This is a genomic window from Oceanobacillus sp. FSL W7-1293 (assembly GCF_037969815.1).
GTDB classification, from domain to species: domain Bacteria; phylum Bacillota; class Bacilli; order Bacillales; family Amphibacillaceae; genus Oceanobacillus; species Oceanobacillus oncorhynchi.
Genome location: NZ_CP150212.1, coordinates 3564345 through 3622015, shown reverse-complemented (window position 1 = coordinate 3622015; position 57671 = coordinate 3564345). Strand labels below are relative to the sequence as shown.

General features: G+C 40.4%; 58 protein-coding genes and 1 riboswitch (2 of these 59 cut by a window edge). Of the genes, 47 read left to right on the top strand and 11 right to left on the bottom strand.

The features are described 5' to 3' along the window. From rfbA to MKY65_RS17670, 8 genes are all read left to right on the top strand, one after another. A protein-coding gene (gene rfbA, locus MKY65_RS17705; RefSeq protein WP_193063530.1) for a glucose-1-phosphate thymidylyltransferase RfbA crosses the window boundary here: on the top strand, window positions 1-469 show its 3' portion. The gene continues 464 nt to the left of window position 1, outside the view; 469 of the gene's 933 nt are visible here — the last part of the coding sequence; its start codon lies off the left edge, out of view; its stop codon occupies window positions 467-469. Next, on the top strand, window positions 462-1490 hold the full coding sequence (gene rfbB / locus MKY65_RS17700) for a dTDP-glucose 4,6-dehydratase (RefSeq protein WP_339179125.1): 1029 nt from the start codon (window positions 462-464) through the stop codon (window positions 1488-1490). The genes rfbA and rfbB overlap by 8 nt, the downstream gene beginning before the upstream one ends. Further along, entirely contained in the window at window positions 1466-2452 is a 987-nt protein-coding gene (locus MKY65_RS17695; protein ID WP_339179123.1) for a glycosyltransferase family 2 protein, read from the top strand. Before rfbB ends, MKY65_RS17695 begins: the two co-directional genes overlap by 25 nt. Further along, on the top strand, window positions 2449-3126 hold the full coding sequence (locus MKY65_RS17690; RefSeq protein ID WP_339179121.1) for a GNAT family protein: 678 nt from the start codon (window positions 2449-2451) through the stop codon (window positions 3124-3126). Before MKY65_RS17695 ends, MKY65_RS17690 begins: the two co-directional genes overlap by 4 nt. An 87-nt stretch (window positions 3127-3213) precedes the next feature. After that, on the top strand, window positions 3214-3570 hold the full coding sequence (locus MKY65_RS17685) for an EamA family transporter (protein WP_042530485.1): 357 nt from the start codon (window positions 3214-3216) through the stop codon (window positions 3568-3570). 4 nt (window positions 3571-3574) lie between these two features. Then, complete coding sequence (gene rffA, locus MKY65_RS17680) at window positions 3575-4705, top strand: dTDP-4-amino-4,6-dideoxygalactose transaminase (RefSeq protein ID WP_339179119.1); 1131 nt, start codon at window positions 3575-3577, stop codon at window positions 4703-4705. Then, entirely contained in the window at window positions 4668-6359 is a 1692-nt protein-coding gene (locus tag MKY65_RS17675) for a DUF6044 family protein (RefSeq protein ID WP_339179118.1), read from the top strand. Before rffA ends, MKY65_RS17675 begins: the two co-directional genes overlap by 38 nt. A gap of 248 nt (window positions 6360-6607) precedes the next feature. Beyond that, window positions 6608-7939 (top strand): 3D domain-containing protein, encoded by a 1332-nt coding sequence (locus tag MKY65_RS17670; RefSeq protein WP_339179117.1) that lies wholly within the window; start codon window positions 6608-6610, stop codon window positions 7937-7939. Window positions 7940-8122: 183 nt separating this feature from the next. Here the strand turns inward: MKY65_RS17670 and MKY65_RS17665 are convergent, their stop codons facing one another. Then, window positions 8123-9223 (bottom strand): CopD family protein, encoded by a 1101-nt coding sequence (locus MKY65_RS17665; RefSeq protein WP_339179115.1) that lies wholly within the window; start codon window positions 9221-9223, stop codon window positions 8123-8125. A 3-nt stretch (window positions 9224-9226) separates the two neighbouring features. After that, the gene (locus MKY65_RS17660; RefSeq protein ID WP_339179114.1) at window positions 9227-9808 is read right to left on the bottom strand and encodes a copper resistance protein CopC; all 582 of its coding nucleotides are present in this window, start codon (window positions 9806-9808) and stop codon (window positions 9227-9229) included. A 334-nt stretch (window positions 9809-10142) separates the two neighbouring features. Between MKY65_RS17660 and MKY65_RS17655 the strand changes: the two genes are divergently transcribed. The 4 genes from MKY65_RS17655 to MKY65_RS17640 all read left to right on the top strand — a co-directional run bounded on the left by MKY65_RS17655 (window position 10143) and on the right by MKY65_RS17640 (window position 13357). Continuing rightward, complete coding sequence (locus tag MKY65_RS17655; RefSeq protein WP_339179113.1) at window positions 10143-11198, top strand: M42 family metallopeptidase; 1056 nt, start codon at window positions 10143-10145, stop codon at window positions 11196-11198. A 229-nt stretch (window positions 11199-11427) separates the two neighbouring features. Then, window positions 11428-11805 carry a GntR family transcriptional regulator gene (locus MKY65_RS17650; protein WP_339179111.1) on the top strand — a complete coding sequence of 126 codons (378 nt, stop codon included), beginning with the start codon at window positions 11428-11430 and terminating at the stop codon, window positions 11803-11805. After that, a complete protein-coding gene (locus tag MKY65_RS17645) occupies window positions 11795-12652 on the top strand; it encodes an ABC transporter ATP-binding protein (protein WP_339179109.1) in 858 nt (285 codons plus the stop codon). The genes MKY65_RS17650 and MKY65_RS17645 overlap by 11 nt, the downstream gene beginning before the upstream one ends. A gap of 3 nt (window positions 12653-12655) precedes the next feature. Beyond that, window positions 12656-13357 carry a hypothetical protein gene (locus MKY65_RS17640; protein ID WP_339179108.1) on the top strand — a complete coding sequence of 234 codons (702 nt, stop codon included), beginning with the start codon at window positions 12656-12658 and terminating at the stop codon, window positions 13355-13357. Window positions 13358-14161: 804 nt separating this feature from the next. Here the strand turns inward: MKY65_RS17640 and MKY65_RS17635 are convergent. Next, the gene (locus tag MKY65_RS17635) at window positions 14162-14320 is read right to left on the bottom strand and encodes a YfhE family protein (RefSeq protein WP_139089027.1); all 159 of its coding nucleotides are present in this window, start codon (window positions 14318-14320) and stop codon (window positions 14162-14164) included. 220 nt (window positions 14321-14540) lie between these two features. On the opposite strand from MKY65_RS17635, the gene MKY65_RS17630 reads away from it, so the two are divergent. Further along, window positions 14541-15218 (top strand): hypothetical protein, encoded by a 678-nt coding sequence (locus MKY65_RS17630; protein ID WP_339179106.1) that lies wholly within the window; start codon window positions 14541-14543, stop codon window positions 15216-15218. A gap of 6 nt (window positions 15219-15224) precedes the next feature. Further along, a complete protein-coding gene (locus MKY65_RS17625) occupies window positions 15225-15821 on the top strand; it encodes a TetR/AcrR family transcriptional regulator (protein ID WP_339179103.1) in 597 nt (198 codons plus the stop codon). Window positions 15822-15920: 99 nt separating this feature from the next. Here the strand turns inward: MKY65_RS17625 and MKY65_RS17620 are convergent, their stop codons facing one another. Next, window positions 15921-16565, bottom strand: a complete 645-nt coding sequence (locus MKY65_RS17620; RefSeq protein WP_339179100.1) for a hemolysin III family protein — start codon at window positions 16563-16565, stop codon at window positions 15921-15923. Between the two features lie 186 nt (window positions 16566-16751). On the opposite strand from MKY65_RS17620, the gene MKY65_RS17615 reads away from it, so the two are divergent. The 4 genes from MKY65_RS17615 to MKY65_RS17600 all read left to right on the top strand — a co-directional run bounded on the left by MKY65_RS17615 (window position 16752) and on the right by MKY65_RS17600 (window position 20244). After that, the gene (locus MKY65_RS17615) at window positions 16752-17330 is read left to right on the top strand and encodes a DUF1836 domain-containing protein (protein ID WP_339179097.1); all 579 of its coding nucleotides are present in this window, start codon (window positions 16752-16754) and stop codon (window positions 17328-17330) included. Beyond that, entirely contained in the window at window positions 17327-18262 is a 936-nt protein-coding gene (locus MKY65_RS17610) for an MsnO8 family LLM class oxidoreductase (RefSeq protein WP_339179096.1), read from the top strand. Before MKY65_RS17615 ends, MKY65_RS17610 begins: the two co-directional genes overlap by 4 nt. 114 nt (window positions 18263-18376) lie before the next feature. Next, complete coding sequence (locus MKY65_RS17605; protein WP_339185292.1) at window positions 18377-18991, top strand: DedA family protein; 615 nt, start codon at window positions 18377-18379, stop codon at window positions 18989-18991. Between the two features lie 119 nt (window positions 18992-19110). Beyond that, window positions 19111-20244, top strand: coding sequence for an Rpn family recombination-promoting nuclease/putative transposase (locus tag MKY65_RS17600; protein ID WP_339179094.1), 1134 nt, complete (start codon window positions 19111-19113; stop codon window positions 20242-20244). An 85-nt stretch (window positions 20245-20329) separates the two neighbouring features. On the opposite strand, the gene MKY65_RS17595 is transcribed toward MKY65_RS17600, so the two are convergent. Together MKY65_RS17595 and MKY65_RS17590 are read right to left on the bottom strand one after the other, a co-directional pair. Further along, window positions 20330-20938: a hypothetical protein gene (locus MKY65_RS17595; protein WP_339179092.1), complete on the bottom strand. Its 609-nt coding sequence runs from the start codon at window positions 20936-20938 to the stop codon at window positions 20330-20332. Beyond that, window positions 20939-21340: an aromatic acid exporter family protein gene (locus MKY65_RS17590; RefSeq protein ID WP_339179091.1), complete on the bottom strand. Its 402-nt coding sequence runs from the start codon at window positions 21338-21340 to the stop codon at window positions 20939-20941. 412 nt (window positions 21341-21752) lie between these two features. Between MKY65_RS17590 and MKY65_RS17585 the strand changes: the two genes are divergently transcribed. From MKY65_RS17585 to MKY65_RS17570, 4 genes are all read left to right on the top strand, one after another. Beyond that, complete coding sequence (locus tag MKY65_RS17585) at window positions 21753-23309, top strand: NlpC/P60 family protein (RefSeq protein WP_339179089.1); 1557 nt, start codon at window positions 21753-21755, stop codon at window positions 23307-23309. A gap of 322 nt (window positions 23310-23631) precedes the next feature. Beyond that, window positions 23632-25137 (top strand): BCCT family transporter, encoded by a 1506-nt coding sequence (locus MKY65_RS17580; RefSeq protein ID WP_339179087.1) that lies wholly within the window; start codon window positions 23632-23634, stop codon window positions 25135-25137. Window positions 25138-25477: 340 nt separating this feature from the next. Then, window positions 25478-26785 (top strand): hemolysin family protein, encoded by a 1308-nt coding sequence (locus tag MKY65_RS17575; protein ID WP_339179085.1) that lies wholly within the window; start codon window positions 25478-25480, stop codon window positions 26783-26785. A gap of 183 nt (window positions 26786-26968) precedes the next feature. After that, window positions 26969-27775, top strand: a complete 807-nt coding sequence (locus MKY65_RS17570) for a VLRF1 family aeRF1-type release factor (protein WP_339179083.1) — start codon at window positions 26969-26971, stop codon at window positions 27773-27775. Between the two features lie 170 nt (window positions 27776-27945). Here MKY65_RS17570 and MKY65_RS17565 read toward each other — a convergent pair whose 3' ends face one another. The 4 genes from MKY65_RS17565 to MKY65_RS17550 form a co-directional block, all read right to left on the bottom strand. Continuing rightward, a complete protein-coding gene (locus MKY65_RS17565) occupies window positions 27946-28410 on the bottom strand; it encodes an SH3 domain-containing protein (protein WP_339179081.1) in 465 nt (154 codons plus the stop codon). 176 nt (window positions 28411-28586) lie between these two features. Beyond that, window positions 28587-29000 carry a Fur family transcriptional regulator gene (locus MKY65_RS17560; protein ID WP_339179079.1) on the bottom strand — a complete coding sequence of 138 codons (414 nt, stop codon included), beginning with the start codon at window positions 28998-29000 and terminating at the stop codon, window positions 28587-28589. A 15-nt stretch (window positions 29001-29015) separates the two neighbouring features. Beyond that, on the bottom strand, window positions 29016-29840 hold the full coding sequence (locus MKY65_RS17555) for a metal ABC transporter permease (protein ID WP_339179077.1): 825 nt from the start codon (window positions 29838-29840) through the stop codon (window positions 29016-29018). Between the two features lie 20 nt (window positions 29841-29860). Further along, window positions 29861-30610 carry a metal ABC transporter ATP-binding protein gene (locus MKY65_RS17550; protein WP_339179075.1) on the bottom strand — a complete coding sequence of 250 codons (750 nt, stop codon included), beginning with the start codon at window positions 30608-30610 and terminating at the stop codon, window positions 29861-29863. Between the two features lie 469 nt (window positions 30611-31079). Between MKY65_RS17550 and MKY65_RS17545 the strand changes: the two genes are divergently transcribed. From MKY65_RS17545 to MKY65_RS17535, 3 genes are read left to right on the top strand one after another with little or no spacing between them, the layout of a single operon-like run. After that, complete coding sequence (locus MKY65_RS17545; protein WP_339179073.1) at window positions 31080-33473, top strand: 3-hydroxyacyl-CoA dehydrogenase NAD-binding domain-containing protein; 2394 nt, start codon at window positions 31080-31082, stop codon at window positions 33471-33473. Between the two features lie 25 nt (window positions 33474-33498). After that, entirely contained in the window at window positions 33499-34674 is a 1176-nt protein-coding gene (locus MKY65_RS17540; RefSeq protein ID WP_339179071.1) for an acetyl-CoA C-acetyltransferase, read from the top strand. Window positions 34675-34698: 24 nt separating this feature from the next. After that, window positions 34699-36483, top strand: coding sequence for an acyl-CoA dehydrogenase family protein (locus MKY65_RS17535; protein ID WP_339179070.1), 1785 nt, complete (start codon window positions 34699-34701; stop codon window positions 36481-36483). 43 nt (window positions 36484-36526) lie between these two features. On the opposite strand, the gene MKY65_RS17530 is transcribed toward MKY65_RS17535, so the two are convergent. Further along, entirely contained in the window at window positions 36527-37327 is an 801-nt protein-coding gene (locus MKY65_RS17530; RefSeq protein ID WP_339179069.1) for an ion transporter, read from the bottom strand. Window positions 37328-37514: 187 nt separating this feature from the next. Here MKY65_RS17530 and MKY65_RS17525 point away from each other — a divergent pair, with 187 nt between their 5' ends. From MKY65_RS17525 to cysI, 22 genes are all read left to right on the top strand, one after another. Next, entirely contained in the window at window positions 37515-37988 is a 474-nt protein-coding gene (locus MKY65_RS17525) for a DinB family protein (RefSeq protein WP_339179068.1), read from the top strand. A gap of 19 nt (window positions 37989-38007) precedes the next feature. Further along, the gene (locus MKY65_RS17520) at window positions 38008-38364 is read left to right on the top strand and encodes an arsenate reductase family protein (protein ID WP_042530545.1); all 357 of its coding nucleotides are present in this window, start codon (window positions 38008-38010) and stop codon (window positions 38362-38364) included. 66 nt (window positions 38365-38430) lie between these two features. Then, on the top strand, window positions 38431-38811 hold the full coding sequence (gene gcvH, locus MKY65_RS17515) for a glycine cleavage system protein GcvH (RefSeq protein WP_339179065.1): 381 nt from the start codon (window positions 38431-38433) through the stop codon (window positions 38809-38811). Window positions 38812-39026: 215 nt separating this feature from the next. Further along, window positions 39027-39392 carry a toprim domain-containing protein gene (locus MKY65_RS17510; RefSeq protein WP_042530551.1) on the top strand — a complete coding sequence of 122 codons (366 nt, stop codon included), beginning with the start codon at window positions 39027-39029 and terminating at the stop codon, window positions 39390-39392. A 144-nt stretch (window positions 39393-39536) separates the two neighbouring features. Next, window positions 39537-39857 carry a thioredoxin family protein gene (locus MKY65_RS17505; protein WP_339179061.1) on the top strand — a complete coding sequence of 107 codons (321 nt, stop codon included), beginning with the start codon at window positions 39537-39539 and terminating at the stop codon, window positions 39855-39857. A 136-nt stretch (window positions 39858-39993) separates the two neighbouring features. Further along, window positions 39994-40093: riboswitch (SAM riboswitch) on the top strand. 128 nt (window positions 40094-40221) lie between these two features. Further along, a complete protein-coding gene (locus MKY65_RS17500; RefSeq protein ID WP_339179059.1) occupies window positions 40222-41244 on the top strand; it encodes an ATP-binding cassette domain-containing protein in 1023 nt (340 codons plus the stop codon). Then, window positions 41237-41905 carry a methionine ABC transporter permease gene (locus tag MKY65_RS17495; protein ID WP_339179056.1) on the top strand — a complete coding sequence of 223 codons (669 nt, stop codon included), beginning with the start codon at window positions 41237-41239 and terminating at the stop codon, window positions 41903-41905. Before MKY65_RS17500 ends, MKY65_RS17495 begins: the two co-directional genes overlap by 8 nt. 61 nt (window positions 41906-41966) lie before the next feature. Beyond that, window positions 41967-42824, top strand: a complete 858-nt coding sequence (locus MKY65_RS17490; RefSeq protein ID WP_339179053.1) for a MetQ/NlpA family ABC transporter substrate-binding protein — start codon at window positions 41967-41969, stop codon at window positions 42822-42824. Window positions 42825-43021: 197 nt separating this feature from the next. Continuing rightward, entirely contained in the window at window positions 43022-43174 is a 153-nt protein-coding gene (locus MKY65_RS17485) for a hypothetical protein (protein WP_175297017.1), read from the top strand. Window positions 43175-43386: 212 nt separating this feature from the next. Then, window positions 43387-44175 (top strand): Fe-S cluster assembly ATPase SufC, encoded by a 789-nt coding sequence (sufC, locus tag MKY65_RS17480; RefSeq protein ID WP_042530560.1) that lies wholly within the window; start codon window positions 43387-43389, stop codon window positions 44173-44175. 17 nt (window positions 44176-44192) lie between these two features. Continuing rightward, complete coding sequence (gene sufD / locus MKY65_RS17475) at window positions 44193-45503, top strand: Fe-S cluster assembly protein SufD (RefSeq protein ID WP_339179046.1); 1311 nt, start codon at window positions 44193-44195, stop codon at window positions 45501-45503. Then, window positions 45503-46726: a cysteine desulfurase gene (locus tag MKY65_RS17470; RefSeq protein ID WP_339179044.1), complete on the top strand. Its 1224-nt coding sequence runs from the start codon at window positions 45503-45505 to the stop codon at window positions 46724-46726. The genes sufD and MKY65_RS17470 overlap by 1 nt, the downstream gene beginning before the upstream one ends. Beyond that, entirely contained in the window at window positions 46713-47141 is a 429-nt protein-coding gene (sufU, locus tag MKY65_RS17465) for a Fe-S cluster assembly sulfur transfer protein SufU (RefSeq protein WP_339179042.1), read from the top strand. Before MKY65_RS17470 ends, sufU begins: the two co-directional genes overlap by 14 nt. A 38-nt stretch (window positions 47142-47179) precedes the next feature. Beyond that, window positions 47180-48577, top strand: coding sequence for a Fe-S cluster assembly protein SufB (gene sufB, locus MKY65_RS17460; protein ID WP_339179039.1), 1398 nt, complete (start codon window positions 47180-47182; stop codon window positions 48575-48577). Between the two features lie 272 nt (window positions 48578-48849). After that, the gene (locus tag MKY65_RS17455; protein WP_339179037.1) at window positions 48850-49836 is read left to right on the top strand and encodes a TraB/GumN family protein; all 987 of its coding nucleotides are present in this window, start codon (window positions 48850-48852) and stop codon (window positions 49834-49836) included. A 913-nt stretch (window positions 49837-50749) separates the two neighbouring features. Then, the gene (locus tag MKY65_RS17450) at window positions 50750-50875 is read left to right on the top strand and encodes a YezD family protein (protein ID WP_226894844.1); all 126 of its coding nucleotides are present in this window, start codon (window positions 50750-50752) and stop codon (window positions 50873-50875) included. A 117-nt stretch (window positions 50876-50992) separates the two neighbouring features. After that, the gene (locus tag MKY65_RS17445; RefSeq protein ID WP_339179035.1) at window positions 50993-51706 is read left to right on the top strand and encodes a phosphoadenylyl-sulfate reductase; all 714 of its coding nucleotides are present in this window, start codon (window positions 50993-50995) and stop codon (window positions 51704-51706) included. A 45-nt stretch (window positions 51707-51751) separates the two neighbouring features. Continuing rightward, entirely contained in the window at window positions 51752-52897 is a 1146-nt protein-coding gene (gene sat, locus MKY65_RS17440) for a sulfate adenylyltransferase (protein ID WP_339179034.1), read from the top strand. Window positions 52898-52925: 28 nt separating this feature from the next. Continuing rightward, window positions 52926-54002, top strand: coding sequence for an inorganic phosphate transporter (locus MKY65_RS17435; protein WP_339179033.1), 1077 nt, complete (start codon window positions 52926-52928; stop codon window positions 54000-54002). Between the two features lie 57 nt (window positions 54003-54059). After that, entirely contained in the window at window positions 54060-54668 is a 609-nt protein-coding gene (gene cysC / locus MKY65_RS17430) for an adenylyl-sulfate kinase (RefSeq protein WP_339179031.1), read from the top strand. 89 nt (window positions 54669-54757) lie between these two features. Continuing rightward, a complete protein-coding gene (locus tag MKY65_RS17425; protein ID WP_339179029.1) occupies window positions 54758-56596 on the top strand; it encodes an assimilatory sulfite reductase (NADPH) flavoprotein subunit in 1839 nt (612 codons plus the stop codon). Between the two features lie 20 nt (window positions 56597-56616). Next, a protein-coding gene (cysI, locus tag MKY65_RS17420) for an assimilatory sulfite reductase (NADPH) hemoprotein subunit (protein ID WP_339179026.1) crosses the window boundary here: on the top strand, window positions 56617-57671 show its 5' portion. It continues 679 nt past the right edge of the window; 1055 of the gene's 1734 nt are visible here — the first part of the coding sequence; it begins with the start codon at window positions 56617-56619; the stop codon falls past the right edge of the window.

Sequence of the window (57671 nt, the reverse complement as noted above, 5' to 3'; positions counted from 1 at the left end):
TTCGATTGAGGAAAAACCAGATGATCCAAAATCAGACTTTGCCGTAACAGGTCTGTATATATATGATTCCAGAGCAGTGAAGATTGCTAAAAAGCTCAAACCTTCAGAACGAGGGGAATTAGAAATTACCGACTTAAATAAAGAATATTTAAAATGGAATCAGCTTCATGTAGAGCTGTTAGGCAGAGGCTTTGCGTGGATGGATACAGGCACCCAGGAGTCGTTGTTTGATGCAGCGGAATTTATCAAAACGACCCAGCAGCGCCAAGGATTTAAAATTGCCTGCCTGGAAGAGATTGCTTTCTATCTGGGATATATATCAAGAGATGTATTATATGAAAAAGGAAAGTCGATGGAAAAAACCGATTATGGGCAATATTTAATAGAAATTGCCAATCGCAAGCATAGCCAGCAATACTGGGATACCATCGACCATCATCCGATGTTAGGACTGGTTGAAAATGAGTAGGGCTATCTTAATTACTGGCGGAGCTGGCTTTATCGGCTCCAACTTCATCCACTATTACCAGCAGAAATATCCTGATCAGCAATTGATTAATGTAGATAAGCTAACCTATGCCGGCTCTTTAGCTAATTTAACTGAAGCCGAGAATAATGAAAATCATCAGTTTATTCATGGCGATATTGCAGATATGAAAACCGTAGCAGCGATTTTCAAAGAGTATGATATTGAAGGGGTTATTCATTTTGCTGCAGAATCCCATGTAGACCGTTCGATTCATGATGCGAGCCCGTTCATCGATACAAATGTCGTTGGTACGTTGAATCTTTTGCAGGCGGCGAGAGCAGATTGGGAGGAAAAAGGAGAGCTTGGTGAGCGCAGATTTCATCACATATCCACGGATGAAATTTATGGCTCATTAGGTGAATCTGGAAAATTTACAGAGGACACGCCCTATGACCCAAGAAATCCATACAGCGCATCGAAAGCTGGAGCGAACTTTTTAGTAAAAAGCTTTGGCCACACGTATGGGATGAATGTGATTATTTCCTCCTGCTCGAATAATTATGGACCAAGACAGCATGATGAGAAGCTTCTGCCTACGATTATCCGGCAGGCTTTGGCAAATGAGCCGATACCGATTTACGGGGATGGGAAGAACATCCGTGACTGGCTATTTGTTGAGGACCACTGCCGAGCAATCGATATGATTTATCATCAGGGTAAAACGATGGAAACCTATAATGTCGGCGGAAATAATGAACAGGAAAATATCACCATCACCAATGCCGTTTGTTATTTATTAGACGAGCAAAGACCAGATTTACTGCAAAAGTATCAATTAGCGCATTTTTCTGATTTGATTACCTTTGTGACAGATCGAAAAGGACATGATAAGAGGTACGCCATTGATGCAAGTAAAATTCAAAGGGAACTAGGCTGGCAGCCGCAAGTTGATTTAGAGGATGGACTGAGAAAAACCGTAGAATGGTATGTAGCAAAATGGAAAACAAACGTACCGATTTGATTTCAGTTGTTGTCCCGGTCTATGGCTGTGAACGCTGCCTTGTCGAGCTCGCACAACGCATTATTCAAACTATCCAGTCCATTCCAGCAGATTATGAAATCATTATGGTAAATGATGCGAGCCCGGACCATGCCTGGGAAACAATGCTTAAGCTTCATCAGAAAGATAAAAAAATAAAAGGAATTAATTTGTCCCGTAATTTTGGACAGCATCATGCTATCACGGCAGGACTTGATTTTACATCAGGAGATTGGGTAGTAGTGATGGATTGTGATCTGCAGGATCGCCCGGAAGAAATTGCTTCGCTGTACGAACGGGCCCAGGATGGCTATGATGTTGTCTTTGCGCAGCGTGCACAAAGACAGGATAAGAGTGTAAAAAAACTTACGTCGAAAGCTTTTTATAAAGTCTATGATTATTTTACCGGGAAGAAGACAGATGCAACAATCGCCAATTTCAGCATTTCCCGAAAAAAAGTAGTGGAAAGCTTTCGTAAGCTGCGCGAGCAAAATCGTTATTTCCCTTTCTTTATTCAATGGATGGGATATCAGCAAACAAAAATAGAAGTACAGCATGATGCCAGAAAAGAAGGAAAGTCCTCCTATCAATTGAAAAAATTATTTGCTTTAGCAACAGATGCGATTGTTTCCCAATCGAATAAACCGCTCCGGCTTTCGATTGGTGTAGGTTTTCTGATGGCATTCGCTTCGTTTATCTATGCGCTATATTTATTTTTCCGCTATTTCTTTTTGGATGAGCCTGTTCAAGGCTGGACCAGTGTGATGGTGTCCATCTTTTTTATTGGCGGTTTACTATTCTTTCAGCTTGGAATTATTGGTCTCTACCTTGGGAAAATTTTCAACGAAGCGAAGAACCGCCCAATTTATTTAATTAAGGACATAAAAGGGGAAATCAAAAAAAATGAAACGTTAGAAGTGAAACAGGGAGGAAGAGGAAAATGAGTGAATATTTAAAGCCGACGCCTTGGGACAGCCGGAATTTCCCGCTTGATACCTTTCAATTAACCGAATATAATGAAGCTGCGCTGCAGGCTGCAGCAGATGTCGAGGGGCATTTTACCGTTAAAGTAGACCCACTGGCTGATAAGGCATTGCTTCACAAATATGGTTTTTATTATGCAGATACATTAATGGAGCCCTATTGTTACCGCAATAAATTTTTAGAAGAAGAAGCTGGAGATGTTACCTTCCATGAAAATTATGAAGCAGATGATATTTTAACGATTGCCGAAGAAGCATTTCAAGGCGGCAGGTATCACCGTGATTTTCATGTCCCGAATGAAATGGCCGATCTCCGCTACCGAAATTGGGTAAAGGACTTGATTGATCAGAAGCTGATTCTTGCTTATAAGCAGGATGGCCGTGTGAAAGGATTCTTTGCTTATCAGGAAGAAAATGTCTTGCTGTTAGCAATGCATAAGGACATTCGCGGCCAGGGGTTTGCTAAACCTTTTACAGCTGCATGTGTCAAGGAGCAATTTGAACGTACTGGCAGGGAGCAGCTGGTTACATCAATTTCACCCAGCAATCCGGCGTCATTAAATGTTTTCATCGGCTTAGGATTCCGGTTACGGGCGGGGAAGGATATTTATCATAAGGTGAACGGTTCCTTCTAAATAAAGGTTGTTCACACTATTAAACACATATCCATTTATTTCGTATCGCGGTTGAAGTACACAAAGGAACGTCAGGGGGAGAGAGGTTTGGGTTATTTTTATATTGCTGGAACCGTTTTGTTTACCGTTTATGGACAATTAATTATTAAGTGGACAATGGATCGGCAAGGGGAATTGCCGGATGGGCTCTTTGATAAATTTCTATTTTTATTTCAGCTTGTCTGGAACCCTTGGATACTCTCCGGTTTTATTGCTGCATTCTTAGCGGCATTAAGCTGGATGGCTGCGATGACTAAATTTGATATCAGCTATGCCTATCCATTTATGAGTCTTTCTTTTATTCTTGTTTTTATATTCTCGGTTTTTTTATTTGGAGAACCAATCAGTACACAGAAAATCATCGGCTTTGCTTTTGTAGTAGCAGGTATTCTGATAATGAGGTGATACCATGATACCATTCAATGTACCATGTTATATAGGAAAAGAAGATACAGCAATCAAAGATGCCATCGCAGGAAAGAAATTATCAGGAAACGGCCCTTACGGGAAAAAGTGTATGCAATGGATGGAAGAAAATATGGGCGTGAAAAAAGTCATGCTTACCCCATCCTGCACAGCGGCACTGGAAATAACTGCGCTGCTCACAGAGGCTGGAGAAGGAGATGAAGTCATTATGCCTTCATACACCTTTGTTTCGACAGCAAACGCATTTGCCCTCCGAGGCGCGAACATTGTCTTTGCAGATGTCGAACCAAGGACAATGAATGTCGACCCGGAACAAATTGCAGCGGCAATTACCGAAAAGACAAAAGTCATCGTGGTCGTTCATTACGCCGGCGTATCCTGTGATATGGACCGGATTATGGAGCTTGCAGAGAAACATAACCTATGGGTGGTCGAAGATGCTGCACAAGGATTAATGAGTTTTTATAAAGGAAGAGCATTGGGAACGATTGGCCACATGGGAACGATCAGCTTTCATGAAACAAAAAATTATGTTTGCGGGGAGGGAGGGGCATTATATATTAATGATCCTTCTCTCGTTGAGCGTGCGGAGATGATTCAAGAGAAAGGGACGGACCGTTCGCAGTTTATCCGTGGAGAAGTGGATAAATATTCTTGGAGAGACATTGGTTCCTCGTATCTGCTCAGCGAGCTGAATGCAGCTTATCTGTCTGTACAGCTGGAGCATGCGAAGGAAATAAATGATAATCGTCTCGGAACCTGGCAAATGTATAAAGAAGGATTGGCTGATCTTGCAGATGCAGGAAAGATAGAGCTTCCTTATATTCCAGAAGATAGAGCCTTCAATGGACACATATTTTTTATTAAAACAAGAAATATAGAAGTGCGGAGTCAATTGATCCGTCATTTAAAGCAGCTTGGCATTATGACAGCAACGCACTATGTCCCGCTGCATTCATCTGTCGCAGGAAAAGCATGCGGCGTCTTCTCTGGAGAAGACAGATATACAACGATAGAAAGTGAACGTTTGATACGATTACCACTTTACTATGGAATAAGTAAAGGGGATGTAGCATATGTCATTCAAAGCATTCAGCAATTTTATGCACAATAAATGGATATGGGTGGGCTGCCTTGTTTTGCTTGCCTACTTATCTCCTTATGTGATTTATGGAGAAGATGTACATATTAGAGTCCATGACAACATGGACTCTAATATTGTCTGGTATAAAGTACTTGCAGAGAGCGGGTCTATTTTCACGTTAACAGACGTGCCGCTGCCGTATGCGATTGACGGATTGCCGAGAAGTGCATTGCCGTCTGCTTTTGATGCGGCGCTTTGGCTCTATGTACTATTTGAACCAATCACAGCCTATACCATCAGTCAGACTATTATGCGCTTTGCAGCGTTTTTTGGCATGTATTTATTATTAACGCGTTTTATTGTGAAAAAAGAGACAACACCTTGGATAACGGTAGGCGTTTCGCTTGCTTTTGCAATGCTTCCCTACTGGCCGTCGGGGGTTCTTTCTATAGCAGGAATGCCGCTGGCTCTGTATGTCTTTTTAATGATCCGCAAATATCGGACAGAGGCACCCAAGCATACATGGATACTGCTGTGCCTGATTCCGTTTTTCGCTAATTTTGTCCTCAGCTTTGTTTTCTTTTTAGCCGTTATTGGCTTGCTGTGGCTGATTGACTGGATTCGCAATAAAAAATGGAATGGTGCTTTTTTTGCTGCCATTGCCATCATGGCAGGTATCTTTGTGATGAAGGATTATTTATTGATTACCTCCATGTTTTTCGATGACAGCTTTACTTCTCACCGGGAGGAGCTGGAGTTAAGCGGCAATACCTTTGAACGAAGCTATGAATTAGCATGGGAGAATTTTTTATATGGGCACACCCATGACGAGGCCGTACAGGCTTATATTATTATTCCGGTTATTTTAATAGCTATCTTGCTTGCCTTATTTAAAAACAGGCAGCCGAAATGGCTCTTCACCCTGTTTTTGATTAATTTAGCCCTCTCCTTCTGGTACGCTTTCTGGTATTGGGAAGGCTGGCAGCCATTAAAAGAGAGCATTTCCGTTTTGAATACATTTAATTTTGCACGGATTCATTTTATGGATCCGCCAATCTGGTATATTGCCTTTGCACTAGCTTTACTTATTTTGTGGCAGCTGAAAAAAGTCGGGAAGGTTCTTGTTGCCGTCCTGATTATCTGGCAGAGTATACTGCTTTTCGGGCAGGCAGAAGAGTTTAAGTACCGGGAAGTAAACACACCGACTTTTAAAGAGTTTTATTCAGAGGACCTGTTTACATCGATTCAAGATTATATTGGAGAAGATCCGAGTGATTACCGCGTGGTCAGCATCGGATTACATCCGACCATCGCTCAATTTAATGGCTTCTACACGTTGGATACGTATAACAATAGCTTCCCGCTGGATTATAAGCATCGTTTTCGCGAAGTAATTGCCGGAGAGCTGGATAAGAGTCCGACATTAGAACACTATTTTGATACATGGGGTGGAAGGCTGTACATGTATGTAGCCGAGCATGGAAAGGATTATATGTATACTAAAAACAAAAATGAACCGATTCAGGACTTGGCTATTGATACTGACGCACTGAAGGATCTGGGAGGGGATTACATCCTGTCTGCTGTCCCGATTGAAAATGCGGAAGATATCGGATTATCGCTGGAGGAAACATTTGAAGACCAGGATTCACCTTGGGAAATCCATTTATATTCTTTATTGTAATTAGAATGTAATATTACACCCATAAGCATTCGTATGACAGGCTTTAAGGTGAAAACCAGCTTCCTGCGATACAAAACTGTAATATTTCTATAACCTTTCTGCAATCTGTAGATGTTACACTTCATTAGGAATTTATATAGTGTTAAATTTATCCTATGATTCACAAAGCTGCATAATAGCAAAAGGATCAATGTCCTTTTACAGAGAGAGAGCTATGTAGTAGTGATGCAGGAACAGGGGGAGTAGAATTGAAGAAATCATTTTTGCTAGCGATAGTAATGATAGTTGGTTTCATGAGTTCAAGTATTATACCAGTTCAAGCAGAAACTGCTGATGATCTTGAAGAAATTCGCGATCAGCGTTCAGATGTTAAAACAGAGCTATCTGATTCTGAACAACAGATTGCTTCCGTATTAGAAGAACTGGAGCAGTTAAAGAGTGAGATCGCAAGTACTGAAAATGAATTAGAAGCAAAGCAGCAGGAGATTGATGAAACAGATCAACAGATTGATGCTTTATTAGACGATATTGTTGTTTTAGAAGATGAAATGCAAGAGCTTGAAAAAAAGATAGAGGAACGTTTTGAACTATTACAAGAGCGGATGGTATCTGTTCAGCAATCCGGCGGAGACATCAACTATCTGGAAGTTCTCTTCGGCGCACAGAGCTTTGAAGATTTTATTTCACGCGCAAATGCAGTGAATAAAATAGCAGACTCCGATGCAAAGTTAATTGAACAGCAGGAAACAGATATTGCTTCTTTAGAAGACAAGCAAAAAGAAGAAACTGAAAAAATGAATGCTTTGAATGACTTAAAAGAAGATCAAAGCGCTGCAAAAGATAATGTAGAAGTTGCACTTGCTGACAGCAATGCACAAAAGGATGAACTGGAAACGAAGCAGGCAGACTTAGAAGCGCTTGTAGATGAACTGGAAATCACAGATTCCCAATTAGCCTCTTTAGAAGCGGATACGCAAGCAGAAATTGCTGCGGCGGAAGAAAAAGCAAAAGAAGAGGAAGCGGCTAAGCTTGCAGCTGCAGAAGAAAAAGCAGCTAAAGAAGCGGAAGCAGCAGAGGAAGAAGAAACTAAAGTCCATCAAGAAAAAGAGACAAGTGTAGCATCAAAAACAATCACAAATGAGCCGGAAGAAGAAAAAGAAGAGGCTCCTGCAGAAAAAGAAGAAACTGAGAAAAAAGAAGAACCTAAGGAAGAACCGAAAGAAGAGACTTCCAAGCCAAAAGAAGAGTCTGCAGAAAAAGAAGAGAGTTCAAGTAACGAAGAAAGCTCAGGTAAAACATTTACCGTTTCATCAACAGCTTATACAGCTGATTGCAGCGGATGTACCGGCATTACAACCACTGGATTTAATTTAAAGAACAATCCAGGTGCAAAAGTAATCGCTGTTGACCCGAGTGTTATTCCGCTTGGAAGTGTGGTAGAGGTTGAAGGCTATGGTGTAGCTGTAGCACGTGATACTGGCGGAGCAATCAATGGAAATAAAATTGATGTATTCGTATCGGATCAATCTCAAGCACTCAGCTGGGGAAGAAAAGATGTAAAAGTTACGATACTGAGATAATGTAAATATAACGCATGTGTTCTGAATACTATTTGGAACACATGCGTTTTTGTTTGGAGTATATTTGCAGTCAGAGTGCTTCCGATAAGAGACTGCACCATAGGTTAATTTTCGTCATCAAAAAAAGTCTCAAAATGCGCTTGTATCCATTTTGAGACTTTTTTCAGTTTAATTAAGAGACAATCAGTTAATTACAATGCTTTGAATAAAAGCAAAGTATCCCATGACGACAAAGAGCAGCGAGGTGAGCCAAGAAAGCGCCGGGTGTTTTTTAGCTTTAAAAATATAGATACTGCCGGCGAGACAGGAAAGTGCTAGAGCAATAAAGAAGAAAACAGAGCCGTCTAAAGCTAAGCTAATTGCTGCGCCATCCATGGTTCCATCATAAAACATATTTAAAATAGGAGCGTAACCGCTATGTTCGATAAGGCTTTCCATGTAAAGCGGCGGTGATTGCTCATTCATGATGCCTGTCAGCAGCAGGATAAATAAAATAATAAAGAACTCTACACGTATCCAAGGTCTTGCCTGAAGGCTTGCATCGGCCTGTAAACGCCGTTTCATCCAAATCCCGTTAAAGATAGCGTATATGATTAATGGAATGATAAATAATTGTTTTAAGAATAAACTTTGGCCATAAGAAACGAGCAGGGCTTCGTCATACTGTCTGAGATCCACGGTGAATTGGGCTAATAAAATCCCGCTTAAGACAACAATGACAAAACAGATAAGTGCAAAGGGATGGTAGCTGGTGACAAAACGCTGCCAATCCATAGACTTTGGTACAAACCAGGAGGCCATCAACAGCGTTCCAATCCACGCGCTGACTGCCAGCATGTGTACGCCATGTGTGAAGACGCCAAGAAATCCCTCGAAAGAACCTGCATGGCTCGCCCAGCCGACTCCAAATGCCGCAAAGCCTGTGAACACCATTCCGACCCAAGCTGCCTGTTTACTGTCTGTATTTTTGATATAAGCAATGTAAACACTGAAAAGAATACAAATAATAAATAAGAATAGCCATGCATTTCCAATTCGAAAGGATAATAGAACATCTTCAAACGCGGAGCCTAAGGTAGAACGGCCTGCGATATGAGTTATTAACTGGATAAGAGGGACAAATGCAAATAAAGCAATCCCCCAGACTGCAGCAAGCTGCAGATTGGAAGATATGTTAACCCTGATATGAGAAGTGGCAGGAAGCAATCGAATCAGAAAGCTTCCCGCTAAAAATGCAAGGCAAAAATATAAGAACGTTTCCGTAAAAATGGTTACATAAAACATACATTATTTCTTCCTTTTTAGTAGTACAATTGCGATGACAGCGACAATAGCAATAACCAGCACAGCAATTAGCAAGGTATTGGAATTCGTATCATCTGCAGCTTCTTCCTGCACATCATTTTCTGCGGCTGCTTCATTTTCATCAGCCTGCTCTTCGGATGCATCATCTGTATTTTCTGCATCTTCCGCAGCAGTTGTGTCTTCCTCTTCCTCAACGGCAGACTCCTCTATGTCCACTTCGAATGAAATAGAGTCTTCCATTGGATGACCATCTACGCCGATAATATCCCAGCTGAGTGTATATGTTCCATTTTCTAAAGGCTCCGTCACATCAGCAGAAAATTCATCTTCATTGACAGTCAGATTATCAAGCGCAATTTCTGTGCCGTCCTCTGCATGGAGTTCCATCACAGCACTATCTTCAATCACTGTTTCAAAATACAGCGTAATATCGTCTAACGTCTCTGTTACCGTTGAGCCTTCCTCTGGATCAGACGTATCAAGATGTGTATGTGCAAAGACAGGACTTGCACTAAATGCGAAAAGTAAGACAACAAAAGCGAACGCCCCTGTAAGTTTTTTCATCGTTTTTCCTCCTTCTATTTATTGAATTCAGTATAATTTCTCCAGATTTAAGCTTATAGCAGAATAAAGTGTAAGACAAGTATAGTCAAATCAAAAAAGTAACATTTCCTTGAACTATGAACAATTCATGACAATGCAATTTCCAGGCAAACATAAAAGGAAGGCTTTTCTATTTTGGTATAAATGTAATTTTGTGCGTACCTGAAGACTTGTGCGTAAGGCCGCTAAGAAAGTGAAATGCGCTGTTGAGATGCGCTTTATCGAACGCTGCGTTTTCTGATAAACTGTAATAGACAAGTTCATCTTCATTTCAAAACCTGGAGGAGGTAATATAATGAGTAGTTTTCCCAATGTAGAGGAAACGAAAACACTAATTAAAGATTTAGTGAAAATAGCAAGTCCAAGCGGCTATACTAAAGATGCCATTCAATTTATTGAAAACCGATTAGCGAAAAGTAACGTACAAACCAAACGCAACAATAAAGGCGGTCTGATTGCAACGCTGCCAGGGAAGGATACTTCAAAACATCGCTTCTTGACAGCGCATGTAGACACACTAGGAGCCATTGTTAAAGAAATCAAAGCAGACGGCCGCCTGAAAATACAAGTCATCGGCGGCTTCCCGCTAAATTTTGTGGAAGGGGAATATTGTACCATCCATACCGTGAGCGGAGAAAAATATACGGGAACGATTTTAATGCATCAAACCGCTGTCCATGTGTATCGAAAAGCAGGCGAACTGAAAAGAGATACGGAAAATATGGAAGTGCGTATTGACGAAGTGGTGAAGAATGAAGAAGACACCCGTAAATTGGGAATAGAAGTAGGCGATTTTATTTCCTTTGACCCGCGAGTAGAATTAACAGAATCCGGCTTTATTAAATCGCGTCATTTGGATGATAAAGCAAGTGCAGCAATCTTAATCAACGTGATTGAAAAGCTGACAGCAGATCAGACAGAGCTGCCTTACACAACGCATTTTCTCTTTTCCAATAATGAAGAAATCGGCTATGGCGGGAATTCGAATATCCCGCCGGAAACGGTAGAATACCTAGCAGTTGATATGGGAGCTATCGGAGACGGACAAAGAACCGATGAATATACAGTATCGATTTGTGTAAAGGATGCTTCCGGGCCGTACCATTATGGTCTGCGCAATCATCTTACAGAAATTGCGAAAGCGAACGGCATCGAATATCAATTAGATATTTATCCGTACTATCAATCCGATGCATCAGCAGCTATCCGAGCTGGATATGATGTCGTTCATGGCTTAATTGGACCGGGAATTGATGCATCGCATGCGTTCGAACGCACACATGAATTATCTCTTAAACATACGGAGAATTTGGTTTATCATTATGTGTTGTCGGAAATGGCAGAGGAATAATGGAATGAAGAATAAGACCGGGCACCTTACCTGGTCTTATTTTTTTGCGTGAAAAATAGACCTCTCTAATAAAAGCTGTACGATTCAAAATAAAAGTACGTAAACCCCTTTGTACATAAGGTTTCACCACGAATATAAGTAGATTATTTTTAAATAACAAGTTGACTTTATACTGAATATGTTATAGGGTTAGTTACATAAGTAATTAACCAATTAAGGGATGAGGCTAATGAAAAAAGAATTAGATGAGAACAAACCGATTTTCCTGCAGATAAAAGAACAAATTGAAGATTCCATTATTGATGGCTCATTGAATGGCGGAGAGCGGGCGCCTTCCACTAACGAATTTGCGAAATTTTATCAGATTAATCCGGCTACAGCAGGCAAGGGAATCAATGAGCTTGTCCTGGAAGGTATTTTAATCAAGAAACGGGGCGTTGGCATGTTTGTGACAGAGGAAGCGAAAGGCATTGTGATTGAAAAAAGAAAGCAGACATTTTATGAGAATTACCTGCTTCCAATGAAAAGGGAAGCGGAGAAGCTGGAAATGGATAGACAGGAACTAATTAATATGCTTAATCGAGAGGATGAGGCACATGGAAATTAAAGTGAATCAATTAAGTAAAATCTATGGGGATAATCATGCTTTGAATCAAGTTTCCTTTACTTTGGAAGGAAATAAAATCTATGGTCTGCTTGGAAGAAATGGAGCAGGTAAGACGACTTTCATGGATATTTTAAGTGGTCAAATGTTAGCATCTTCGGGAGATATCACCATTGATGGAGAGAATCCATTTGAAAATCAGCGGCTCACAGAATCCATCTGTTTGATCAAAGAAGCGAATAATTTCAGTCCAGAGTTAAAGATAAAGCAAGTATTGAAGATTTTTGCTTATTTTTACCCAAACTGGGACCAGGAAATGGCGGAAGAATTATTAGAGACGTTTAATTTGAAGCAATCTGCAAAAGTAAAAACGTTATCGAAAGGAATGGAGTCTGCGTTAGGAATTACAACCGGTCTGGCAAGCAGAGCACCTATCACTGTATTTGATGAGCCCTATATCGGTATGGATGCTCCTTCCCGTAAAATGTTTTATGACATCCTATTGGATGATTATCAGGAAAATCCCCGGACAATCATTTTTTCTACGCATTTGATTGATGAAGTCAGTTTAATGTTTGAAGAGGTTATTATTCTTAAAAATGGTGCTGTCGTGCTCCAGGAAAGCTCGGAAGAATTGCGGGCAAAGACAGTCGCTGTTTCTGGACCAAAGGACAAAGTGGATGCCTTTTTAACAGATAAGGATATTATCCAGCGTACAGATTTAGCCGGCAGCTCTATGGCATATGCTTTCGGCAGCAGGAAAGAAGCAGAGGAAGCCGGTCTGGAAGTGGAAGGTGTGCCGGTGCAAGAGCTGATGATTCATTTAACAGAAAAGAAGAAAGGGGCATAATCCATGAACAATCAAATAAAAGGCATGTTTTATTATTATACGGTTGATGTGGTTCGAACCGCTAAAATATTTTTTTCGATATTAACAGGTATCATCATTGCATCAGCTATTATTTGTTATTTATTACTGGGAATCGATGAATTTAAAATGTATTTCGCCATCCCGTTTGCCACATACTTTAACGTTGGTATTGTCGGATTTCAATTAGTGAAAGGCAATGTTCCGTTTGGATTAAAAATGGGAGCTACCCGTAAAAACATGTATGTCATGCAGCTGTATTTTATGTTTGCATACTCCTTGGCGATAGCTTTTATAGGAAGCACGCTGCAGCAGGTAACAGAATGGTTATTCCAGGCAGTTGGTGTGACAAACTATATTTATGTTCATCCGGCTATGTTTTTGACAGATAACTGGATTATGAGGATTGTCGTGGATGCCCTTGTCATGTTCCTGATTATGGCTGTATTGTATTTCATTGCATTATTATTTTACCGGACGGGATTAGCTGGCGGAGGAACTGTGTTAGGAGTCCTGATGGTTGTTACCCTATATGGTGCTTTTGAAGGCTGGCTGGTGGATGCCGTTGTCAATCTGTTCTCTGATGTGACTATAATGACCTTTGTAAGCATGTTTTTCATCGGTATTGTGTTTTACTTGATAGGTTTTCCGTTTATGCGGAAAATCACTATTGCTAATAGACGTTAAGAAGCAGGAAGCTGTCTTTTGTTCAACACAAAAGACAGCTTTTTGGCAGTTATAATAATGAATTGATAGGAAGAATGAAGAAAAGATCAACCTCATCGTGAATATTGTTTTTTTCAAAGAAGTAAGAAAGCATATAAAAAATGCTGAATATAGCCGCTACGGAAAAATACTACGTTTTCTATGGGCCCCGAGCTCATCTCCTTTAAAGAAGACTTGCTGATTGGCAAGCTGGCAGGCGCAGACAGAAGCATAGTCGCACTTATGCCCCGCGGGTAGAAAAAAAGAAGTTCACTTTTTTCTGCGGGGTCTTCCCACTGGGACTGGGACTGCGATTACTCGTCCCATCGAAGAGCTTTTGCGATTACTCGCCCCACCGAAGACCATTGCGCTTTCCCATAGGAGTCTCTGTATTTTTCCTCCGCTAGAATTTGCGTTATTTCCTTGTAAAAAAGCAAATAAAACATATTTCTTCTTAGATGGGAGCGAAGGGAAGTCGACTCCTGCGGGGAAAGCAACAGGTGAAGGCCCCGCAGGAAGCGGTTTTCTTCCGAGGAGACTGAAGCGTTGCCCGCGGAAAGCGACTTCCCGCAGCGGACATCGCTTCGGCGAGGACACCGGTGATTTAAAGACCAAGCGGTATTCTGGTTTTTCTTTATCATTCTCGCGAAAATATAGTGGTGCATGAAGGCTGTGCAAGAATTCAGAGTTTAAGATAAAAAACAAGGAGCTGCGGCATAATCAGTAACTGATTGTGTCATAGCTCCTTTTAAAAACTTTATATTATATTGTCAAAAAAGTAACTAGTTATTGTTTTAATTTAGGGTTCTCGGATTTTGCCTCATTAACACGAGGTTTCCGATAGCCGCCAGCAATATCTGCCTGCTTAAATTCTTTAGAGTAATGGACCTCTTGAGCGTCAGCAATGTCTCTCTTTTTTGCTGGCTGATATTGTGTATTTCTCATGAATAATCATCCTTTCTATTAATGTTTGTTCTATCAAGTGTTTTCCCGGTTTAAGTGAATTAAAACATTTTCATTTATGGCTGAAATTAATTTATGCTTTTATTCTCTTTTAAAATACGGTTTGTTTTCTCTTGACTAGTGGAATTTAATCATTTGTGTTAAAATTTGATTAATTAATCAAAATACATTTATAAACTATATCCAGAGGAGAATATAAAATATGCAAAATGAAACCGTACTTGGTTTATCAAAAATAGATAAAGCGATTATTATTATAGGCGGTCCGCTTCTTGGAGCGATTATTGGCTGGTTTATTCAAATTATTTCGAGCTGGCTGATCAAAATTCCATTTATACCATTTGGTCCGTTCTTTGAATGGATTATATCCTGGAATAGCTCCTGGGTGTCGATTATCGGGGGAATTGTCGGCTTGATTGCTGGAATCCTCTTTGCGCTGTATGCCTTTAGTGAATCATTAAAAATGACGATTGCAGATCAAAAAGTTACAATGAAAAGGTATGATCAAGAAGTTACCTTGCAAAAAAATGATATTTCAGCAATTTATATGGATAGAAAGGATATTGTCGTTTTAGGTCAAAAAGGGGAGGAGCTGTATCGGTCGCAAACAGATGTAAAGCAGCCGAAAATAGAATCCGCTTTTTTGGAACACTATTTTTCCTGGAAGTCTCAGGATCCTTATCAAGCAGATTACCAGCGCTGGATTCCGGAGCATCCTGATTTTCCTGCTTCTGTGAACAGCCTGCTTGCTGCGAGAGAAAAGGCGCTGAAGGAAGATGATGTAAAAGAAGCAGCGGTGCTGCGGCAGGATTTAGCGGCCGAGGGAGCTGTGATTCGTGATGAGGACAAGCGGCAGTATGTCCGAATGATAAGAGGGTGATATGAAGTGACAAAGGAAAAAACATTTATCTCCGAAGCACGGAGAGAACAAATTTTAAAAGCGACGATTGATGTGTTGAATGATATTGGCTATGTGAAATTAAGTCTTGCTAAAATAGCAAAACAAGCGAAAATCAGCACGGGGTTGATTTCCTATCATTTTGCCGATAAAGAAGAGCTGATCCAGCATACCTTAAATTACTTAATTGGCGCCCAGCTCGAATTTATTGAAGAACGGGTAAAGCGGGAGACAGATATCTTTGAGCAGCTGCTGGTTTATATAAAAGCAACGCTCACGTACCAAAATGAATACGTTGAAAATAATGTAGCGCTAGTTGAAATCATCTTTAACGCCCGGACGGAGGAAAATATTCCTTACTATAAATTGAATGAAGAGGAAGAAGATCCGCTTTACCTGCGATTAGAAACCATTTTGTCAGAAGGACAGGAGAAGCGTATTTTTTCAGCTGACTTTAATCCAAAAGCAACGGCGATACTGATAAATGGCGCTGCAAGTGAGAGTATGCTGCTGCAAAGTGAAAGCTTTGATATAAAGAGTTATCAGCAGGAATTAATTAAAATGGTTACGAAAATAGTAAAGTAGAAGTTGTATTATAAAGTAAGAGTACTTGAATAAATATATTCGAATAAACTCGTAAAAAACCTCGAATTCTCCAAGAATGAATTCGAGGTTTTAGCCTATTTAAATGACGTACAGATAAATACACAAGAAGTGTGAAATACTGCCGAGCAGGATAAAAATATGAAATATCTCATGGAAGCCGAAATAGCGGGAACGCAGAAACTCTGGCTTCAACCAGTAAATAAATGCCCCAATCGTATAAAATATTCCTCCCACAATTAAGCAGGTTATTCCGCCAGTCCCGATAATTGGAGCAAGCGGGCCTGTATAGAATATGGCAATCCACCCCATTAAGACATAGAGAAGGGTAGACAGCCATCTCGGGGAATGAAACCATATTAATTTAAATAGAACGCCAAGGACTGCCAATCCCGTAACTACCCAGAATAGTACCCAGCCAATGGTTCCTTCAAGCGCAATCAGGCAGAGTGGAATATACGTGCCGGCAATCAGTACATAAATCATGGAATGATCCATTCTTCTCAAAAAAGCAATCGTTTTTGGACCGGCAATCACAGAATGATAAACCGTTGAAGCAGTATATAATAGAATTAAACTAATACCAAAAGCTGCGACAGCACCGACGTCTAATGGCGTTCCGACCCGTGCTGCTTTGACAACAAGTAATATCAGTCCGACGATAGATAAAACAATCCCAATAAAATGAGTAAAAGCATTCATTGGTTCCCGAATAAATTTATTCAAAAAAACATCTCCAATCCATTATGTAGTTTCAAATACTATGTAATAACTATATACCTGTTTCATCAAGTAGTCAATGTTTGAAATTTAACGAATTACGTCTATAATGAAAAGTAGATAGCTGAACGATAAATAATTAAATTTCTTGCTTTGCTTACTATCTTTATACTATGAGAGAGAGGTCATTTCGTGGATATACAAAAGCAATTAGAAGGACTTCATTTAGAGAACCAGTTGAAATCGGAAGAAATACCCGATTTAGATTTATATATGGATCAGGTTATTCAGCTTTTTGAAAGTAAATTTGCTTCTTCCAAACGGTATGAAGAAGATAAAGTGTTAACGAAAACCATGATTAATAATTATGCGAAGGCTAAGTTATTCTTCCCTATCAATAATAAAAAATATTCGAAAGAGCATTTGCTGCTGATTAGTATGATTTATCAAATGAAAAGTGTGTTATCTATAAAGGATATCGGGAAAACATTTGAAGAGATGAATCAGAGAGTGCAGGATGAAGATTTTGACCTGGCAAATTTTTATACCAATTACATTCAGTTAATGGATAGAAACGCGGCAGGTTTTGAAGAACATATGAAGAGCCAGGAAGAAATATTTGAGTCAGAATTGGACAAAGATATCGTAGATGATGAATACCTAAAACAAGTATTACTGATTACCAGCCTGACAGGGATGAGTAATTTTTACCGCAGAGCAGCGGAAAACCTGGTAGATCAATTAAAGCAGAAAGGGGAGCATGAAGAATGAAATTAAGTATCTTGGATCAATCGCCATTATTTGCAGATGCGGATGCAAAGCAGGCACTGGAAGCCAGTGTTGATCTGGCAGTTCTGGCCGACCAATTAGGATATGAACGTTACTGGGCTGCGGAGCATCATGATATGCAAGGATTAGCAAGTCCTGCCCCGGATATTTTGCTGGGGATTATCGGCAGCAGAACAGAAAGAATCCGAATCGGTTCAGGAGCAGTGCTATTGCCGAATTACCGGCCGTTTAATATTGCTGAGCGCTACCGGATGCTGGCTGCATTGTATCCGAACCGGGTAGATTTAGGAATCGGCCGGGCGCCGGGCGGTTCCGCAGAAGCTTCTATTGCCCTTGCTGGAAATTTTTTAGAAAAGGTGAAAGCAATGCCGGATTATATAGATGAATTGCTTCATTTCCTTCAGGATGACTTTTCGCCGGAGCATCTTTATTCACGTGTGACCGCCACCCCTGTACCTCCTGTTCAGCCTGTACCTTGGCTGTTGGGGACAAGCCAGCGGAGCGCCCAGCTGGCCGTAACTAAAAAACTGCCTTATGTTTTTGGTCACTTTATGGGCGCTGATAATGGACCGGAAATCATGGCCGGCTACCGGAGACAAGCTGAGAATCCCTCCGCTATCGTTGCGGTATCTGTTCTTTGTGCGGAAACAGAAAAGGAAGCTTTGGAATTAGCAGAAGAAGCAAAGCGCAGAAGGGAAGAGCAGGACCCGTCACCCCAGACAGATCAGGAAGAGCAAGCGAAATTTGCCGATAAACAAATTATTGGAGATAAAGCCCTTGTACAAGAAAAACTCACGGAACTGCAGGAAGCATATCAATGTGATGAAATAATGGTGCTCACGATGGCGCCAACGTATAAAGCAAGAGAATATTCTTACCGTCAGCTGGCAGAAATAATGGACCAGACCAAATAGAAGCTGCCATCCCTTAAATTCTTAACACTTGTTTTCAAAATGAAATAAAAATCATAGGCTGCAGCATGATAGAATATACCTTAATAAAGAGGACAAGCGTAAATGGAGGATATTATGGGACAATGGGTTACAGCCATGATGGAGCAATTTGGTTATTTGGGAATTTTTCTAATGATGACGTTAGAGAATTTATTTCCGCCGATACCATCTGAAATTATCCTGCCTTTTGGAGGATTTATGACGATCGGCAGTACATTAACCTATACCGGAGTATTAACAGCAGCCACATTAGGAGCGCTGATTGGCGCAATGCTTTTATATTGTATTGGAATGATACTCGATGTGGAGCGGCTGGAGAAAATTGTTGACCGGTACGGGCATCTATTGCGTTTGAAAAAAACAGATATTTATAAGGCAGATGAATGGTTTGGAAAGTATGGCTATTGGACCGTATTTTTTTGCCGGATGGTGCCGCTGCTGAGAAGCTTAATCTCTATTCCAGCAGGGATGGCAAGAATGAACTTCGGGATGTTTATGCTATTAACAGCAGCCGGTTCTATTATTTGGAACAGTATTCTCATCGGTATTGGAACCGTTTTGGGAGAGAATTGGCATCGTGTAGCAGCTTTTATGGATATCTATTCTAATGTTGTCTATACCTTTATCATTGCAGGAATATTCATTTTCATTACCTGGTATATCAGGAAAAGAAAGAAAGAAAAACTGTAGGAATGTACTGTTCCTGCAGTTTTTTTAATTTTTTGTTGACAAAAGAACGTACGTTTGGTTAACTGTATTTAGAACCTCTTCTTGGTAAGTCCTCTACTAAAATATAAGGATGTGTTTCCATGATTTATCCTCGCAACGCAACACTATTATTCCCTCAGGTATGTGAAAATGGCGAAGTGTACAAAAATGCTATTCCTAAAAACGGTCCAAATCGGCTGATGGACTTAAAAATTGATTATGCCTTTAAATTGCTGTTTGGTGATGAGCGCAATAAGAAGATTATGATAGCCTTTTTAAATGCTTTTTTTACCAATTCCGACAGAGCACAAATCCAGAATCTTGAATTTCAAAAAAAGAATGCAGCCGACGAAGGTGAGAACACTTCTTTATCATTGTTTGTTGAGACAGAAGATAAAGAAGCGGTTTTTGTAGAAATACTTTTCCCGGATCAAGATGCCCCGGAAAATCAATCTTTATATTTTTGGTCGAAAATGTACCGCCGGCAATTTGAAGCCGGTTCAGATTTTGCCAGCCAGCAATCCGTGATAACCATAAGCATCATGAATTTTGAAATATTCCATGAAAGTGATGAATTCCATAGTGTATTCAGATTGTCGGATAAAGATAAAAACATCCCGCTGACCAATCTGCAGGAAAGTCAATTTATTGAGATACCTAAACTGATTCGCAGCTGGAAACAAGGAAAGTTAAATCTGGAGGAAGATACTTTGGCGAGATGGTTATTGCTCTTAGCTGCGGTGGATGAAGGTAATAATTATTTTCATCTAAATATCTATAAAGAACTGGAGAAACTGGCAATGGTTGATAAAGATTTAGATATCGCTATGAAATTCTGGGGAGATATCAGCAATACGGAAAAAAATCAGTTGATCTATCAGGACAGGCATCGACATATGAAAGAACAGTATTTTTTAAAAGAGATAGAAAAATCAGAAGAAAAAAGACAGGAAGCAGAAGAAAGAGCAGCGGTTGCAGAGAAGAATTATAATCAAATGAAAAATCAATATGAACAGCAAAAAATTAAACTGATAGAGGAGAGAGAGAAAAGAATAAAAGCAGAAGAAAATGCGGTGCTTGCTAACCGGGAAGCGGCGAAAGTAGTTATCCGTTATGGAAAAGTCGTTGCACGTAACTTATTTGAACAAGGGATGGATAATTTATTTGTAAAAAATATAACTGGAATGTCAGATAAGGAAACAGCGATGATAAAAGAAGAATTAGACAGAGAGTAGAAACGTTATTATGCTCTTTATCTATGGGTAAAGCATTAGAAAAAGAAACAAAGTTTTTCAGATAGCTTTGTTTCTTTTTCATAAATTATTCATTCAATGAGAAATAATCTTCTATTATTTCCACAATAGAAATCAACTCATAAATAGCAACTAATTCTATCGGCAATTTTTCTGTACTGCTCATTTGATTGGACTGTAGCATTTCTTGAAATAGCTGATTGAGCTGCCTGCGTTTAGCAATCCATTCTTCTTTCTCAAAGTCGATTTTGCCAGCCAGCACATTTGCAAAATAACATACTGCTTCAAAAGCGTGCTTTTGTTTCAGTGCATCCCATTCAAATTTCATTGTAGGCTGCTCTGCTATATTAGTAACATGATATTGAATCATTCGCAGATAATGAATCTGCTGTCTTAACTGTGTTAATTCATCCTCGCGTTTTTCTAAAATATGATGAAATTTCAAATCCTTCTTTTGGTAGAGTGAAAGTAACTCTACTCTTTCAAGCTCTTTGTATACACTGCCCACTTTTTCATTTACACCAAAATCTAACGGTGTTTTTGTGAAAATTATTTCATAATAACATCGTTTCATATGATTACTTAATTGCTTGCGGATAGGTACGATCTGTTTATCAATCGAACGATGGTAATTTGGCGGGAAAACAAACATATTTACCAGTGTGGAGACAGACAATCATATTGTTGTTGTTGCCAGGCGAATAAGAAAGCTAAGAAAATAGCTGTCGTCCACTAATTCAATCATTGCAATTGCTGTTAAAGTTGCTACCAGTAACCCGGCATGAAGGTTTAATCGAAAGCAAGTGAAAATAGTAAGTATTGCAGCTAACATATAAGTAAGCGGTGAATTACCGAATATAGCCAGAAATATAACGGCATAGGCAGCGCCAATCGCCGAGGCAGGAAAACGGACAAGTCCTTTCTTAATAGAATCTGTCACAGTTGGTTCAATTGTAACAATAGCTGTAATAACGGCAAATGTCGGCGGAAAATTGAACCATTTACAAATAAGCGCTGTGAAAAATACAGCAATCCCCGTTTTAATCACTCTATTTCCAATGATAGTTTGAACCTTCACGTCAATCCCTACTTTTCCTCATGTTAAATAATTTGTAACAAATAAATTTAATAAGATATTTTCATTTATTATATTGTATTGTATCATTATTGCGTAAATTAAATGACGAAAAAAATTAGATTAGGTATATTTATTGGGGAGCGCCATACAAATCTACTAAAATGAAAAACATTGTCAGATGGGTGTTCTTGCATATTCTATGACGATTTTGAAAGACTTTTGTCGTTATTGAAACATAAATGTAATAATTCTATAATATGCATGACATTTTCTTATGTTAAGCTTTACAAAGTTACAAATTAGAAGAAGAATATAAAAAATATTAATATAAAAAACTAATCGCAAATGTTCGGGAACTCAAATACATAGATAATATATTTGCGGTGCAAAATTTGAAAGCGGGGAATAGAAGTTGAAAAAGACAGTAATGACATTGACTGCGGCTTCCGTAGTAGGTTTGAGCAGTGTATTTTTTGCAGGGCCGGTAAAAGCAGAATCAGTAGAAGACCTGGAAAACAGACAGACTGAAGTACAGGATGATCGTGATTCTGTTCAATCTAATCTATCAGATGCTGAAAATGAAGTAGCAGATGTTTTAGTAGATTTACAAGATTTACAGAAAGAAATTGATGATTTAAATTCTGCTCTACAACAAAATGAACAGAAATTAGATGAAACAGAAGAAGATATTTCAACTACGGAAGATGAAGTCAGTGAGTTGGAAGCTGCCATCGAAGAATTAGAAGAAGCAATCGAAAAACGTACGGATATTCTGAAAGAACGCGCAGTTGCTTTACAACAAAATGGCGGAGATATCAGCTATATTGAAGTATTGTTCGGAGCACAGGATTTCAGCGATTTTGTAAGCCGTGTTTCTGCAGTAAATAAAATTACAGATTCAGATTTAGCTTTACTTGAACAGCAGGAAGCTGATAAACAGGAAGTAGCAGATAAACAGGAAACAGTTGAATCAAAACTGGATGAATTAACGCAATTAAAAACAGATTTAACAGGAATCAATAATACAATTACAGATCAAAAAGATGCTGCAGAGGATAAAGAAACTTCTTTAAAAGATAAAGAAGCAGAATTAACAGCACTTATTGATGATTTAGAAATTGAAGATTCCCGCTTGGCGGCTATCGAGCAGGATGTAGCTGATCGTTTGGAAGTAGCAACTGCTCCGGCGCCAGAAACATTGGTAGCAAGTGTCAGCGTAGGTTCTAGTGATGAAAGCAGCAATGAAGAAGCAGAAGCAGAGGTTGAAGAGGAAACTGAAACTGAATCTGCAAATGAAGCTGAAGAAGAAGCAAGTGAACCAGAACAGCAAGAAACTTCTTCCAATGAAGACCAAGAAGAAACTTCTTCAAATAGCGAAAGCAGTAATAATAACAGTAGCAATAACAATAGTAACAGCAGTAATAATAGCAGCAGCAATAACAATTCAGGAAGCAGCAGTAACACTGCGAGCTCAAATGAATCAAGTTCTAATACAAGCTCTAATAGTGGATCTAACAGTAGTTCCAGCAATTCTGATCAAAATAAATCAGAACCTAAAGAAGAAAAAGCAGAAGAGCCTGCACCATCAACTGGTTCTGGAATCAGTGGAGTACTTAGTGCTGCACAGAGCCAAACACACCAAAACACGTATGTTTGGGGAGGGAAAAGCCCTAGCACTGGTTTTGATTGCTCCGGATTTGTATCTTGGGCATTCGCTCAAGCTGGATATTCCATTCCGTCTTACACAGGTGCATTAGTTAATACAGGTACATCTGTATCTGCAAGTAATATGCAGCCTGGAGATTTAGTATTCTTCAATACAAATGGAACGAATGGCCATGTTGGTATTTATCTTGGCGGAAATAAATTTATCGGTTCACAAAGCAGTACAGGAGTTGCTGTTGCTGATATGTCACCAGGAAGCTACTGGGGCGGAGAATTCAGCGGAACAGTACGCCGCGTACAATAAATATTTAATCCCAAGGGTCCTTGCATGAAGATAAGCTTCATGTGGGGGCTTTTTTTATATAATAAATTAAAACTAATGACATCGGGCTCTTTTATGTATCCATTCCCTATATGAATAAAAATAAACTCCTTTAAATTTATTTCTTTATTTCAAGCGGTTATTGAATTTTATCTAAATGAATGCGGTAATAATCTTCCTTATTAAGAGACATATCTCTACAACCAATCTAACTGCATCATTTAGATTGTTTACTATCCCGGCTAATGGGTATAGAATTATATATCCCATTTTCGCAGCAAATAAACATAGAAAGGATGGAGATATGAAGAAAAGAAATAAAAACTTTTTAAATCCTGTATTCTTTATTTCTGCATCAGTAATTTTAGCATTAGTTATAATTGGTGCGTTTAATTCTACAGGCTTTCAAAGTGTAGCAACACGGTTATTTGATTTGACGACACAGAATTTTGGATGGCTCTATTTAATATCCGTTTTTGTGTTTGTCCTCTTTCTAATCGGCTTATCGATTAGTAAGTACGGTAAAATAAAATTAGGTTCAAAAAATTCGAAACCAGAATTTGGTTTCTTTCCTTGGATTGGAATGCTATTTTCCACAGGCTTTGGTTCTGGGCTGGTATTCTGGGGTGTAGCAGAACCAATGAGTCACTTTTTTGATACGCCGTTTCCAGGATTGGAACCGCAAACAGAAGAAGCTGCGAGGGTAGCTATGGGATATGCTTTCTTTAACTGGGGCATTAGCCAATGGTCTGTTTTTGCATTAGTCGGACTGGTTATTGCATACTTACAATTTCGCAAAGGAAAAGATGGATTAATTTCAACTGCAGTAAAGCCCGTTGTCGGAAACAACCCTATTACGGCCACTTCAATTAACTCACTTGCTGTAATTGCTACTGTTATGGGAGTTGCCACTTCCCTAGGACTAGGAATTATGCAAATGAGCGGTGGTCTGTCATCAGTATTTGGACTGCCTGACGGGGTGTGGGTGCAAATTACAATTGCGCTAGCCATGCTGCTTGTTTATCTGGGTTCGTCTGTCAGCGGTTTAAACCGCGGAATGAAATGGTTGAGCAGCATTAACTTATCTTTTTGTTTAATTCTGCTTGTTTTTGTTTTTCTGATGGGGCCGACTGTATTTATTTTAGAAACCTTTGTGCTGGGTCTGGGAGATTATTTAACTAATTTTGTCGAATACAGTTTACGTTTAACTCCGTATACTGGAGACAACTGGGTAATGGATTGGACTATTTTCTATTGGGCTTGGGCGATTTCATGGTCACCATTTGTCGGGGCATTTGTCGCCCGTGTATCAAGAGGGCGTACTATCCGTCAGTATATTTTTGGTGTGCTTGTCACCTCTCCTGCTATTGCCTGCATTTGGATTGCTGTCTTTGGTGGAACCAGCTTATATAGCGATTTGATGAATGGAACGATGATTGCTGAAGCTGTTGATCATGATTTAGCTGTCGCCTTATTTGAAACATTTGGTACCTTGCCGTTAAGTACCATCACTTCTTTGATGGCGATTATTTTGATTTTTACATTCCTCGTCACTTCAGCAGATTCTGCAACGTATATTTTAGGAAGCATGACATCAAAAGGAAGTTTGAATCCGGCTTTGATTACAAAATTTATCTGGGGAGGACTTATAACAGCTATTGCAGTCGTCCTTTTAGTTGCTGGAGGGTTAGAAGCGCTGCAGACAGCATCTCTCACATCAGCGCTTCCTTTTGTCATAATTATTATCATGCTGATGATTTCCTTTATTAAAATATTGCAGAGAGAAGAGAACGACAAGCTAAAAAATTAATCTATGAAATAAAAATAAGCCGGCTGTTTTTTGATGACAGCCGGCTTATTTTTATTGTTTTTATATTTATCTGCAGCACTTTCATAGTCAAGTAGACACAGTGTGCCCCTTTCCATTATAATAAAGAATAAGAGAAAGGGTGATTCGATGGGAAGGTAATATGGAACTTTATATATAATTATCATGCAGGGCTATCCATTGCACCTAATCATTTGGATTATCTGCGTGAGGAAAAGATTATAAAGAAATTTGTGTAAACAGCATAAATTAATTTTTAAAATTTCAGGAGGTGAAATCCTTGTGTAATGTTACACAAGGATCTTAATTGGACATATCGACCATGATTAATTTATTTGCGGTTGCTATTTTAATCGCATTAACTGCTTTTTTTGTTATGTCAGAATTTGCTATAGTAAAAATTCGAAGTACACAGCTGGAGCCTCATATTGCAGCGGGAAAAGGTTCGGCTGCCTCGGCTAAAAAAGTCATTACCCATCTTGATGAGTATTTATCTGCCTGTCAATTAGGGATTACAATTACAGCTCTTGGTATTGGACGTTTAGCCGAACCGACGTTTGAGAGAATGCTGCATCCTCTTTTGGAGGAATTTAATCTTGGAGCAGGTCTGGTTACGACCCTTTCCATTTTTATTTCCTTCCTGATTGCAACATTCTTGCACGTGGTTGTCGGGGAGCTGGCGCCGAAAACATTAGCAATTCAAAAAGCAGAGCAGGTCACATTGGCTGTCGCCAGACCGCTGACCTGGTTCTATCGTCTGTTGTTCCCGTTTATTTGGTTATTAAATGGTTCAGCGCGATTATTAACCAAAGCAGTTGGCTTACAGCCAATGAGCGGGCATGAGGAAACACATACAGAAGAGGAGCTGCGTTTAATTCTGGCTGACAGCTATAAAAGCGGTGAAATCAATCAATCTGAAATGATGTATGTAAACAATATTTTTGAATTCGATGAGCGGGTAGCCAGAGAAATTATGACACCGAGAACAGAAATGATTTATTTCTCGACAGAAGCCAGTTTTGAGGAAAATTTAGAAACCATCCATCAAGGGCAATTTACCCGCTACCCAGTTGCCGATCAGGATAAGGATAATATTATCGGTCTGGTAAACTTAAAAGAAGTATTTACTGGAAAGCTCAGCAAGGATGAACCTGCGACGATTGAAGATTACATTCGGCCAATTATTCATGTATCCGAAGCTACACCAATTCGACATCTCCTTTTAAAAATGCAAAAGGAGCGCATCCATATGGCGATTGTCAATGATGAATATGGCGGTACGGCCGGGTTAGTTACGGTTGAGGATATACTGGAAGAAATCGTTGGCGATATCCGGGACGAATTTGACGAAGACGAAGTACCTGATTTTGAAACGATTGATGATACTACTTATTTAGTAGCAGGCCGTGTCAGCTTGGATGATATCAATCAAAAGCTGGGTATTACTTTGGAAGATGATGAAGTGGACACCATCGGCGGCTGGTTCTTCACCCATAACCTGGAAGCGGATGTAGGAACGGTGATGGAGGTTGAGGGGTATGAATTTACTCTGATTGAAAAAGACGGATATCAGATTAAAAGAGTGAGGATCACGAAAACGTCATCAGAAGAAGAAATGGAACAAGATTAGAACGTAGATAGAAAAGTTGAAACAATAAAGTTTGAAGTTGAAAAAGGAAAGAGTGATGAATCTCTTTCCTTTTTTTATAGCTTAAAATAACTCTATTATATCCTTTATTCAGATATTAAAGTTTAAACTCCTTTTATTTTGGTTACACACTAATATAGATACTGATTTTCGAGGAGGCTTATCATGAAGGATATTCAAGATATTGTGAAAGAGTTAGAGAATGTTAGAGGTACAGGAGCGAACAAGATATTTACGATGTACCTAAATACAGATTTAAGCGACCCGGATCAGCAAAGCGGGGAGTGGAAGATTCATCTGAAAAATGGCTTGAATAACTTTGAGCATTATTTAAAAGAAGCAGATGATCAGGAAGAACTCAAAAATTTTAAGCAAGTAAAAAAGCAAGTCAAAGACTTTATGGGTGAAATAGAAAGAGACCTGATGCGCGGAGTTATCATCATTGCTTCAGGTGACGGAGAGGTTTGGTTTGCTGAGCGTGTACAGATGCATCTGCAAAATGAATTTGAATGGCAGGAGACACCTGTATTAGATCAATTAAAGACGCTGTCTGAAAAGTATCCGAAAACAGGAATTATTCTAGTGCAGCAAAATCAGGTCAAACTGATGGACACCAACCTGAATCAGGTAAAGGATACAGCAGAATATGAACTGGATGTGGAAGAGGATACATGGAAGATGAAACAAGGCCCTCGACATGGCAGAGCGAAACAGGGGCTTGGAGCAAGCAGTGTACAAAAAGATCTATTCAATGACCGCTATGAAGCGAACCAATATCGCTGGTATAAAAGTATTGCGCCTAAACTGGATAAGCAGGCAAAAGACAGAGAATGGAAACGTATTTTCATTGTCGGCGAGGCACCTGCTTCTAAAACACTGGAAACGGAAATGAATAAAGAGGTAGAAGAGGTCATCTTAAAGAATATGCTTGATCACGAGGAAAGTAAGGTTCTAGATACTGTACTCGATTAAATAGATAATGATGCAAAATCTCTTAAACTATCTTCTCTATAAATAAAAAAACGAACTTAAATCTCTATCCATTCCATAAATGAAAAGGAGATTTAAGTTCGTTTTTTCTATGTGGATAGGAAACGTAGATAATCCATTGGATGATTGCATTCATGAAAAAATCTTTTTAATCACTCAACGGCTTCTAAGTATCCGGCATTTGCATAGCCAGTGACGTCTTGATAAGAAACTTCAACCCACTCATATTCGTCCTCTTCACCGATAACTTGAACAACATCTCCGTTAACCAGCGTTTCTACGACTTCACTGTCTGCGGTGGGGCTGCTGCGGATATTTAATACTTCTGCAGTAACTTCATACTCCTCTTCATTGGAGTCACCGGTGTCCGCATCCGTTTCTTCAGATTCCTCCTCCGATTCAGAATCCCCCGATTCCTCATCTGTATCTGCATCCTCATCTGCTGCATCTGCTTCTTCTGTTTCTTCATCATTTTCCAATTCGTTTACTTCAGATGCTTCATTTTGAAAATCGAAATCTGGATTGTTAAATTGTCTTTGCATCACTAAAACAAATACAATAAAGATAATTCCTGCGATGAATAATAACAATAATCGAAATTTACTACTTTTACGCATACTACTCTGCTCCTAATATAATTGTTCTAAAAGTAGTATACATAACTTTTCGACATAAAGAAATAGAATTTCCAAAAAAAAATGTGTAAATCATGAGAAAAACTGCGGGTTTGCTCGTACAATAGCGAATCCGCAGTTTTTTTCTGATGCTTTATTCTTATATTAATTGAAACATGTTAAGCGTGAAGGCATTCTGGGCATTTGCCATAAATCTCAAATTTATGATCTTCAATTTCATAATTTGACAGCTCCGCAGAAGCAGAATCCATTGGACATACTTCAATTTCTTTTGTTTTACCGCAATCCTTGCAGATAAAATGGTGATGATGATGGTGGCTGCAGCTTAGGCGGAAATGCTTTTCGCCTTCTAAATCTGTTTTTTCTAATATCCCTAAATCATAATATAGGTGCAGGTTCCGATAAATGGTATCGAAGCTGATTGTCCCATATTTGTTTTCGAGATGGACAATTAAATCCTTAGCAGGACGATATCCATCCTCGGATGCAAAAAATTCTAAGATATCCTTCCGTTTTCCGGTAGTTTTATATCCTTTTTCTTTTAAAACAGTGATGGCATCTTGAAGATTCATCGAAAAAACCTCCGTTTACTTTCGTAGTTTTTTCATTCCTATAGCAATTAATAATAAAATTAACGACGTCATGACAATCGTTCCGCCAGGTGGAATGTCTAAATAATAGCCTGAAATAATTCCAAATATCACAGCAATTTCACCAAAAAGAATTGACAGGAATATCATTTGTTTAAACCCTTTAGCAATCCGCATGCTTGCTGCAACAGGCAGTGTCATCAAAGCGGAAACCAGCAGCACACCGACGATACGAATGGAAGCAGCAATGACAAGCGCTGTTAATACAATAAACAGCATATTGATCCATTTGACATGCAATCCGGCAATGGTTGCTTGCTCTTCATCAAAGGACATGGTAAATAGTTCTTTAAAGAAAAGCCAGATAATGACAAGTACAAAGGCGGCGACTCCAGAAATGACGAAAAAATCATTGACCGTGACGGCAGATACAGACCCAAATAGATAGTTGAATAAATCTGTATTAAATCCATCTGCAATGGAAATAAAGATAACACTCAAACCGACGCCGGCAGATAAAATAATAGGAATGGAAATTTCCTGATAGGCTTTATACACGGTACGCAGTTTCTCAATAAAGATAGAGCCGAGCACGGAAAAAAACATGCCGCTGTATATCGGTGAGATAACCCAGCCGTAAATTTTCTCAGTCATGAGTCCAAATGAAATTCCGGCTAAAGTAACGTGCGATAAAGCATCTGCTATTAATGATTGTCTTCTTACAACAATAAAAGTTCCTAGTAATGGTGCGATGATACCAATTAAGATACCTGTGAGAAACGTATATCTTAAAAAGGGGTAAGTTAAAAAATCCAAAAACATTGTCTTTCCTCCAACGATAATTAATGCGTAACCAGGCTGACTGGATGACCATATATTTGAGAAAAGTCTGCTTCTGAAAGTGATGCATATTCATCGGGGTTTCCGTGAAAATGCAGCGTTTTATTTAAACAAACAATATCTGTCGCATATTGGGTCATTGTCCCTGTATCATGTGTTACCAGCAGTAATGTTTTCTTGAATTCTGTATTAAGTTTATAAAGCAGCTCGTAAAAAATTTTTACATTCTCATAGTCGATTCCTACAGTTGGTTCGTCCAGAATAATCAGCTCCGGATCACTGACCAGGGCACGTGCGATAAAGATGCGCTGCTGCTGACCTCCTGACAGGTTCCCGATATTCTGCTTGGTATACTCGGTCATGCCAACCTGGGCAATCGCTTCATGAATTTTTTGCTTGTCTTTTTTGGTTAAGAATTTTAAATAACCAAGCTGTGCAGTAAGCCCGGAAGCAACTACTTCATATACGGTTGCAGGAAATCCTTTATTAAATGCATTTGCTTTTTGTGAGACAAAACCGATTCGGTCTCTATTTTTAAGCTTTTGAATCGACTGTCCGAAAACCATTATTTCTCCCGTTTCCGGTCTTTCCAGGCCGAGAATGAGCCGGATCAATGTTGTTTTTCCGCCGCCATTCGGTCCGACTAATCCCATGAAAGCTCCTTGAGGGATTTCAAAGTTTATATTATCTAAGACTTTACGAGATTCATAATGGAAGTTAATATTTGACATAGACACAACTGGTGTTGTCATCGTATTCCCCCATTCATTTTAAATTAATAATGAAACCTAACTTTCATTTAGTACTCTACCTATGATATCGTAAGGGTTTCTGTTTGTAAATAGGAACGATTACGATTTTTAGAAACTCCAGAATGAAAATGCTTATTAATATAGAAGGAACGCGTTATTTTTAGCGGCGATTATTATTGCTGGAATAACAGCGGAATTCTTTTGAAGCTTATTCTGAATAACGGATTAATGTAAAAGCAGCAGGAAGGGAAAAGTATTTCAGCAGTGTTCACGAAAAGGTATTATTCCGAAAACGTAAAAAGTAAATATTTGTTTTGAAACCCCTTACAAAAATTCGCTAAATATATTGCCAAAAAATTAATAATCCGTTATAGTATAAGTAACGTGAGATATGCGATTTGCCAATATCTTTATTTTTTGGCTTAAAAATGAATGAGCATTCATTCAAGAGAGGCTGGAGGATTGTGAAATGACTTATTCCATTAAACATGCAGCAGTAATAGGGTCAGGTGTAATGGGTTCTGGTATCGCCGCTCATTTAGCAAATGCGGGATTATCCGTTACGATGTTTGACAGAGTACCAGATTCCTTGACAGACAAAGAAAAGAAGCAGGGCCTTACCTTAGAAGACAGGCAGGTCAGGAATCGGATTGTGAGCGAGAGCAAAAAGAAATTATTAAAACAAAAGCCGTCGCCAATCACATCTAAAAAAAGCTTAGATTTGATTCGTATCGCCAATTTGGAGGATGACTTGGCTTTGTTATCTGAAGCAGATTGGATCGTCGAGGTGATTGTTGAGAATTTAGAGGCGAAAAAAGAGCTGTTTAAAAAGGTGGATGCACATCGCAGGGAAGGCAGCCTGGTTACCTCTAATACATCCGGGATTTCTGTGGAAGCCATGATTGCAGACTCCTCAGAAGATATGCAGGAGCATTTTTTAGGGACGCACTTTTTTAATCCGCCGCGATACTTAAAGCTGTTAGAAGTCATACCGGCAGAAAAAACGAAGGCAGAAGTGCTTTCCTTCATGAAAACATTTGGAGAGGATGTATTAGGCAAGGGTGTTGTCGAAGCGAAGGATACGCCAAACTTTATTGCAAACCGGATTGGAACTTACGGATTGTTAGTAACTGTCCAGGAAATGGAGAAGCAGGGATTAAGTGTCGGTGAAGTAGATTCGGTTACCGGCCCGCTTATTGGCAGACCAAAAAGCGCTACGTTCCGGACGCTGGATGTCGTTGGAATTGATACCTTTTACCATGTTGCGAATAATGTTTACCACCATGTATCCGATCCGAAAGAGAAAGCCATTTTTACGGTTCCGGACTTTTTAAAGCAAATGATTGAAAAAGGATGGATTGGTGCGAAAAGCGGGAAGGGCTTCTATGAAAAGAAGAAGGATAAAAGCATTGTAGAAATAAATCCAAGCACGCTGGAGTATCAGGAAAGAAAGAAGCTGAAAACAGCTGCTGTTGAATTAGCTAAGCAGGAAAAAGGATTAAACAGAAAAATGAAAGCGCTTATTAATCAAAAGGGAGATAAAGCTTCCGATTTTATTTGGTCTATTATCAAGCCGGTATTATTATATTCTGCTGATTTAGTCGGAGAGATTGCCGATGATGTCGCCTCCATTGATGATGCGATGAAATGGGGATTTGGCTGGGAGTCAGGACCATTTGAAATATGGGATGCAATTGGCGTAAGGGCTGCAGTGGAACGAATACAGGATGAAGAGACAGCGGTGCCAAGCTGGGTGCTGGATATGCTGGAGGAAGGGGACGAAACCTTCTATAAAAAGGAAAATGGAGCTATTTACTTCTTTCATGAAGATGCCTATAAACAAAAGGACGTCAATAAGAAAGAAATCTCCTTAGCGGCAATCAAGGAGCAAAAAGGTGTCATCAAGAAAAATACCGGCGCCAGTCTAATCGATATCGGGGATGATGTTGCTTTATTAGAATTTCATTCCAGAAGTAATGCGATCGGTCTTGATATTATCCAGATGGTCAATGAATCCATTGAGGAAGTAAATAAAAATTACAAAGGACTGGTGATTGGAAACCAGGGCAAGAATTTCTGTGTTGGCGCCAATTTAGCAATGATGCTGATGGAGGCACAGGATGATAATATATTTGAATTAGATCTCGTTGTCCGTCAATTTCAAAACATGGCGATGAATATTAAATATGCTGATAAACCTGTGGTGGCTGCTCCATTTAATATGACATTAGGCGGAGGGGCAGAAGTTTCCTTGCCGGCTGCTGCGATTCAGGCTTCTCCGGAAACGTATATGGGGCTGGTTGAATTTGGTGTCGGTCTTATTCCTGGAGGGGGAGGAACGAAAGAGCTTTATTTAAAAGAGCTTCGTAATATCCCAGAAGGTGTAGATATTGATTTAACCAAGGTAGCGAATGATGTATTTGAAAAAGTAGCAACAGCAAAAGTTTCTACTTCTGCAAGAGAAGCAATGGAGAATGGCTATCTCAATAAAAATGACCGTATCAGCAGGAACCCGGATCATGTTCTCCATGATGCGAAAAAACGTGTATTAGCTTTAACCGATGAGGGATATGAGAAACCTGCGCGTGAGAAAATTCCAGTTGTCGGAGAAGCGGGCTATGCAGCCATGGTCATGGGAGCTAAATCGCTGCATTACAGCGGCTATGCTTCGGAGCATGATTTAAAAATTGCTGAAAAGCTGGCCTATGTCTTATCTGGCGGAAGAATAAAAGAAGGTACGGAGATTGATGAACAGGTCATGCTGGATTTAGAAAGAGAGGCCTTCTTAAGTCTTATTGCCGAACCGCTGACTCAGCAGAGGATGCAGCATATGCTCGTCAAAGGAAAGCCATTACGGAATTAAAGAAAGTTCAAAGGAGGATACGTCCGTGAAAGAAGCAGTGATTGTAGCTGGTGCAAGAACACCGGTAGGAAAAGCAAATAAAGGTTCATTGCGGGATGTCAGACCAGATGATTTGGCAGCGCTTACGGTAAAAGAAACGTTAAAACGGGCCGGCGATTATCAAGGTTCGATTGATGACGTCATTATTGGCTGTGCGATGCCGGAAGCAGAGCAGGGAATGAATATGGCCCGGAATATTGCCGGGCTCGCCGGATTAAGCCAGGATGTACCGGGCATCACAGTAAATCGTTACTGTGCTTCCGGATTACAGACGATTGCTTACGGTGCCGAACGAATTATGGTTGGCGCTGCAGATACGATTATCGCTGGCGGGGCTGAATCGATGTCGATAATCCCAATGGGCGGACATGTGATTAAGCCTAATCCGGCCTTGGTGGAACATGCACCAGAATATTATATGAACATGGGGCACACTGCCGAAGAAGTAGCCAATCGTTTCGAGATTTCAAGAAGCGATCAGGATGCTTTTGCAGTACAGAGTCATGCACGTGCTGCTAAAGCCATAGAGGACGGTTTATTTCAAGAGGAGATCGTTCCGGTAGAGGTGAAGGAACGCTATGTCGGGAAGAACAATAAGATTGAAGAGAAATCATTTTCCTTTGAAATGGATGAAGGGGTCCGGGCAGGAACGAATGAAGAGACACTCCGTTCCCTGCGTCCGGCCTTCCATATAAAAGGTAGTGTCACGGCCGGGAATGCTTCTCAAATGAGTGACGGAGCAGCATCTGTTTTATTGATGGATAAAGAGAAGGCAGAAGCGGAAGGACTCACACCGATTTTGAAATTCCGATCCTTTGCAGTAGCTGGTGTAGCACCGGAAATCATGGGCGTCGGACCGGTAGAAGCGATTCCGAAAGCAGTGAAAATGGCCGGGTTGGAATTAGCGGATATTGGCTTATTTGAATTAAATGAAGCTTTTGCTTCCCAGGCACTTCGAGTTATCCAGGCATTGGATTTAGATACGGCTAAAGTGAATGTAAATGGCGGTGCCATTGCATTAGGGCATCCGCTGGGCTGTACAGGAACCAAGCTGACAGTCAGTTTAATGCATGAAATGAAGCGGAGAAATGAGCAATTTGGAATTGTAACGATGTGTATTGGCGGCGGGATGGGAGCAGCCGGGGTATTTGAACTTCTATAATCTATTTGAAAAGGGGAAATTGCGATGAGTGAAACAAAAGAAAGATTATTTAAAGGCGGCGGATTTTTAGTCGAGGATATTACAGCAGAAGACATCATTACACCAGAAGATTTCACAGATGAACACAAGATGATTGCGAAAACAACGGAGGATTTTGTGTTGGGAGAGGTCGTTCCTAAAATCGATAACCTGGAAAATCAAGAATTTGAGCATTCCGTGGATTTGCTGAAAAAAGCCGGGGAATTAGGCTTATTAGGTGCTGATGTTCCGGAGGCATATGGAGGACTCGCATTAGATAAGATCAGTTCTTCCTTAATTGCAGAGAAGTTTTCCCGGGCCGGCGGTTTCTCCATTACGCATGGCGCACATGTCGGGATTGGCTCCCTGCCAATCGTCTTCTTTGGGAACGATGCACAGAAGGAAAAGTATCTTCCTAAATTAGCAACGGGCGAGTTAATTGCTGCCTATGCACTGACTGAGCCGAGCTCGGGCTCCGACGCGCTTGGTGCAAAAGCAACAGCCAAACTAAACGATGCCGGCACGCATTATATTTTAAATGGTGAGAAGCAATGGATTACCAACTCTGCTTTTGCAGATGTCTTTATCGTCTACGCTAAAATTGACGGCGAGCATTTCAGCGCCTTTATTGTGGAAAGAGAATATCCGGGTGTATCTACAGGGCCGGAAGAAAAGAAAATGGGTATCAAGAGTTCTTCTACAAGAACACTGGTCTTAGAGGATGCCGAGGTTCCGGTAGAAAATCTGCTTGGTGAAAAAGGCCGCGGGCATGTGATTGCTTTTAATATTTTGAATGTCGGCCGCTATAAACTGGCTGTCGGCGGTATCGGAGCATCGAAGCGTACTCTGGAATTAGCTGTAAAATATGCAAATGAGCGCAAGCAGTTCCAAACACCGATTTCAAGCTTTTCGCTGACTCAGGAAAAATTAGCAACGATTGCTTCCAAGCTGTATGTCAATGAAAGTGCCGTTTATCGGATTGTCGGATTATTTGAACAGCGGATGGGTGCATTATCTGATGAACAGCTGCAGGATGGGCGTGAGGTTGCCAGAGCGATTGCTGAGTATCAAATTGAATGCTCGATGGCAAAATACATGGTTTCCGAATTGTTGGATTATGCAGTGGACGAAGCGGTGCAGCTCCATGGCGGATATGGATTCATGCAGGAATACGAAGTAGAACGGATTTATCGTGATTCCCGTATTAACCGGATTTTTGAAGGCACGAATGAAATCAATCGCCTGCTTGTGCCGGGAACATTGCTGAAAAAAGCAATGAAAGGCGATCTGCCGTTATTGGAAAAGGCACAGGGTCTGCAGGAAGAATTAATGATGATGATGCCGGAGGAAGTCGGCACAGAAGCATTAGAGCAGGAAAAATATTTATTGAGGAACGCGAAAAAGCTCATCTTGCTCGGAGCTGGATTGGCAGCACAGAAATACGGCCAAAAATTAGATCGGGAGCAGGAAATCCTTGTTAAATTAGCAGACATGACAGCAGAGGTATTTAATATGGAATCTGCTATCCTTCGTACGGAAAAAGCCATTTCTAATGTTGGATCAGAAAAAGCACAATTGAAATTATTATATACGGAAGTGTATGTACAGGAAGCATTTAACAGAATGGAAGCAGCAGCAAAAGAAATTCTGATTACTGCGGAAGAAGGGGATTCGCTGCGCGTCATGCTATCTTCTTTACGTAAGCTGACAAGACATACCCCAATCAATGTAGTTAAGAAGAAACGTGAAATTGCTGCGAAGATTATTGAGGAAGAAAAATATATTGTTTAAGCACATTAAAAAGAGGCTGCGAAATCAGCCTCTTTTCATTCTTCTAATCTTTCCTTGATTTTTCCTTTAACAGCGCCTTGATTTCTTTCAGCTCTTTATCCATCGCTTCCAGCTTTAAATCCGTCGGAGTCGGCTGATTTTCCCGGTTAGCTTCTTCTACATTATTTACGATAACCCCTACAAATAAATTAATAATGACAAATGCGCCGATAAGGATAAAGGAAATAAAGTAAATTAAGGCTAAGCCTGTTTCTTCTAAAATAGGATACATAACGCCTGTTGCCCAAGAATCAAGAGTAAGAATCTGAAACAGAGTCAGTAAGGTTCGATGGAGCGATCCAAAATGCTCTGGGGCAATAGATTGAAACAACATGGTGCCAACTACGGCATACATATAAAAGAAAATCGTCAGTAAGATCATGATATTCCCCATGGAGGGAATCGTTAACAGCAATGCGTTTACCATTTTTCGCAATGACGGAATAATGGAAATGGCGCGGAGCACCCGGAGTATTCTGAAAATACGCAGGACGATCACATAATTGGAACCGACAAATACAATACTTGCTGCTACAATAACAAAATCAAATATATTCCAAGGGTTTTTAAAAAATTGGACAAGCGAGGAGCTGCCGATGATTCGGATCATGATTTCAATGGTAAAGATGGAAAGAAGTACAGCATCTATCCAATAAAGATACGCTTCGTAACGCTGATTAATAGCTGGATAGGTTTCTAATCCGACGATAATCGCATTTAGTAAAATCAGGCCGATAATGAGATTCGTAAATGTTTTATTTTCTGCGATGGCAGCACATTTATTCTGGAAAGCTCTCAATGTCATTCACATATGTCCTTTCTCTTGTTTAAATCAGACAGCAAAATCTATTAATTATTGTACCTAATAACGAATTGTCTTGTCATGTTAAACTATCTAAATTTTTGCCGGAAATAATTCAATATATTGGATTAAAGATAAAGTTTCGTGGTAGGCTAAATAAAAAGGGAAATCATATGGAGGAGGATGAAGTATGTATCGAAATTTAAATGATTTTTTAACAGAATGGTCACAGTCTGCTGACGGTACAAAATCTGTATTAAAAGCTTTAGAGGATGATAAATTAAATCAGTCAATTGTAGAGGGACATAACAGTCTCGGCTGGCTGGGCTGGCATTTGGTAAATAGTCCTGTTTTCTTTATGAGCCTGGTCGGAATCGATTTAGACTCTCCTTATGATCCAGACGCTGTTCCAACAAAAGCAAGTGACATACTGGAAGCATATGAGAATATTTCAACAAGTGTTGCAGAGAAAGCAAAAGAGCAGCTGTCAGATGAAGCGCTCGTAAATGAAGTAGGTGATTTCGGCGGACCTGCACCAAAAGGAAGTATTTTACGTATGCTGGTCAGCCACCAAATCCATCACCGCGGTCAAATGACTGTCCTGCTTAGACAAGCTGGCTTAGAGGTGCCCGGTGTTATGGGGCCAACGAAAGAGGATCAATAGCAGAAGCGGAGGAAGAATAATGACATTATCTTTTTATTGGTATTCGAAATGCGGCACCTGCCGAAATGCAAAAAAATGGCTGGATGCAAATCAAATTGATTATAAGGCGATTCCAATCGCAGAAGAGCCTCCAAGTGCGAGTGAGCTGCTGTCTTGGATGGAGACAAGCGACCTGCCGCCTAAAAAATTCTTTAATACCAGCGGTAAAAAATATCGGGAATTGAATTTGAAAGAAAGAATAAATGATTTATCCCCGCAGGAAATGGCGGAGATTTTAGCTTCTGATGGCATGCTCATCAAAAGACCGGTCTTAACCGACGGCAAGAAAGTAACTGTCGGATTTAAAGAAGAAACCTATGAATCTGTCTGGAAATAGTGCTAGAAATGAGCAGTACTTCCATGTATAGTTAAAGAGAATAAAGTTTTGTTGGAGGGATACGAAATGAGCTTGCCAAATGATTATTTATATTCAAAAGAACATGAATGGGTAAAAAAAGAAGATGGAAAAGTTCGCATAGGAATTACAGACTTTGCACAGGATGAGCTTGGCGATATTGTTTTCGTAGAATTACCGGAAGTCGGCGATTCTTTAGAGCTGGAAGAGCCATTTGGAAGTGTGGAATCTGTTAAAACGGTATCTGAGCTGTATGCTCCAGTAAGCGGGAAAGTGGTAGAAGTAAATGGAGAACTGGAAGACAGCCCAGAGCTTGTGAATGAATCACCGCATGAAAAAGCATGGATGATTGTTATTGAACTTGAGAATGAAGCGGATTTAGAAGAATTATTAGATGTGAAAGCATATCAGGAATTCATTGAAGGATAATAAAATTACATTGAACCTATTTTAGAAAAAATGAAAATACAGGCGCTGCTCCTGAATTTTCAAAAAAGGCACTAAAAATAGGTGAAAAAGAGCTGACTTTTCCACATTCGTGTATAGTTAGCTCTTTTCTTTTCATATAATATAGAAAAAGCATAGGATAGGATTAGGTTAAAAAGGATGTTCAGCCTAATCACTTCGATAAGGAGTGCAAAACGATGATGGAAGATGATTACAACAAAGTCATAATCGTTGAAGGGTTATCTGATAAAAAGCATCTAGAAAAAATACTTGACGATAATACCATCACCATTGTTTGTACAAATGGAACCATCGGTGTAGAAAAATTTGAAGAGCTGTTGGAATATTATCATTTGGACGATACAGATGTATTTATTCTGGTAGACGAGGATGATTCGGGAATGAAACTCCGAAAACAGCTGGCCAGAGAACTGCCGCACGCAGAGCATATTTATGTAAGCAGTGAATTTCGTGAGGTTGCGGCCACCCCAAAAAGAATGTTGGCAAGTATTCTGGCAGGAAAACGCATTGGAATCAATCTCAATTATCTTGCAAAATGGTAACGTAAAGCGTTAAAATAAGAATGGATTCTATCCGCCGGGGAAATAAATAAGGAAAGATGGGAAATCGTTTTATACGCAACCAGTGTAACCCTTTCACTCAGCATATATAATTTTATGGAAAGAAAAAGATTGAGGGGAATGAACTTGAAACAGTTTAGTGGAGAAGAAGAGAATCATCAGCGATTCATACTATATATTTATACACCATTTTGCGGGACATGTACGGTAGCCCGCGCCATGCTTGAAAAAATAGAAAGGCTGCATAAAACAGATATTTTTACGGAAATGAACGCGTCCATGCACCCTGATTTTATGCAGTCTCATCAAGTCGAAAGTGTGCCATGTCTTGCATTTATGGAAAACGGTAAAATGGTAGAGAAAGTGTACACGTTTCAATCGACTGCAAATATTTACCAGTATTTGATGAAATACAAACCGGAATTATTCACAGCAATAAACAACTAAGTTTTTTCTGTATTAAGATAATGTTTAACGACGATAAGCAGAAGATGGAGAAATCCGAGTTAATGGCTGAGGATTGTGATTGACAAGGCACAAATGGCATGCTACTATAATGGCACTTCATTTAAAAATAGGCAAACTCTTATCAAGAGCGGTGGAGGGACTGGCCCATTGAAACCGCGGCAACCTTCAATCATTGAAAAGGTGCCAATTCCTGCAGGAAACTGTAAAGATAAGGGAGCAATGGACGATATTGTGTATAATAAAGCGTCTTTCTGTTCTCTTGCAGAAAGACGCTTTTTCAATGAAGAGGAAAGTATAGAGTACACAATAAAATAGGTTTGTACACATATAGGAGTGAAATAAAGTGATATCCATTGAAGGATTGAAGAAAATATTCTCTTTAGAAAAAAAAGACATTGTCGCCGTAGATAATTTAAATCTTAACGTAGCAGATGGAGATATTTATGGCGTAATCGGATATAGCGGCGCGGGAAAAAGTACTTTTGTCCGTTTGATTAACAGATTGGAAGAACCGACATCAGGTACGATAAAAATCGGCAATCAGGTTATTACATCCTTATCGAAAAAGGATTTACGTGTTGCCAGACAGGATATTGGAATGATATTCCAGCATTTTAATCTGCTCTGGTCCCGGACAGTCGCTGAAAATATTGAATTTCCGCTTGAGATTTCCGGTGTGGAGAAAAGCGACCGGAAAAAGCGGGTGCTGGAATTGATTGAATTAGTTGGCTTGGCAGGCAAGGAAAATGCCTACCCGGCACAGTTAAGCGGCGGACAAAAGCAGCGGGTCGGAATTGCAAGAGCATTAGCAAACTCTCCGAAGGTCCTGCTTTGTGATGAAGCAACCTCTGCACTTGATCCGGAAACAACGAATCAAATCCTGCGTTTATTGCAGGATATTAATGAAAAACTGGGTCTAACCATTATTTTAATTACCCATGAAATGCATGTGATCCGCAAAATTTGTAATCGGGTTGCTGTGATGGAACAAGGGAAAGTGGTAGAAGAAGGAACGGTTCTCGATGTATTTACCAGACCAAAGCAGCCGGTAACACAGAAGTTTGTTGAACAGCTGACTGGATCAGATGAGGAAGAGGAAGACATGACAGAGTTGAAGGAAAGATATCAAGAGGGCGCGTTATTACGGATACAGTTTTTAGGAGAAAGTGCAAACCAGACTGTAATCAGCCAGCTTGTGAAGAATTTTGATATCCATGTTAATATTTTGCAGGGGAAAATCACCCAGACACAGGTCGGGAGCTATGGGACATTGATTGTTCAGCTGATTGGAAATCAGCAGGAAGAGGCAATGAAGTACCTGGAGGAACAGGATGTTATTGAATTGGAGGTAATTCAGCATGCTTGAGGAATTATTTCCAAACGTTACGATAGAAGATTTAGTAGAAGCTTCTCAAGAAACACTTTACATGACCATTATAGCTTTAGTCGGCACAGCCATTATTGGCTTACTTTTAGGCCTGCTGTTATTTTTAACGTCGAAAGGGAACTTTTGGGAAAATCGATTGATTAATTTTGTTGTTGCAACATTTGTCAATGTATTTCGTGCTGTTCCGTTTATTATATTGATCCTGCTGTTATTTCCTTTCACTGATTTTGTAGTGGGGACACTGCGCGGACCTAATGCTGCTTTACCGGCTTTAATTCTCGGTTCTGCTCCATTCTATGCAAGATTAGTGGAGATTGCATTGAAGGAAGTAGACAAAGGGGTTGTAGAAGCTGCCAAAGCAATGGGGGCTAAAGCAAGGACGATTATTTTTAAGGTGCTGCTTCCAGAGTCCAAGCCTGCACTTGTATCAGGGCTGACGGTTACAGCGATTGCTTTAATCGGTTATACAGCGATGGCAGGAGCGATTGGAGCAGGCGGATTAGGGAACCATGCCTACTATTTCGGATTTCAGCGGAAAAGCTGGGATGTTGTATTTGTCAGCACAGTCATCATTGTGATTATCGTATTTATCTTCCAGTTTATTGGGGATGCTATAACCAGAAAGATAGACAAGCGTTAAAAAAGGTGCTATTCAAGAATTTCTTGATTCACATAATAAAAAATAAAAAGGGGCGTTCAACATGAAAAAGCTTTGGTTTTTAGCAGTTGCGAGTTTGATTTTATTATTAGCAGCATGCGGAGGAAATGATGATTCTTCCAACAACGAAGAAGGTACAGGCAGTGAAGGGGATGAGCCAACTGAAATTACAGTAGGTGCTTCCAGTATCCCGCATGCTGAAATCTTAGAAGAAGCAGCACCGTTATTAGAAGAAGAAGGAATTACATTAGAAATTGAACAGTATGAAGACTATGTTTTACCGAATGATGATTTAGATAATGGGACACTGGATGCGAACTTCTTCCAGCATCAGCCGTTTCTTGACCAAACAATAGAGGATGCCGGATATGAAATCGAATCTATCGGCGGAGTTCATGTAGAACCAATGGGAGTCTATTCTCAAGGTATTGAAAGTATTGATGATATTCCAGAGGGAACAGAGGTGGTATTAAGTAACTCTGTATCAGATCAGGGAAGAATTTTATCTTTATTTGAAGCAAATGGATTAATTACATTAAATGAAGATGTGGATAAAGTAGCTGCAACAATAGATGATATTGAGGAAAATCCGAAAGATTTATCCTTCCACCCGGATGTTGCGCCTGAGATTACACCGGATATTTATAACAGTGAAGAAGATTCGTTAGTGGTTATTAACACCAACTTTGCTATCGGAGCAGGATTAAATCCACTTGAAGATGCGCTTTTTATTGAAGGCGATGAATCAGATTATGTAAATGTTATAGCTGTACGTTCAGAAGACAAAGACAGCGAAGCATTAAATACATTAGTAGAGGTACTGCAATCTCAAGAAATCCAGGATTTTATTACGGATAACTATGATGGTGCTGTAATTCCAACACCAACTGGCGCAGAATAAAGAGCATTTCCGAAGAATACTAAGAATGTGAGAGTATATCCATCTATAGCGAAAGATTTTCATAAATTATCCGAAAATATAAGTTTAAATCGATTTTGAGCGGGAATCATACCTGTGTTAGCATATTGAATGTGTTAAACAAACCGAAAGGATGATTTATTATTACCACTGAAAATGGTTTAAGTTACACTTCGGAAATGGAAAAAGGAATTGGTCAATCAAGAGGTGTCAATTACGAGGAATATGACCGAAGCTTGAATAAAAAGTTAAAAGTGGAAAAAGAAAGAGAACAGGAATACCAAAAGGCGAAGAGACTTTCTACAGAAGCAGTTTCTGGTAATTTAAGATAAAAATAACAAAAGCTGATGTCACGGGGCATCAGCTTTTTAAATGGAAACAGACCTTGAAAAAAGTGTCTAAAGAAGCATAGTTAAAAGCTTTTTAAAGACGAATGATAACAGTTGCGAATTAATTTGAAATGCTTTAAGATTGTAATGAGAATAAATTGAGAATGGATATCATATTCATTTCATTTAAAATACAGTTTTTGGAGGTATGATTTATGTCAGGCTCAGTATTAGAAGTTAAGAATCTTCACGTATCTATTGAAGATAAGGAGATATTAAAAGGGGTAGACCTAACCATTAAAGGTGGAGAATTCCATGCTGTCATGGGACCGAATGGTACAGGTAAATCCACATTGGCATCTGCCATTATGGGTCATCCTAAATATGAAATAACAGAAGGATCCATCACCCTTGACGGGGAAGATGTTTTAGAGATGGAAGTAGATGAACGTGCCCGTGCCGGCCTGTTTTTAGCAATGCAGTACCCAAGTGAAATCAGCGGTGTAACTACTTCTGACTTCTTACGTTCTGCGATTAATGCAAAACGTGAAGAAGGCGATGAAATTCCATTGATGAAATTCATCAAAAAATTGGATAAGGACTTAGATTACCTTGATATTGATCAAAATATGGCAACGCGTTACCTTAACGAAGGTTTCTCCGGAGGGGAGAAAAAGCGTAACGAAATCCTGCAATTAATGCAGTTAGAGCCAAACATTGCTATCCTTGATGAAATTGACTCAGGTCTGGATATCGACGCATTAAAAGTAGTGTCAAAAGGAATCAACCAAATGCGTTCGGATAATTTTGGATGCTTGATTATTACTCACTACCAACGTCTATTAAACTATATTACGCCTGATTTTGTACACGTAATGATGCAGGGACGCGTAGTGAAATCTGGTGGACCAGAGCTTGCAAAACGTCTTGAAGCAGAAGGTTATGAGTGGATTAAAGAAGAATTAGGAATCGAAGACGAAGAAACTGCAGAACAAAACGCGTAATGTAAGGAGGGATAATCATGACTGTAGAAACAAAGCTTCTATTCAATCAAGAATATATCCAGGCATTTTCCAAAGAACGAAATGAACCCGGCTGGATGGCTACGCTTCGTTCCAAAGCTTTGGAAATGGCTGATTCGCTAGAAATGCCAAAACCAGATAAAACAAAGATTTCAAACTGGAATTTTACAGATTTCCAGCATTCCTATAAAGAAGCGGCAAAAATTGCTTCTCTTGATGAACTGCCTGAAGAATTAAAAGAATACTTCGATGAAGATGCCAGCATGGAGAATCTATATATTCAGCGTAATCAGACAGCTGCATATAACAGCCTTGCGCAGAAGCTTCAGGATAAAGGGGTTATTTTTACAGATATTTTTACAGCAGTCAGAGAGCACAGCGAGCTGGTTGAAAAATATTATATGAATGATGCAGTTGCTGTTGATCAGAACCGTTTAACAGCGCTTCATGCAGCACTGATGAACGGCGGCGTATTTGTATATGTTCCTAAAAATGTACAGGTGGAAGAACCGCTTCAAGCCATCTTCTGGCAGGAAGATAACAGCAGCGCATTATTGAATCACGTACTTGTTGTAGCAGAAGAAGGCAGCTCATTAACCTATGTAGAAAACTATATTTCTCATAATGATACAGAAGAAAACGTTGCGAACCTTGTAACGGAAGTATTTGCGCATGATAACGCACAGGTTGCTTATGGTGCAGTAGATAACTTTGCAGCCGGCACAACCACGTATGTGAACCGTCGCGGTGTTGCTAAGCGTGATGCAAGAATTGACTGGGCACTTGGACAAATGAACGATGGAAATACGGTTTCTGAAAACATTACCTACCTTATGGAGGATAATTCAGCTTCCGAAGCAAAAGCAGTATCTGTCGGGCGCGGAAAGCAGACACAGAACTTCACGTCAAGCATTCGCCAATTTGGAAAAGAAACCGATGCGTATATTTTACAGCGCGGTGTGATGAAGGGTTCTGCATCTACGATTTTCAATGCTATCGGTAAAATTGAACATGGCGGTACAAAATCGAACTCTGAGCAGGAGTCCCGAGTATTGATGCTGAGTGAAAAATCCCGTGGAGATGCCAATCCAATTCTTCTTATTGATGAGGATGATGTAACAGCAGGTCACGCTGCTTCTGTAGGCCGTGTGGATCCGCTGCAAATGTACTATCTTATGAGCAGAGGGTTAGAGCGTGAAGAAGCAGAACGTCTAGTTATTCATGGTTTCTTGGCTCCTGTGGTAGCTCAAATTCCAATTGAATCTGTACGTAAGCAATTAACACAAGTGATTGAAAGGAAAGTTTATTAATGGATATAAAGGCCATTAAAGAACAATTTCCAATCCTTCAACAGGAAGTAAATGGGCACCCCTTAGTATATTTGGATTCTTCTGCGACGTCGCAAAAGCCGATTCAGGTGATTGAAGCGGTGAATGATTATTATAAGCAAAATAATTCCAACGTTCACCGCGGGGTCCATACCCTCGGGTCAAGAGCAACCGATCAATACGAAGGAGCACGCGAAAAGGTCCGGGAGTTTATCAATGCGGGAAGCACGAAAGAAATTATCTTTAACCGGGGTACAACAGCGGGACTCAACTTGGTAGCGTCTAGCTATGCAAGAGATAATGTCGGCCCGGATGATGAAATAGTAATTACGCCAATGGAGCATCATAGTAATTTGATTCCATGGCAGCAGGTTTCTAAAGTAACTGGAGCCCGTCTGGTATATCTGCCGTTGCAGGAAGACGGTTCAATTTTATTAGATGATGTAAAGAATACAGTGAATGAAAAAACAAAAATCGTTGCGATAACACATGTTTCCAATGTTCTTGGAACGATTAATCCAATAAAAGAAATAGCAGAAATTGCACATCAGCATCAAGCTGTGATGGTTGTGGATGGTGCCCAGGGCGCTCCGCATATCAACGTGGATGTCCAGGATATCGATTGCGATTTCTATGCTTTCTCAGGGCATAAGATGTGCGGGCCGACCGGCATTGGCGTCCTTTATGGGAAGCAGGAGCTTTTAGAAAACATGGAGCCGATTGAATTTGGCGGAGAGATGATTGACTTTGTAAATCTATACGATTCTACATGGAAGGAGCTGCCTTGGAAATTCGAAGGCGGTACACCTATCATTGCAGGAGCAATTGGACTTGCAGCAGCAATCGACTTTCTCCATGAAGTCGGTCAAGATGAAATACTAGCTCATGAAACAGAGCTGGCAGCCTACGCACTGGAACAGATGCGCACCATCGATGGTATTCAGCTCTATGGACCGGAGAAACGAGCCGGGCTGGTTACGTTTAATCTGGATGATGTACATCCGCATGATACAGCAACCGTGCTTGACGCAGAAGGAATCGCTGTTCGTGCCGGACATCATTGTGCACAGCCTTTGATGAAATGGCTGGATGTAACAGCAACAGCCAGAGCAAGTTTCTATCTTTACAATACCAAAGAGGATATTGACCTTTTAGTAGCTGGGCTGTTAAAGACAAAGGAGTATTTTGGGAATGGCTTTGAATAACCTCGATACACTTTATAGACAAGTTATTATGGATCATTATAAAAATCCGCGTAACAAAGGAACCTTGGAGAAAGAATCTGTGACAGTAGATATGAACAATCCGACCTGCGGGGATCGTATTCAATTACAATTAGATGTACAAGATGGTATTGTAAAGGATGCGAAATTCCAGGGAGAAGGCTGTTCAATCAGTATGGCATCCGCATCAATGATGACACAGGCAATCAAGGGAATGGAAGTGGAAGCAGCGTTGAAAATGTCGGAAAACTTTTCTGAAATGATGTTAGGACATGACATCGATTCAGAGGAGATGGGAGATATTGAAGCACTTCAGGGAGTTTCCAAATTTCCTGCACGGATCAAATGTGCAACACTCGCTTGGAAAGCCATGGAAAAGGGTGTACACAACGAATAAGACAGAGTTTTTAATCTGTCAGAGGGAGGTTATTAACAATGGCAAAAAATATGCCGGAAATGGAAGAGTATAAATATGGATTTCACGATAAAGACGTATCTATTTTCCGTACAGAAAAAGGATTAACGCCAAATATTGTTAAAGAAATTTCGAAAATGAAGGAAGAGCCGCAGTGGATGCTGGATTATCGCTTGAAGGCGCTGGAGCATTTCTATAGCCGTCCAATGCCGCAATGGGGCGGAGACCTTACTGGTTTAGACTTCGATGAGATTGTTTATTATGTGAAACCTTCTGAGAAACAAGGGAGAACATGGGATGAAGTGCCTGAGGAAATCAAGCAGACGTTTGATAAATTAGGTATCCCGGAAGCAGAACAAAAATATCTTGCCGGTGTATCTGCACAGTATGAATCAGAAGTTGTTTACCACAGCTTGAAAGAAGATCTTCAAGAGCTTGGTATCGTCTTTAAGGACACAGATACAGCACTTAAAGAAAATGAGGAGCTGTTTAAAGAGTATTTTGGTAAGGTTATTCCTTACTCAGACAATAAGTTCTCTGCATTAAACTCGGCAGTTTGGTCCGGCGGCTCATTTATCTATGTGCCAAAAGGCGTGGAAGCAACAACGCCATTACAAGCTTACTTCCGTATTAACTCTGAAAATATGGGACAGTTTGAACGTACGCTTATCATTGTTGATGAAGGAGCATCTGTACACTATGTAGAAGGCTGTACAGCACCTGTTTATACAACGAACTCGCTTCACAGTGCTGTTGTTGAGATTATTGTTAAAAAGGATGCCTACTGCCGTTATACAACGATTCAAAACTGGGCAAATAACGTTTATAACCTGGTTACGAAACGTGCGACCTGTGATGCGAACGCAACCATGGAATGGATTGACGGAAACATTGGTTCGAAGTTAACGATGAAATATCCTGCTATCCTGCTCAAAGGAGAAGGCGCACGCGGAAATACGCTTTCTATCGCTTTAGCTGGAAAAGGACAATTACAGGATGCTGGTGCGAAAATGCATCACTTGGCTCCAAATACGTCTTCTACCATTGTTTCGAAGTCTATCTCTAAACAAGGCGGAAAAGTATCTTACCGCGGACTGGTACACTTTGGACGTAAAGCAGACGGAGCTCGTTCCAATATTGAGTGTGATACACTGATTATGGATAACGAGTCTACTTCAGATACGATTCCGTACAATGAGATTCTAAACGACAATATTTCCTTAGAGCACGAAGCAAAAGTTTCGAAAGTATCTGAGGAACAGCTCTTCTATCTAATGAGCCGCGGCTTATCAGAAGAAGAAGCAACAGAAATGATCGTTATGGGCTTCATTGAACCATTTACAAAAGAACTTCCAATGGAATATGCTGTTGAGATGAATCGATTGATCAGCTTCGAGATGGAAGGTTCTATCGGCTAAGTATGATTATAAGGTGAAATAAAAAAGTGGCTTCTGCGGAAGCCATTTTTTTTGTACATTGATGCGTATGATACATGTGATAAAAAGTATTTTAGTAAATGAGTTTGTACATAAATAATCATTCATAGTAAATCGTTAAGGGCGATTCGTTGTGAGTAAAATACAGAATTATTTCAAAAGCTTTCCAAATACTCAAGTTATTCTGTTAGAATGAACGTATTGTATTTTTTATAAACAAAAATGATGATGCAGACTAAAGGAGGAAAATGGGAATGAAAAAATTTTTATTAGTATTATTCACGCTTTTGCTTGCCGGTATACTTACAGCATGCAGCGGAGATGAGGGTGCGTCCGAAACAGAAAATCCCGCCGCAGAGGAGCCGGCAACAGAAGAGGAGGAGGCTGGTGCTGATGAGGCAGACGAAGAAACAGAGAGCGGTGAAGGAAAAGGCGGTTTCTTATGGAAGGTCGAATCCGGTGACACCGAAATGTACTTACAGGGAACCATCCATTTAGGAACGGATGACTTTTATCCATTAGATCCTGCGATTGAAGAAGCGTTTGACAGTGCGGATGTGGTACTGCCAGAATTTAATCTGCTGGAGGAAATGCCAGCTCAGGAAGAAGTTTTAGAGTATGCCATGCTGGAAGAGGGGACAACATTGGAAGATGAACTTTCCGATGAGACATATGAAGAGCTTGCTTCTATTTTTGAAGAGAATGGATTAGATTTGGAAACAATGAATGAATTTCAGCCATGGTTTGTAGAGATGATGCTGCTTGAATTTACAACCATGTCCAGTGACGTCGATTCACAAGAAGCCGTTGACCTATACTTCCTTGAAAAAGCAACAGAGGATGAAAAAGAAATTGTTTCATTAGAAAGTGCAGAGGAACAATTTGAAGTGCTGAGCGGCTATTCGATGGAAACACAAGTACAGACATTGGAACTAGCGATTGATGGCTATGAAGAGGCTCCAGAAGAGATGGAGGAGCTTGCTGAAGCTTGGCTTGAAGGAGACATCGAAGCAATGGAAACGATGTCTGATGACTATGGAGAAGCTGGAATCAATGCGGAGTATATGGAAGAATTAAATGATAACCGGAATATTGACATGGCAAACAGCCTGGATGACATTTTACAGGAAGGCAGCGGTCAGGTGTATTTTGTTTTCGTAGGCACAGCACACTTTACCGTGGAGCCAAGTATTATCACAGAGCTTGAAGACAAAGGCTATGAAGTGGAGCATGTGTATTAAGGATAATTTGTCAGCTTAAAGTGAATTAACTTTTTAGGCACGAAATAGTGGCTTGGAGCGAAACCATTCGCAGTGTGAGCCATTATTTCGTGTTTTTTTTGAAATATAATAACTGAAAAAGTGTCTTTTTTGAAATTAAATCATATCATTAAGATAAGAATACTTTTTTATGAAGTTTGATAGGAAAATAATTTATAAATGAAGAAGCATTATAGCTAATATAAAGGTTTTTTAAGAGCCCAGAAAGTATAAAAAGCTGTAGATAGTAGTTCCACCGGTGGTCATGGGTGAGTAATTTATCCACTCTGCTGTCCGCGAGCTCCTGGCTCAGCCTCCTTTAAAGAAGATTTGCTGACTGGCAATCCGACAGGCACAGACAGAGCTATAGTTGGTACTGTGATTACCAATGTTGTCAGGTTAGTGAATGTTATCAATTTTTGATACAGATAGTAATAAAACCTATCTAGCGGAGGAAAAACACGTAGACTCCTATGGGAAAGCGAAGTGGGAAGACCCCGCAGAAAAAAAGCGAACTTCTTTTTTGAGGAGGCTGAGCGCAAGCCCATGGAAAGCGTAGTGTTTTTCCGCAGCGGCGTATTAACCTGATAACATTGAGACCTGCGATTACTCGGTCTATTAAAACCGTTGCTGTGATTACTTGTCCCGTCGAAAACCATCGCAGCGGACATCTCTTTGGCAAGAATACTGTTGTTTAATATCAAGTGATTTTCCTTGTTTTTTAACAGAAAATCAAAGCAATTTTCATTGCATTTAAAAATTTTTAAATGAGTGATTGACAAAAGGCAGAAATATGGATAGAATACTAATAAATCTTATCAAATTACAGGGAATTGAACTTCCTCAAGCAACGAAAAATAATTAGGGGGAAGATAACATGTCAAAAGAGCATGAAATGGATGATTTTTATGTGAAGTTGAAGGAATTATTAAATGACTTGAATTATGGCACCATAACGATTGTGGTCCAGGATGGAAAGGTAATCCAATTAGAGAAAAATGAAAAAGTAAGATTAAAGTAATCACGAAAAAAACACTGCTGACTAGACAACTAGAGGCGGCGTTCTGTTCAGAAGAAATTCTGGAGGAGCGGCGTCTTTTTTAATGGTCAAGTATTATCTGAGAAAGAAGGTTTATGCATGCAATTAACCTATCAAAAAGCTGAGGCAGAGGATTATGAATCTCTGAATCAAAAGCTTAAAAAGAAAGACAGCCTGGAGATATTGAAATGGGCATATCAGTCCTATGGTGATGAGCTTGTCTACGCCTGCAGCTTTGGGGCGGAAGGTATTGTTTTGATTGATATGATCCATAAGGTAAAAAAAGATGCTGTCATCGTTTTTCTGGATACCGATTTTCATTTTAAAGAAACCTACGAACTCATTGATCGAGTAAAAGAACGGTATCCGAGTTTACGGATTGAAATGACGAAACCGGAGCTGACACCGGAGGAGCAGGCGAAAGTTCATGGTCCTGAACTATGGAAGGTGAACCCCGATTTATGCTGCAGTATTCGTAAGCTGATTCCTTTGGAGCAGCAATTAAATCAATACACTGCCTGGATATCCGGTTTACGAAGAGAGCAATCACCGACAAGAGCAAATACGGAATTTGTTAATCAAGACAGACGATTTCAATCGATTAAAATTTGTCCTTTGATTCATTGGACAGAAGAAGAAATCTGGATGTATATCCGCCTGCATCAGCTGCCTTATAATGAGCTTCATGATAAGAATTACCCGAGCATTGGCTGTGAACATTGTACAAAAGCGGTGTTGGCAGGGGAAGACGCAAGAAGCGGCAGATGGGCAGACACAAATAAAACAGAATGCGGCTTACACCAGGAAAAATAAGCAATCTAGCCAGGATGAAATTGAATATTATTGGAGGTAAACGTTATGACAACCATTGCTCCACATGGAGGAACATTGATTCAACAGTATGAGCCAGATTATGATACACAGGGAATCACACAGGAAATAGAGCTGGATTCCTTTGCCCTTTCCGATTTAGAACTGATTGGTATTGGCGGATTCAGCCCGTTAACAGGTTTTATGGAAAAAGCAGATTACGAATCGGTAGTCAGCGATATGCGTCTAGCAGATGGAACGGTCTGGAGTATACCAATCACATTGCCGATTTCAGAGGCAGCAGCAAACACATTGGAAATCGGAACACGCGCCAAGCTGACTTTTAATAATAAGGTGTACGGCGTCATCGATATTACCGAGGTGTATGAACCGAATAAATGGAAAGAGGCAAAACAGGTATACCGGACGGATGATCAGGCGCATCCAGGTGTGAAGAAGCTGTTTGAACGTCCTGATTATTACGCAGCTGGTTCAATTACATTAACCAAGCGGCTGCAGCGTGATCGTTTTCAAGCATATTATCTCGATCCAAAAGAAACCAGAGCGCATTTTGAAAAACAAGGCTGGAAAAAGGTAGTCGGCTTTCAAACAAGGAATCCGGTTCATCGGGCTCATGAATATATTCAGAAATCAGCACTCGAAATTGTGGATGGGTTATTTTTAAACCCACTGGTAGGAGATACGAAAGCAGATGATATTCCGGCAGATGTCAGAATGGAAAGCTATGAAGTGCTATTGTCCAAATATTATCCGCGAGACCGGGTATTTCTCGCTGTATTTCCAGCGGCTATGCGTTATGCCGGGCCAAGAGAAGCGATTTTTCATGCACTAGTCCGTAAAAATTATGGCTGTACTCATTTTATTGTCGGCCGGGACCACGCAGGGGTAGGCGATTATTATGGAACCTATGATGCGCAGGTTATCTTCCAGCAATTTTCAGAAGAAGATCTCGAGATTACGCCATTATTTTTTGAGCATAGCTTTTATTGCAAAGCATGCGGGAATATGGCATCGACGAAAACATGTCCTCATGACAAAGAAAGCCATGTAATTTTGTCCGGAACAAAGGTACGAGAGATGTTGACCAAGGGAATTACTCCTCCTCCTGAATTCAGCCGGAAAGAGGTTGTCGAGGTGCTTATCCGGGGGATGCAGCAGCAAGCAAGTGTGTAAGTAAGAAAGAGAGAGGTGTTTTGGAATTATGCTGGTTGCTGTTGCTTTTATAATTGCTTTATTTTTTGCGATGAACATTGGAGCCAGCGGAACGGCTGCTTCGATGGGGCCGGCTTATGGGAGCGGTGCTATCCCTAAGAAACGGACGGCAATGATTCTGGTCAGTATTTTCGCCTTATTAGGTGCCTTATCTGGAGGCGAGGTTGTCCGTACGATTGGAAATGGAATCATTTCCCCGGGAGTCCTTGACGTAGAAATTGTCATCATTATTCTAGCGGCAGCTTGTCTCACTTTATTCTTTGCCAACGTATTAGGGATACCACTGTCTACGAGTGAAGTGGTTGTCGGTGCAATTATTGGAGCAGGTATCGCTTATCAGGCGCTCCTATTCGATCAGCTGCTCATCATCATTGCCTTTTGGCTGATTACGCCGATTACCGCGTTTTTGCTTGGATTGGTGTTAGGCAAATGGATACGCTATGCGGAAAACCGCTGGAAGGAGCTTACAGAGCTTGGTAAATGGAAAAAACCACTGGCTTTTTTGCTTATCGCGGCCGGCTGTATCGAGGCATATGCTGCTGGAATGAATAATGTAGCTAATGCTGTCGGCCCGTTAGTTGGTGTCGGGCTGCTTGATGTGACCATGGCTGTATTGATTGGCGGACTTTTTGTATCTCTTGGAGCAGTGTTACTGGGAGGCCGTGTCTTAGAAACAAACGGGAAAAAAATTACGCGGCTGTCCTTGCTGCAGGGGAGTGCTGTTTCTTTGACGGGAGGCAGTCTGGTGATAACGGCGTCCATTTTTGGTTTGCCGGTGCCGCTGACACAAATAACAACCTCTGCCATCGTTGGCATTGGTACAGCAGACAAAGGATTTCAAATGTGGCAGCAGAGCATTGTGATACAAATTATTAAAGTCTGGGTTGTTTCACCAGTTATTTCATTAGTACTGTCGTATGGTCTTATTCTTTTATTTAAAACAACGGATTATTATACGCTTTTCGTAATCCTTTCCGTTTTCATTGCCACGGCAGGTGTTTACAGTCTTTATTTGTCTACAAGAGCAGAGCGTCGCTCCACGTATGACGAAGGCGGGGGCATTTAATGCATTAAACCTTAGTAAATACATCAGAATGAACAGTTAAAGAAGGATGGTGTTTATTTGAAACAAGAAACAAAACATATCGTTTGGCATGAAACTGCTGTACAGAAGGAAGAACGGCAGCAGAGAAACCAGCATAAAAGCTGTATTTTATGGTTTACCGGACTTTCCGGAGCAGGGAAGTCAACACTAGCTAATGCATTGGAGCATCGTTTATTTGAACAAGGTTTAAACAGCTATGTGCTGGATGGCGATAATGTCCGGCACGGCCTGAATAAAGGACTTGGCTTCGGTGAAGAAGATCGAAAGGAAAATATCCGCCGAATCGGCGAGGTGGCGAAGCTGTTTGTAGATGCAGGATTGATTGTCTGCACAGCATTTATTTCTCCATTTGCAGAGGATCGAAACCGGGTGAGAGCGCTGGTTCAAGAGGATGAATTTGTGGAAATTTATGTACGGTGCTCTTTAGAAGCCTGTGAAGACCGTGATCCGAAAGGGTTGTATAAAAAAGCACGTACAGGAGAAATCAGTAATTTTACTGGAATCAGCTCTCCTTATGAGGAACCGCTGCAGCCGGAATTGGTTGTCGATTCCGACCAGCACTCGATTGAAGCATGCGTTGATCAGATGATTGCATTTTTACGAGAAAGAAATTATTTGCCAGAATAATAGGTTCGCACAGCACGTTAAGAGAACGTTCAATTTGAACACGCTCTTTAAATTTAAATCTAAAATTAATTTTTGAGAGGTAGATAGCGTTGCAATTTCAAGTGAATAATAGTCCATTTAATCAAGAGCAGGTTGAGCTGCTCAATCGTCTATTTCCAACATTGACGGAAACCCAACAAATATGGCTTGGCGGTTATCTTTCTGCTTTACAAAGTGCCGGCGCCGCCCCGGCTGCACCTGTCGCAGAAGCAGTCACAGCGCAATTGCCAACCGCTGCTGTAACAGAAGCTTCTCCGGTAGAGGTGACGGTGCTTTTCGGGTCACAGACAGGGAATTGTCAAGGATTGGCAACAGAGGTGTCAGGAAAGCTGAAAGAAAAAGGAATGAAGGTTACCCTTGCCTCTATGGCTGATTTTAAACCCAATAAGCTGAAAAATCTTCAAAACCTGCTGGTTGTAATCAGTACACAGGGAGAAGGAGATCCGCCGGACACAGCGCTTCAATTTCATGAATTTCTCCACGGACGCCGGGCTCCAAAGCTGGAGGACTTGAATTATTCCGTATTGGCGCTCGGAGACAGCTCTTATGACCTTTTCTGTGAAACTGGCAGACAGTTTGATGAGAGATTGGCAGAATTGGGAGGAAATCGAATCATCGACCGTGTGGATTGTGATTTGGATTATGATGAAGCGGCGGAGGAATGGCTGGAAAATGTATTAAATAAGCTGTCTGAGTCACAGGAAACGGTTCAGGCTCCGACAATAGCTGAAGCAGCTGCTGCCGTAGAAACACAAGCATCCGCATTTTCAAGAACCAATCCATTTGAAGCAGAAATCTTTGAAAGTCTGAATATAAATGGCCGCGGCTCCAATAAAGAAACCTATCATATGGAATTGTCGCTGGAAGGGTCGAATCTGGAGTATGAACCAGGCGACAGCATTGGGATTTATCCTGAAAACGATCCGGTCATTGTCGAGGAGCTTATTAAAGAAACAGGGTGGACTCCGGATGAGCTTATCCCAGTGAACAAAAAAGGGGATGAAGTTCCTCTGCAAGAAGCATTGCAAAAAAATTATGAAATCACTGTACTGACAAAGCCATTACTGAAAAAGATAGCGGAATTTACGCAAATTCCAGAATTACAGCAATTACTGGAGCAGGGGAACGAAGAAGCGGTAACGGAATATATATATGGGCGAGACCTATTAGATTTGATTCGTGATTATCAGATAAAGGATCTTCCGGCAAAGGAATTTATTGCGTTGTTACGAAAAATGCCGCCGCGTCTATATTCCGTAGCAAGCAGCTATAAAGCAAATCCGGAAGAGGTACATTTGACGGTTGGAGCAGTACGTTACCAAACTTATGGCAGAGAGCGGAGCGGTGTTTGCTCTGTGCAATGCGCAGATCGAAAAGAGCCGGGTCAGACCCTTTCCGTTTATGTTCATAAAAACCCGAATTTCAAGCTGCCGGCTGATCCGGATAAACCAATTATCATGGTTGGTCCGGGCACTGGGATCGCCCCGTTCCGCTCCTTCGTAGAAGAACGTGAAATAATGGAAGCAAAAGGAAAGTCATGGCTGTTCTTTGGAGACCAGCATTTTGTTACCGATTTTCTTTATCAGACAGATTGGCAGCGCTGGTTGAAGAGCGGAATTTTATCTAAAGTAGATGTGGCTTTTTCGCGGGATAAGGCAGAAAAAGTCTATGTGCAGCATCGTATGCTGGAGCAAAGCAAGGAGCTTTATGAATGGCTGAAAGAAGGCGCAGTCGTCTACGTATGCGGTGATGAGAAAAACATGGCAAGTGATGTCCACGATACGCTAGTGACTATCCTGGAAAGGGAAGGAAATCTTAGTACAGAAGATGCGCAGCATTATTTAATGGAGATGCAGCAGGAGAAACGCTACCAGCGGGATGTCTATTAGTAAGTAAAGGAGAATCAGAAATGTCAGATAGTAAAACAGTTCATAAACCGGTCCATATTCAGGATGGACCGCCAAGTGATGTAGAAAGAATCAAAAAAGAGAGTAATTATTTACGCGGGACATTGGAAGAAACACTGAGTGATCCGTTAAGTGCAGGTATCCCGGATGACGATAACCGGTTAATGAAATTCCACGGAAGCTATTTACAGGATGACCGGGATCTGCGTACCGAACGGCAGCGGCAGAAGCTTGAGCCTGCCTATCAATTTATGGTGCGGGTCCGTGTGCCCGGAGGAGTTGCTACACCGGAGCAATGGCTGGTTATCGATGAATTGGCCAACACCTACGGGAATCAGACAATTAAATTGACTACCAGACAGGCGTTTCAGATGCATGGCATTTTAAAGTGGAATATGAAAGCAAGTATCAAAGGGATTAATGACGCTTTGATGGATACCCTTGCAGCCTGCGGAGACGTTAACAGGAATGTTATGTGTAATCCTAACCCGGATCAATCGGAGGTGCATGCAGAAGTTCACGAGTGGTCAAAAGTATTGAGTGACTATTTATCTCCGCGCACGAATGCGTACCATGAAATTTGGCTTGATGGGGATAAGGTGGTTGATTCTAAAGAAAATGATGAAGTAGAGCCAATGTATGGAACAGTCTATCTGCCAAGAAAGTTTAAGATTGGAATTGCAGTTCCGCCATCCAATGATGTGGATATCTTTTCCCAGGATTTAGGTTTTATTGCTGTTCTGGAGAATGGCCAGCTTCAAGGATTCAATGTATCGGTTGGCGGCGGCATGGGCATGACACATGGCGATACCAATACGTACCCGCAGCTGGGAAGAGTTATCGGTTTTTGTAAGCCGGATCAAATCACAGATGTTGCCGAAAAAATTATTACCATTCAGCGGGATTATGGAAATCGTTCCGAACGAAAATATGCACGCTTTAAATATACGATTGATGCCAGAGGAATTGATTGGCTTAAAAATGAGCTGACGGAACGTTTAGGCTGGCAGCTGGACGAAGCACGCGACTTTCATTTTGACCATAACGGCGACCGCTA

Bases quoted from the DNA above. Each gene is read 5' to 3' on its own strand.
- sufB (WP_339179039.1), top strand. From the start codon at position 47,180: ATGGCAAAAAATATGCCGGAAATGGAAGAGTATAAATATGGATTTCAC.
- sufD (WP_339179046.1), top strand. From the start codon at position 44,193: ATGACTGTAGAAACAAAGCTTCTATTCAATCAAGAATATATCCAGGCA.
- MKY65_RS17555 (WP_339179077.1), bottom strand. From the start codon at position 29,840: ATGTTTTTGGATTTTTTAACTTACCCCTTTTTAAGATATACGTTTCTC.
- MKY65_RS17655 (WP_339179113.1), top strand. From the start codon at position 10,143: ATGAGTAGTTTTCCCAATGTAGAGGAAACGAAAACACTAATTAAAGAT.
- MKY65_RS17600 (WP_339179094.1), top strand. From the start codon at position 19,111: ATGATTTATCCTCGCAACGCAACACTATTATTCCCTCAGGTATGTGAA.
- MKY65_RS17650 (WP_339179111.1), top strand. From the start codon at position 11,428: ATGAAAAAAGAATTAGATGAGAACAAACCGATTTTCCTGCAGATAAAA.
- MKY65_RS17690 (WP_339179121.1), top strand. From the start codon at position 2,449: ATGAGTGAATATTTAAAGCCGACGCCTTGGGACAGCCGGAATTTCCCG.
- MKY65_RS17535 (WP_339179070.1), top strand. From the start codon at position 34,699: ATGAGTGAAACAAAAGAAAGATTATTTAAAGGCGGCGGATTTTTAGTC.
- MKY65_RS17645 (WP_339179109.1), top strand. From the start codon at position 11,795: ATGGAAATTAAAGTGAATCAATTAAGTAAAATCTATGGGGATAATCAT.
- MKY65_RS17495 (WP_339179056.1), top strand. From the start codon at position 41,237: ATGCTTGAGGAATTATTTCCAAACGTTACGATAGAAGATTTAGTAGAA.
- MKY65_RS17530 (WP_339179069.1), bottom strand. From the start codon at position 37,327: ATGACATTGAGAGCTTTCCAGAATAAATGTGCTGCCATCGCAGAAAAT.
- MKY65_RS17435 (WP_339179033.1), top strand. From the start codon at position 52,926: ATGCTGGTTGCTGTTGCTTTTATAATTGCTTTATTTTTTGCGATGAAC.
- MKY65_RS17565 (WP_339179081.1), bottom strand. From the start codon at position 28,410: ATGCGTAAAAGTAGTAAATTTCGATTATTGTTATTATTCATCGCAGGA.
- MKY65_RS17635 (WP_139089027.1), bottom strand. From the start codon at position 14,320: ATGAGAAATACACAATATCAGCCAGCAAAAAAGAGAGACATTGCTGAC.
- MKY65_RS17510 (WP_042530551.1), top strand. From the start codon at position 39,027: ATGATGGAAGATGATTACAACAAAGTCATAATCGTTGAAGGGTTATCT.
- MKY65_RS17575 (WP_339179085.1), top strand. From the start codon at position 25,478: ATGATTAATTTATTTGCGGTTGCTATTTTAATCGCATTAACTGCTTTT.
- sufU (WP_339179042.1), top strand. From the start codon at position 46,713: ATGGCTTTGAATAACCTCGATACACTTTATAGACAAGTTATTATGGAT.
- gcvH (WP_339179065.1), top strand. From the start codon at position 38,431: ATGAGCTTGCCAAATGATTATTTATATTCAAAAGAACATGAATGGGTA.
- MKY65_RS17695 (WP_339179123.1), top strand. From the start codon at position 1,466: ATGGAAAACAAACGTACCGATTTGATTTCAGTTGTTGTCCCGGTCTAT.
- MKY65_RS17485 (WP_175297017.1), top strand. From the start codon at position 43,022: ATGGAAAAAGGAATTGGTCAATCAAGAGGTGTCAATTACGAGGAATAT.
- MKY65_RS17520 (WP_042530545.1), top strand. From the start codon at position 38,008: ATGACATTATCTTTTTATTGGTATTCGAAATGCGGCACCTGCCGAAAT.
- MKY65_RS17605 (WP_339185292.1), top strand. From the start codon at position 18,377: ATGGGACAATGGGTTACAGCCATGATGGAGCAATTTGGTTATTTGGGA.
- MKY65_RS17525 (WP_339179068.1), top strand. From the start codon at position 37,515: ATGTATCGAAATTTAAATGATTTTTTAACAGAATGGTCACAGTCTGCT.
- MKY65_RS17470 (WP_339179044.1), top strand. From the start codon at position 45,503: ATGGATATAAAGGCCATTAAAGAACAATTTCCAATCCTTCAACAGGAA.
- MKY65_RS17570 (WP_339179083.1), top strand. From the start codon at position 26,969: ATGAAGGATATTCAAGATATTGTGAAAGAGTTAGAGAATGTTAGAGGT.
- MKY65_RS17445 (WP_339179035.1), top strand. From the start codon at position 50,993: ATGCAATTAACCTATCAAAAAGCTGAGGCAGAGGATTATGAATCTCTG.
- rfbB (WP_339179125.1), top strand. From the start codon at position 462: ATGAGTAGGGCTATCTTAATTACTGGCGGAGCTGGCTTTATCGGCTCC.
- MKY65_RS17580 (WP_339179087.1), top strand. From the start codon at position 23,632: ATGAAGAAAAGAAATAAAAACTTTTTAAATCCTGTATTCTTTATTTCT.
- MKY65_RS17560 (WP_339179079.1), bottom strand. From the start codon at position 29,000: ATGAATCTTCAAGATGCCATCACTGTTTTAAAAGAAAAAGGATATAAA.
- MKY65_RS17450 (WP_226894844.1), top strand. From the start codon at position 50,750: ATGGATGATTTTTATGTGAAGTTGAAGGAATTATTAAATGACTTGAAT.
- MKY65_RS17675 (WP_339179118.1), top strand. From the start codon at position 4,668: ATGTCATTCAAAGCATTCAGCAATTTTATGCACAATAAATGGATATGG.
- sat (WP_339179034.1), top strand. From the start codon at position 51,752: ATGACAACCATTGCTCCACATGGAGGAACATTGATTCAACAGTATGAG.
- MKY65_RS17610 (WP_339179096.1), top strand. From the start codon at position 17,327: ATGAAATTAAGTATCTTGGATCAATCGCCATTATTTGCAGATGCGGAT.
- MKY65_RS17665 (WP_339179115.1), bottom strand. From the start codon at position 9,223: ATGTTTTATGTAACCATTTTTACGGAAACGTTCTTATATTTTTGCCTT.
- MKY65_RS17640 (WP_339179108.1), top strand. From the start codon at position 12,656: ATGAACAATCAAATAAAAGGCATGTTTTATTATTATACGGTTGATGTG.
- MKY65_RS17630 (WP_339179106.1), top strand. From the start codon at position 14,541: ATGCAAAATGAAACCGTACTTGGTTTATCAAAAATAGATAAAGCGATT.
- rffA (WP_339179119.1), top strand. From the start codon at position 3,575: ATGATACCATTCAATGTACCATGTTATATAGGAAAAGAAGATACAGCA.
- MKY65_RS17545 (WP_339179073.1), top strand. From the start codon at position 31,080: ATGACTTATTCCATTAAACATGCAGCAGTAATAGGGTCAGGTGTAATG.
- MKY65_RS17550 (WP_339179075.1), bottom strand. From the start codon at position 30,610: ATGACAACACCAGTTGTGTCTATGTCAAATATTAACTTCCATTATGAA.
- MKY65_RS17660 (WP_339179114.1), bottom strand. From the start codon at position 9,808: ATGAAAAAACTTACAGGGGCGTTCGCTTTTGTTGTCTTACTTTTCGCA.
- sufC (WP_042530560.1), top strand. From the start codon at position 43,387: ATGTCAGGCTCAGTATTAGAAGTTAAGAATCTTCACGTATCTATTGAA.
- MKY65_RS17490 (WP_339179053.1), top strand. From the start codon at position 41,967: ATGAAAAAGCTTTGGTTTTTAGCAGTTGCGAGTTTGATTTTATTATTA.
- MKY65_RS17455 (WP_339179037.1), top strand. From the start codon at position 48,850: ATGAAAAAATTTTTATTAGTATTATTCACGCTTTTGCTTGCCGGTATA.